33 protein-coding genes and 16 tRNA genes are annotated in these 46,042 nt (G+C 69.7%); 22 read left to right on the plus strand and 27 right to left on the minus strand.

What is annotated here, in order from left to right; translation table 11 throughout:
* Window positions 1-190: 190 nt before the first annotated feature.
* The 6 genes from ACTIGN_RS12360 (at window position 191) to miaB (ending at window position 8,376) form a co-directional block, all read left to right on the plus strand.
* On the plus strand, window positions 191-2,074 hold the full coding sequence (locus tag ACTIGN_RS12360; RefSeq protein WP_439624225.1) for a redoxin family protein: 1,884 nt from the start codon (window positions 191-193) through the stop codon (window positions 2,072-2,074).
* Window positions 2,075-2,173: 99 nt separating this feature from the next.
* A complete protein-coding gene (locus ACTIGN_RS12365) occupies window positions 2,174-3,613 on the plus strand; it encodes an aldehyde dehydrogenase family protein (protein WP_439624226.1) in 1,440 nt (479 codons plus the stop codon).
* A 102-nt stretch (window positions 3,614-3,715) separates the two neighbouring features.
* Complete coding sequence (def, locus tag ACTIGN_RS12370) at window positions 3,716-4,267, plus strand: peptide deformylase (RefSeq protein WP_439624228.1); 552 nt, start codon at window positions 3,716-3,718, stop codon at window positions 4,265-4,267.
* A gap of 157 nt (window positions 4,268-4,424) precedes the next feature.
* Entirely contained in the window at window positions 4,425-5,438 is a 1,014-nt protein-coding gene (gene fmt, locus ACTIGN_RS12375) for a methionyl-tRNA formyltransferase (RefSeq protein WP_439624230.1), read from the plus strand.
* Entirely contained in the window at window positions 5,435-6,787 is a 1,353-nt protein-coding gene (gene rsmB / locus ACTIGN_RS12380) for a 16S rRNA (cytosine(967)-C(5))-methyltransferase RsmB (RefSeq protein ID WP_439624232.1), read from the plus strand. The genes fmt and rsmB overlap by 4 nt, the downstream gene beginning before the upstream one ends.
* A gap of 113 nt (window positions 6,788-6,900) precedes the next feature.
* On the plus strand, window positions 6,901-8,376 hold the full coding sequence (gene miaB, locus ACTIGN_RS12385; RefSeq protein WP_439624234.1) for a tRNA (N6-isopentenyl adenosine(37)-C2)-methylthiotransferase MiaB: 1,476 nt from the start codon (window positions 6,901-6,903) through the stop codon (window positions 8,374-8,376).
* Between the two features lie 12 nt (window positions 8,377-8,388).
* Here the strand turns inward: miaB and ACTIGN_RS12390 are convergent, their stop codons facing one another.
* On the minus strand, window positions 8,389-9,102 hold the full coding sequence (locus ACTIGN_RS12390) for a polysaccharide biosynthesis/export family protein (protein WP_439624236.1): 714 nt from the start codon (window positions 9,100-9,102) through the stop codon (window positions 8,389-8,391).
* Window positions 9,103-9,394: 292 nt separating this feature from the next.
* Between ACTIGN_RS12390 and ACTIGN_RS12395 the strand changes: the two genes are divergently transcribed.
* The 7 genes from ACTIGN_RS12395 (at window position 9,395) to dnaB (ending at window position 15,161) form a co-directional block, all read left to right on the plus strand.
* On the plus strand, window positions 9,395-10,042 hold the full coding sequence (locus tag ACTIGN_RS12395; protein WP_439624237.1) for a 50S ribosomal protein L25: 648 nt from the start codon (window positions 9,395-9,397) through the stop codon (window positions 10,040-10,042).
* A gap of 137 nt (window positions 10,043-10,179) precedes the next feature.
* Entirely contained in the window at window positions 10,180-10,827 is a 648-nt protein-coding gene (pth, locus tag ACTIGN_RS12400; protein ID WP_439624239.1) for an aminoacyl-tRNA hydrolase, read from the plus strand.
* Between the two features lie 142 nt (window positions 10,828-10,969).
* Entirely contained in the window at window positions 10,970-11,503 is a 534-nt protein-coding gene (rpsF, locus tag ACTIGN_RS12405) for a 30S ribosomal protein S6 (protein WP_439624241.1), read from the plus strand.
* A 210-nt stretch (window positions 11,504-11,713) separates the two neighbouring features.
* On the plus strand, window positions 11,714-12,280 hold the full coding sequence (locus ACTIGN_RS12410; RefSeq protein ID WP_439624243.1) for a single-stranded DNA-binding protein: 567 nt from the start codon (window positions 11,714-11,716) through the stop codon (window positions 12,278-12,280).
* A 96-nt stretch (window positions 12,281-12,376) separates the two neighbouring features.
* Complete coding sequence (gene rplI / locus ACTIGN_RS12415) at window positions 12,377-12,958, plus strand: 50S ribosomal protein L9 (RefSeq protein WP_439624245.1); 582 nt, start codon at window positions 12,377-12,379, stop codon at window positions 12,956-12,958.
* 173 nt (window positions 12,959-13,131) lie between these two features.
* Window positions 13,132-13,608, plus strand: a complete 477-nt coding sequence (locus tag ACTIGN_RS12420) for a VOC family protein (RefSeq protein WP_439624247.1) — start codon at window positions 13,132-13,134, stop codon at window positions 13,606-13,608.
* Window positions 13,609-13,769: 161 nt separating this feature from the next.
* Window positions 13,770-15,161: a replicative DNA helicase gene (gene dnaB / locus ACTIGN_RS12425; RefSeq protein WP_439624249.1), complete on the plus strand. Its 1,392-nt coding sequence runs from the start codon at window positions 13,770-13,772 to the stop codon at window positions 15,159-15,161.
* A 5-nt stretch (window positions 15,162-15,166) separates the two neighbouring features.
* On the opposite strand, the gene ACTIGN_RS12430 is transcribed toward dnaB, so the two are convergent.
* On the minus strand, window positions 15,167-16,357 hold the full coding sequence (locus tag ACTIGN_RS12430) for an alpha/beta hydrolase family protein (protein ID WP_439624251.1): 1,191 nt from the start codon (window positions 16,355-16,357) through the stop codon (window positions 15,167-15,169).
* Window positions 16,358-16,462: 105 nt separating this feature from the next.
* Window positions 16,463-18,478, minus strand: a complete 2,016-nt coding sequence (locus tag ACTIGN_RS12435) for a WD40 repeat domain-containing serine/threonine protein kinase (protein WP_439624253.1) — start codon at window positions 18,476-18,478, stop codon at window positions 16,463-16,465.
* Between the two features lie 293 nt (window positions 18,479-18,771).
* Between ACTIGN_RS12435 and ACTIGN_RS12440 the strand changes: the two genes are divergently transcribed.
* Together ACTIGN_RS12440 and ACTIGN_RS12445 are read left to right on the plus strand one after the other, a co-directional pair.
* On the plus strand, window positions 18,772-20,874 hold the full coding sequence (locus ACTIGN_RS12440; protein WP_439624255.1) for a WD40 repeat domain-containing protein: 2,103 nt from the start codon (window positions 18,772-18,774) through the stop codon (window positions 20,872-20,874).
* 20 nt (window positions 20,875-20,894) lie between these two features.
* The gene (locus ACTIGN_RS12445; RefSeq protein WP_439624257.1) at window positions 20,895-22,478 is read left to right on the plus strand and encodes an eIF2A-related protein; all 1,584 of its coding nucleotides are present in this window, start codon (window positions 20,895-20,897) and stop codon (window positions 22,476-22,478) included.
* 111 nt (window positions 22,479-22,589) lie between these two features.
* Here the strand turns inward: ACTIGN_RS12445 and ACTIGN_RS12450 are convergent, their stop codons facing one another.
* From ACTIGN_RS12450 to ACTIGN_RS12545, 20 genes are all read right to left on the minus strand, one after another.
* Window positions 22,590-23,720, minus strand: a complete 1,131-nt coding sequence (locus ACTIGN_RS12450; protein ID WP_439624259.1) for a Gfo/Idh/MocA family protein — start codon at window positions 23,718-23,720, stop codon at window positions 22,590-22,592.
* Between the two features lie 86 nt (window positions 23,721-23,806).
* Entirely contained in the window at window positions 23,807-27,271 is a 3,465-nt protein-coding gene (gene ccsA / locus ACTIGN_RS12455; RefSeq protein WP_439624261.1) for a cytochrome c biogenesis protein CcsA, read from the minus strand.
* A gap of 64 nt (window positions 27,272-27,335) precedes the next feature.
* The gene (locus ACTIGN_RS12460) at window positions 27,336-27,989 is read right to left on the minus strand and encodes a hypothetical protein (protein WP_439624263.1); all 654 of its coding nucleotides are present in this window, start codon (window positions 27,987-27,989) and stop codon (window positions 27,336-27,338) included.
* Window positions 27,990-28,161: 172 nt separating this feature from the next.
* Entirely contained in the window at window positions 28,162-28,521 is a 360-nt protein-coding gene (locus ACTIGN_RS12465) for an ArsR/SmtB family transcription factor (RefSeq protein WP_439624265.1), read from the minus strand.
* 197 nt (window positions 28,522-28,718) lie between these two features.
* Window positions 28,719-28,792, minus strand: a tRNA-Thr gene (locus ACTIGN_RS12470).
* A gap of 73 nt (window positions 28,793-28,865) precedes the next feature.
* Window positions 28,866-28,940: transfer RNA gene (locus ACTIGN_RS12475), tRNA-His, on the minus strand.
* A gap of 25 nt (window positions 28,941-28,965) precedes the next feature.
* Window positions 28,966-29,039, minus strand: a tRNA-Val gene (locus tag ACTIGN_RS12480).
* 99 nt (window positions 29,040-29,138) lie between these two features.
* A tRNA-Arg gene (locus ACTIGN_RS12485) sits at window positions 29,139-29,212 on the minus strand.
* Window positions 29,213-29,315: 103 nt separating this feature from the next.
* Window positions 29,316-29,386, minus strand: a tRNA-Ala gene (locus ACTIGN_RS12490).
* A gap of 97 nt (window positions 29,387-29,483) precedes the next feature.
* A tRNA-Leu gene (locus tag ACTIGN_RS12495) sits at window positions 29,484-29,557 on the minus strand.
* Between the two features lie 14 nt (window positions 29,558-29,571).
* Window positions 29,572-29,653, minus strand: a tRNA-Leu gene (locus tag ACTIGN_RS12500).
* Between the two features lie 206 nt (window positions 29,654-29,859).
* Window positions 29,860-29,933 (minus strand) — tRNA-Leu (locus tag ACTIGN_RS12505).
* 108 nt (window positions 29,934-30,041) lie between these two features.
* Window positions 30,042-30,114: transfer RNA gene (locus tag ACTIGN_RS12510), tRNA-Glu, on the minus strand.
* 34 nt (window positions 30,115-30,148) lie between these two features.
* A tRNA-OTHER gene (locus ACTIGN_RS12515) sits at window positions 30,149-30,233 on the minus strand.
* 118 nt (window positions 30,234-30,351) lie between these two features.
* Window positions 30,352-30,422, minus strand: a tRNA-Thr gene (locus ACTIGN_RS12520).
* A gap of 91 nt (window positions 30,423-30,513) precedes the next feature.
* A tRNA-Gly gene (locus tag ACTIGN_RS12525) sits at window positions 30,514-30,584 on the minus strand.
* A 15-nt stretch (window positions 30,585-30,599) separates the two neighbouring features.
* Window positions 30,600-30,671: transfer RNA gene (locus ACTIGN_RS12530), tRNA-Gly, on the minus strand.
* Between the two features lie 16 nt (window positions 30,672-30,687).
* A tRNA-Lys gene (locus ACTIGN_RS12535) sits at window positions 30,688-30,762 on the minus strand.
* Between the two features lie 7 nt (window positions 30,763-30,769).
* Window positions 30,770-30,842 (minus strand) — tRNA-Asp (locus tag ACTIGN_RS12540).
* A gap of 11 nt (window positions 30,843-30,853) precedes the next feature.
* Window positions 30,854-30,925, minus strand: a tRNA-Asp gene (locus ACTIGN_RS12545).
* A 549-nt stretch (window positions 30,926-31,474) separates the two neighbouring features.
* Between ACTIGN_RS12545 and ribD the strand changes: the two genes are divergently transcribed.
* Entirely contained in the window at window positions 31,475-32,596 is a 1,122-nt protein-coding gene (gene ribD, locus ACTIGN_RS12550; RefSeq protein WP_439624266.1) for a bifunctional diaminohydroxyphosphoribosylaminopyrimidine deaminase/5-amino-6-(5-phosphoribosylamino)uracil reductase RibD, read from the plus strand.
* Here the strand turns inward: ribD and ACTIGN_RS12555 are convergent.
* Entirely contained in the window at window positions 32,580-33,659 is a 1,080-nt protein-coding gene (locus ACTIGN_RS12555) for a Gfo/Idh/MocA family protein (protein WP_439624268.1), read from the minus strand. The two genes, ribD and ACTIGN_RS12555, sit on opposite strands and share 17 nt — an antisense overlap.
* Before the next feature lie 168 nt (window positions 33,660-33,827).
* Window positions 33,828-34,730, minus strand: coding sequence for a sugar phosphate isomerase/epimerase family protein (locus ACTIGN_RS12560; protein ID WP_439624270.1), 903 nt, complete (start codon window positions 34,728-34,730; stop codon window positions 33,828-33,830).
* Window positions 34,731-34,912: 182 nt separating this feature from the next.
* Here ACTIGN_RS12560 and ACTIGN_RS12565 point away from each other — a divergent pair, with 182 nt between their 5' ends.
* The 4 genes from ACTIGN_RS12565 to ACTIGN_RS12580 all read left to right on the plus strand — a co-directional run bounded on the left by ACTIGN_RS12565 (window position 34,913) and on the right by ACTIGN_RS12580 (window position 40,654).
* Window positions 34,913-36,622 carry a DNA repair helicase XPB gene (locus ACTIGN_RS12565; RefSeq protein WP_439624330.1) on the plus strand — a complete coding sequence of 570 codons (1,710 nt, stop codon included), beginning with the start codon at window positions 34,913-34,915 and terminating at the stop codon, window positions 36,620-36,622.
* A 367-nt stretch (window positions 36,623-36,989) separates the two neighbouring features.
* The gene (locus ACTIGN_RS12570; protein WP_439624272.1) at window positions 36,990-37,787 is read left to right on the plus strand and encodes a MotA/TolQ/ExbB proton channel family protein; all 798 of its coding nucleotides are present in this window, start codon (window positions 36,990-36,992) and stop codon (window positions 37,785-37,787) included.
* A gap of 19 nt (window positions 37,788-37,806) precedes the next feature.
* Complete coding sequence (locus tag ACTIGN_RS12575; RefSeq protein WP_439624274.1) at window positions 37,807-39,045, plus strand: hypothetical protein; 1,239 nt, start codon at window positions 37,807-37,809, stop codon at window positions 39,043-39,045.
* Window positions 39,046-39,193: 148 nt separating this feature from the next.
* Complete coding sequence (locus tag ACTIGN_RS12580; protein ID WP_439624276.1) at window positions 39,194-40,654, plus strand: VWA domain-containing protein; 1,461 nt, start codon at window positions 39,194-39,196, stop codon at window positions 40,652-40,654.
* Between the two features lie 165 nt (window positions 40,655-40,819).
* Here ACTIGN_RS12580 and ACTIGN_RS12585 read toward each other — a convergent pair whose 3' ends face one another.
* Window positions 40,820-41,326: a hypothetical protein gene (locus tag ACTIGN_RS12585; protein WP_439624278.1), complete on the minus strand. Its 507-nt coding sequence runs from the start codon at window positions 41,324-41,326 to the stop codon at window positions 40,820-40,822.
* 585 nt (window positions 41,327-41,911) lie between these two features.
* On the opposite strand from ACTIGN_RS12585, the gene ACTIGN_RS12590 reads away from it, so the two are divergent.
* Entirely contained in the window at window positions 41,912-42,868 is a 957-nt protein-coding gene (locus ACTIGN_RS12590; RefSeq protein WP_439624280.1) for a hypothetical protein, read from the plus strand.
* Window positions 42,869-42,962: 94 nt separating this feature from the next.
* On the opposite strand, the gene ACTIGN_RS12595 is transcribed toward ACTIGN_RS12590, so the two are convergent.
* A complete protein-coding gene (locus ACTIGN_RS12595; RefSeq protein WP_439624282.1) occupies window positions 42,963-43,799 on the minus strand; it encodes a class I SAM-dependent methyltransferase in 837 nt (278 codons plus the stop codon).
* A 524-nt stretch (window positions 43,800-44,323) separates the two neighbouring features.
* Here ACTIGN_RS12595 and ACTIGN_RS12600 point away from each other — a divergent pair.
* Window positions 44,324-45,265: a hypothetical protein gene (locus ACTIGN_RS12600; RefSeq protein ID WP_439624283.1), complete on the plus strand. Its 942-nt coding sequence runs from the start codon at window positions 44,324-44,326 to the stop codon at window positions 45,263-45,265.
* Window positions 45,266-46,042: the final 777 nt, after the last annotated feature.

The following is a 46,042-nucleotide window of genomic DNA, read 5'->3' on the forward strand; positions in this document are numbered from 1 at the left end:
GAGCGCCAGCGAGGGGGTGGACGTCCACCCCCTCGCTGGCGCTCAGGGTTCGCCCCAACTACTCCCGCCGCGGGCCGTCGCGGTTTTCACGCCCGCGGCTCAACCCCGCCCCCTCCGGGTGCCGATGACAGTATCGACTGTCTCAACCTGCACAGCCGGCACAACCGGCGTGCCTCGGAGGTATCCACGGATGGTTACCAAGCGGATCGCGATGCGGGCGGTGGCCGGGTTCAGCCTGTGGGCCGGGGTCGGCTCGGTCGCCGGGGCCCAAGTGCCCGCCGTCACGGTCGAAGACGCGTTCAAGGTGCAGCCGCGGCAGCCGGGGGTGAACGTTGCCACCCCGACGCCGGAGGTAGCGGCCCAGTGCAAGGTGTCGCCGATCCCCAACCCGAAGGACCCGAAGTCCCCAATGGGGTACGTGGTCCGCGACGCCGCGGGCCGCACGGTCCGCCAGTTCGTGAGCTACGACGGCAAGAGCTTCAACATCATCGCCTTCTACACCGAGGGCGTTGAGGCGTACCGCGAGGTGTACCCCCCGGCGCAGAGCGAGCCGTACCAGTTCCGCTGGCTCGGCGTGAACGGGTCGAAGTGGGGGCTCGACAAGGACCGCGACGGCAAGATCGACGAGTGGGTCGTGATGTCGCCCGAGGAGCTGAGCCAGGAGCTGCTCCAGGCGGTGCTCACGAACGACGCCCGCCGGGCCGCGGCGCTGACGGTCAACAAGGCGAACCTGGACGCCCTCGGGCTCCAGGGCGGCGAGGCGCAGCGGGTGCTCGACCGCGCCGGTGGCGTCCCGGCCCGCGTGGCCAAGGCCAACGCCGAGCTGAAGGCCCCGCCGACGGCCGAGTGGATGCACCTGCAACTTGGCGTGCCGCAGGCGACCCCGGCCGACGCCGTCGGCACCCGCGAGGACCTCGTGTTCCACAAGACCGGCACCGTGCTGGTCAAGGACGGCGCGGCGAGCAAGTCGTTCCAGACCGGCGAGATCGTTCAGGTCGGCCGGGCGTGGAAACTCGTGGACGGCCCCGCGGTCGGCTCGGCGGAGAGCGGCGGCGGCCCGCTGGTGTTCCCCGGGGTTGAACCCCTCATCGCGGACCTGAACAAGCTCGACTCCGCCCAGGTCGGCGGTGATGCCGGGGCGATCGCCGCGCACCAGGCGAAGCGCGCCGCGATCCTGGAGCAGATCGTCGCCCAGGCCAACGGTCAGGCCGACGCGAAGATCCGCGAGACGTGGACCAAGCTGCTCCTCGACAGCCTCTCGGCCGCGGCCGAGGGCGAAAAGCTCGACGGCCGGCACCTGGCCCGGATGAAGCAGTTCAAGGAGGCGTTCAGCGGCAAGCCCGGCCCGGTCGGCTCCTACGCCTGGTTCCACTACCTCATCACCGAGAACAGCATCGCCCTCCGCGAGACCACCGGCGGGCAGCAGTTGACCGGGGTGCAGGAGAAGTGGCGCGCGTCGCTGGAGGAGTTCGTGAAGGCGAACCCGAAGGCGGACGAGACCGCCGAGGCGACGCTCCGGCTCGGCATGGCGTTCGAGTTCATGAACACGAAGGACGGCGACGCCAAGGCCAAGGAGTGGTACGAGCAGCTCGCCAAGGCCCACACCGGCCACCCGTACGCGGTCAAGGCCGCCGGGGCGGTGAAGCGGCTCGAGGCCGAGGGCAAGCCGCTGGAGATCGCCGGCACGAACCTCGCCACCGGCCAGCCGTTCAACGCCGCCGCGCTCAAGGACAAGGCCGTCGTCGTGTACTACTGTGCGAACTGGAGCAGCACCCTGGGCGACGACGCCAAGAAGCTCCGGGCGCTGGTGAAGGAGTACGGCTCCAAGGGGCTCGAACTGGTGATCGTGAACCTCGACACCGACGCCAAGGCCGCCACGCAGACGGTCGCGGCCCACGAGCTGCCGGGCACCGTGCTGCACGCCCCGGGCGGCCTCGACGGGAGCCCGCTGGCGGCCCAGTACGGCATCATCGTGGTGCCGCACATCTTCGTCGCCGGCAAGGACGGCAAGGTCGTGAACCGCAACGCCCAGGCCGCCAACCTGGACGACGAAGTCAAGAAGCTCCTGCCGTGATTCGCTGGGGAGAGCGGGGGGCATGAGCCCCCCGAAGCTTTCTGGTCGTTCAGCACTCGGGGGGCTTACGCCCCCCGCTCGCCTTTCTACAGTTCCCCAATGGAACCCTTCGCGTCCGAACTCGCCGCCGCCCGCGCCGCACAGGCCGCGTGGGAGCGGCAGCCGCTCCCCGAGCGCCTCCGGCCGGTCCGCGTGCTGCGCGACCTGATCGTGCGCCGGGCCGACGACCTCGTCGCCGCAGCGCACGCCGACGTTGGCCGCACGGCCGTCGAGGTGCTCGCCACCGAACTCCTCCCGAGCGCTTCGGCGCTCAAGTTCATCGAGCAGGAAGCCTCCCGCGTCCTCGCCCCGCGGACGGTCCCGGGCCGGCTGCGGCCGACGTGGCTCATGGGCAGCCGCGACGTCGTCCACCGCCGGCCGTGGGGCGTCGTCGGCGTCATCGGCACCTGGAACTACCCGATCTTCCTGAACGTCGGCCCGGTCGCACAGGCGCTCGTCGCGGGCAACGCGGTGCTGTGGAAGCCGAGCGAGAACGCGCCGCGGACCGCGGACGTGACGCACGACCTGTTCCGCGCCGCGGGCTTCCCGGCCGAGGTGCTCCAGAAGCTCCCCGCGACCCGCGACGGCGGCCCGCGGCTCGCCGAGACCGACGTGGACTACGTCGTGTTCACGGGCTCCGACGGCGTCGGCCGCAAACTCGCGGCCCGGCTCGGTGAGCGGCTCGTGCCCTCGACGCTGGAACTGTCCGGGTGCGATGCGATGTTCGTGCTGGCCGATGCGAACGTCGAAATGGCCGCGAAGGCCGCTTGGTTCGGCCTCACGCTCAACCGCGGGCAGACGTGCATCGCCGTGCGGCGCGCGTTCGTCCACCGCTCGCGGTACGAGGAGTTCGTCGCGCTGCTCCGCGGCTACGTGGCGAAGGCGTCGCCCGTGTCGCTGGTCACGCCGGGGCAAGCGACGCAGGCCGAGCGGCTCATCGCCGAGGCAGAGAAGCGCGGGGCAGAAGTGCTGCGGGCCGCCGGCCCCGGCGTCGGTGCGACGTACCTCCTGAACGCGCCACCGGACGCCGCGATCTGCCGCGAGGCGTGCTTCGCGCCGGTCGCGGGGGTGATCCCGTTCGACACGATTGACGGCGCGGTGTCACGGGCGAAGCAGTCGCCGTTCGGGCTGTCCGCGTCGGTCTTCACGCAGGACGCTGCTGCGGCGCAGGCGCTCGCGGCGCGCATCCCGTCGGGGAGCGTGGTCGTCAACGACGTGCTGGCCCCGACGGCGCACCCGGCGACGCCGTTCGGCGGGCTCGGCGCGAGCGGCTGGGGCGTGACACAGGGGCCGGAGGGGCTGCTCGCGATGACGATCCCACAGGTCGTCACGGTGCGGAAGGGGTCGTTCCGCCCGCACCTCGACGAAGCGGTGAGCCCCGACCCCGCGACCGCCGACATCCTCCGCGGGCTGCTGCGGGCCACGCACGCCCGCGGCCTCGGCGAGCGGCTCCGCGGGGCGTGGCAGATGGTCCGCGGCGCGCGGCGGAAGAAGAAGTGAACCTTCCGGGGCCGCGGGGGGATCTATACCGGGTGCGGCGGGCCGGGTTTGCTATAATCGAGCATTCACCGACGTGCGGTCTGCTTCCGAGAGCTGCGTCCGATGAAGATCGTGAAATACCCCCACCCGGCGCTCCGCGTGCAAGCGAAGCCGGTGCTGTCCCTGGATAAAGACATCCAGCTCGCCGCCGGCCACATGCTGGAGCTGATGTACGCCAGCGAGGGGCTGGGCCTGGCCGCGCCGCAGGTCGCGCTCGAGCACCGGCTCATCGTCATCAACTTCGCCGGGGACCCGGAGAACAAGGACGCCGAGGTCGTGGCGATCAACCCGGTGATCCTGGACACCAAGGGCGCGATCAGCGACCGCGAGGGGTGCCTGAGCTTCCCGGGGCTGTACCAGAGCGTGCGCCGGTTCAAGACGGTGCGGGTGCAGTTCTTCGATCTGAAGGGCGAGCCGAAGGAGATGATCTGCAACGACCTCGCGTCCCGCATCTGGCAGCACGAGATCGACCACCTCGACGGGGTGCTGTTCATCGACAAGATGGGCTCGCTCGGCCGGTCCCGGAGCGAGAAGGACCTGGAGCAGTTCGTCGCCGACTTCGAGAAGGCCAAGAAGAAGGGCGACCTCCCGCCGGGGCTGGAGCCCAAGTTGTAAAGAGATTGATCCACAGATTACGCAGAAGACACAGATTTTCAGACCGAACAAAGGGCAGCGGCCGGGACCGATAGCTGCTGTTGTTCGTCTGTGCTTCGGCTTCAATCTGCTTGGTTTTCAATCTGTGTCCTCTGCGAAATCTGTGGATAATTATCTGATGCGCATTGTGATGATGGGGACCGGGACGTTCGCGGAGCCGACGTTCGAGGCGCTGCTCGCGGCGTTCGGCGGCGACGTCGTCGGCCTCGTGACGCAACCCGAGCGCGACACCGGCAACAAGCGCGGCAGCACCCGCCAGACCGGGAAGGGCATGGGCGCGATCGCCGCCGCGGCGAGCGTGCCCGTGGCGCAGCCCGAGAGCATCAACACCCCCGACGGACTCGCACAACTCCGCGAACTGCGGCCCGACCTGCTCGTCGTCGCGGCCTACGGCCAGATCCTTTCGAAGGATGTCCTTTCGACACCCACCCGCGGCACGATCAACGTTCACGCCTCGCTGCTGCCGAAGTACCGCGGCGCGGCCCCGGTCGCGTATGCGATCCTCGGCGGCGAGAAGCAAACCGGCGTGACGATCATCAAGGTGACGCCCGGCCTCGACTCCGGCGACATGATCCTGCAACAGGCGCTCGACATCGCGCCAAACGACACGACCGGCACGCTCGAAGCGAAGCTCGCAGCGCTCGGGGCTGGCATGGCGGTCGAAGCGGTTCGCAAGTACAAGGCTGGCGGCCCCGTTGACGGCGAGAAGCAAGACCCCGCACTCGTGACGAAGGCCCCGAAGATCAAGAAGGAGTTCGGGCTGATCGACTGGACGAAGCCTGCCGAGTACATCGAGCGGTTCGTGCGAGCGATGCAGCCGTGGCCCACCGCATACTCGTTCCTGCACCGCCCCGGCAAGGAGCCGATGCGGGTGATTGTCGCGAAAACCTTTCTCAACAGCGGCTACAGTTATGGCCTCCATTCTCCTACTTATCCGGCAGGTACGTTGAATGATGAAGATGGCGATGGCCATTCGCTTACACCTGAGTTGATCGTTGTGAGTGGGGACGGGCTCGGACTGGGGATCTCCGAACTACAACCCGCCGGGAAGAAGAAGATGACGGCCGAGGAGTTCCTCCGCGGGTATCCCATCGTCGAGGGCATGCGGTTCGGCCCGGAAGTGCTCGCATGACGATCACCGCTCGCCAGATCGCCGCCGACGTGCTGCACCGCTCCCGCTCGCACGACGCCTTCGCCGCCGAGTTGATCGACAACGCGGTCGCGGCCGCGAGCATCACCCCGCAGGACCGCCGGTTCCTCACGCAACTCGTGTACGGCGTCATCCGCCGCAAGGGCACGCTCGACGCGCTGCTGCGGCCGTACATGAAGATCCCGTTCCACGCCATCGAACCGCGGGTCTGGGACGCCCTGCACCTCGGCGCGTTCCAGCTCGCGTTCCTCACGGGCGTCCCCACGCACGCGGCCGTACACGAGACGGTCGAACTTGCGAACCACATCGGCAGCCCCAAGGCCAAGGGGTTCCTCAACAGCATCCTGCGGCGCGTGTCGGAACTGGTGACCGGCGACTTCACCGACAAGCCCGACGGCAACGCGGTGCCGATGGACGACGGCCGCTACCGCGTCCTCGCCCGGCCGATCCTCCCGGCACCGGGCACCGACCCGGCGGGGTACTTCGCGGCGGCGTTCTCATTCCCGAAGTGGCTCGCCGACCAGTGGCACCAGCGGTTCGACCCGGACGAGTGCCGGCGGCTCGGGTTCTGGTTCAACGCCCCGCCGCCGCTGTGGGTCCGCGTCAACAAGCTCCACAACGCCCGCGAAACGTACCGGCTGCGGCTCGCGGCCCAGATGATCGACGCCGAGCCCGGCGAGCACCCGCAGTCGCTGCGGTTCCCGGAGCACCACCCGATCCGCGGCCTGCCGGGGTACGACGACGGCGACTTCGCGGTGCAGGACCACTCGTCGATGCTGGTCGCGTCGGCGCTGGGGCTGCAACCCGGGATGCGGGTGCTCGACCTGTGCGCCGCACCCGGAGGGAAGACGACGCACCTCGCGGAGTTGATGGACAACCGCGGGTTCATCACCGCGTGCGACACCGAGCCGCGCCGCCTGGAAACGGTGACAACGCTGTGTCAGCGGCTCCGCATCAAGGGCGTCCGCACGGTGCTGTTGGGGCCGGACGGCGAGTCCCCGCCGGGGCCGTTCGACGCGGCGCTGGTTGACGTGCCGTGCAGCAACACCGGCGTGCTGGGCCGCCGGCCCGAGGTCCGCTGGCGGCTGAAGCCGACGGAGTTCCAGTACCTGATCCGCCTGCAAACGCGGCTCCTTTTCCAGGCGCTCGACCGGGTGAAGTCGGGCGGGCTGGTGGTGTACTCGACGTGCAGCATCGAGCCCGACGAGAACGAGGGCGTGGTGAAGGCCGTGATGCGCGGGATCCGCAACCTGCGCCTCGAAGCCGAGCACCGCGCCGTCCCAGGCCGCCCGTCCGACGGCGGCTACTGGGCGCGCCTGCGGAAGGGGTGAGCGCACGAAGCCCAGCCATCGCGATGGCTGGGCTTCGCTGCGCTCACGTACTCTTGTATCCTCAATCTGATGTCCCTCCCGCTCGGCCCCGTCTCATAACGGTGACCCCGGCCATGACGAAGAAAGTGTTCATCGAGACCGTCGGCTGCCAGATGAACGTGCTCGACAGCGAGTTGGTCATCGGCGCGCTCCGCAAGCAGGGTTACGACCTCACCGACACGCCCGCCGACGCCGACGTGATGCTGTTCAACACCTGCTCGGTCCGCGAGCACGCCGAGGAGAAGACGTACTCGTCGCTTGGCCGCGTCCGGCTCCTCAAGCGCGACAAGCCCGACATCGTCATCGGTGTGCTCGGGTGCATGGCGCAGAAGGACCAGGAACTGATTCGCAAGCGCGCGCCGTACGTCGACATGGTCGTCGGCACCGGGCAACTCGCCGAGGTGCCGAAGCTTGTCGAGAAAGTTAGGGCCACGCGCGAGCCGCAACTCGCTGTCAGCCTCGCACGATCGGCCGCCGGCCGCGACGAGGTCGAGGCGAGCTTCGTGAGCTACGACCCGACCCGCGACCCGACCATGCGGCCCACGCCGTTCCAGGCGTTCGTGCGCATCCAGATCGGGTGCGACAAGTTCTGCACTTACTGCGTCGTGCCCAGCACCCGCGGCCCCGAGCAGAGCCGCCCGCCGGCCCACATCTGGGGCGAGGTCAAGCAACTCGTCGATCAGGGGTGCAAGGAGGTCACTCTCATCGGGCAGACAGTGAACAGCTACGTCTACGACCACGGCGAGCGGCGCACCCGCCTGAGCGACCTCATCGCCGGCATGCACGACGTCGCCGGGCTCGAGCGCATCAAGTTCGTGACCAACTACCCCAGGGACATGACCGACGACCTGCTCGACGCGGTCCGCGAACTGCCGAAGGTGGTGAAGTACCTGCACGTGCCGGTGCAGTCCGGGTGCGACGAGGTGCTGAAGCGGATGAAGCGGAACTACACCGCCGGCTTCTACATGGACATGCTGGGCCGGTGCCGCGAGAAGGTGCCGGGCGTCGCGGTCAGCTCGGACTTCATCGTCGGCTTCTGCGGCGAGACCGAGGAGAGCTTCGCGAAGTCGATGGAGCTGGTGCGCGAGGCGAAGTTCAAGAACTCGTTCATCTTCAAGTACAGCGAGCGCTCGGGGACGAAGGCCGCGGACCGCTACCCGGACGACGTGCCCGAGGACGTGAAGAAGCGCCGCAACAACGACCTCCTCGCGGTGCAGAACGAGAACAGCCGCCTCGACCACCGCCTGCAGGTGGGCACCACGGTCGACGTGCTGGTCGAAGGCCCGAGCAAGCGCACCCAGGCGGGCCCCGGGCACCAGCCCGGGGAGGTGGTCCAACTCACCGGCCGCACGATGACGGACCACATCGTCGTGTTCGACGGGACCGACCGGCTCATCGGCCGCACCGTCCGCGTGGCGGTGACCGACTCCAGCCCGTTCACGCTGTTCGGCGGCGTGCCGACCGACGAGCTCGTGGGCGTGGACCTCGCGAACACCGACCGCGACCCGCCCCCCGCCGCACCGAACCGCTTCTCGCTGCCGCTGGCGTGAGGGCGGCCCGCGTCACGGGGTCCGCGGGCGGGTCCACGGCCACCAGTCCTCGGGCAGCAGGCCGCTGAGGCGGCGGTACAGCGGTCCGAGCCAGTCGGGCAGGATGCGGGCGACCACCGACCGCTTCGTCTCCCCGATGTACACCTCGTCCGACGGCATCAGCGGCACGTTGGTCGCGTGGTTGTTGTCCGCCAGCACGGCCGAGACGTCCACCTGGAACACCTCGGGCCGCTTCCCGCTCGCGACGTTCGGCCGCACCACGTACACCTGGTTCAGCTTCGACCCGGGCGGCAGCCCGCCGACCCGCTTCAGGAAGTCGATGACCGGCTCCGGCCCCTGGTACGGCACGACCCGGCACCGCCCGCGGATCGGCCCGTGCAGGAACACCCTCGAGCTGCGCGCCGCGGCCAGCCGCACAGTTACGTTGTCCGGGTCGGTCCCCGCGAGGCGGGCCAGTTCGTGCCGCACGTCGTCGAGCGTGCGGCCCTCGACCCGCGGCGAGCCCGGGTGAGCCAGCGCCACCCGGCCGTCCAGGTCGACCGACGCGAGCACGTCCCACTCCGGGCGGTCGGCGAACGCGACCTCCAGGACGTCGGGGCAGCCGATGCGGTAGGCAGTGTCGGGTGCGGGGAGCTGGGCGGCGGCGAGGGGGTCGGGCGGGGGCGGGCACGTCTTGCGGAGGAACTTGCAGTCGGCGCACCCGGCGCACAGGACGCACAGCAGCACCGGCCACCGGAGGGCGAGTGCCCGCCGTGTCCGCCCCGCGTCCCGGCCGCTCCGGGCTCGATCGGCACTGGCAGTGCGAAGTTCCACACAATCGGAATCGGCCGCAGAACCGGCACGCCTTCAGTCTTTTTGGCCCCCGCGCCCTTGTCGGTCGGTAACGCGGCGTCCATAATCACCCCTTACGTGTTCCGTGGCGGCCCGCACCCCTGTGGGCCGCCCGCGTGTTTCTGCCGGGGCCGAAGAGGGTAGCGGGGCGGTCCCCCGCGAGAGTACCCGGTCCCACGAGGGTCGCATGTCGCAGTCCATCACACTCAAGGCCACCCCGCGCACCGGCACGGGCTCCCGCGCCGCCGTCAAGCTCCGGAAGCAGGGGCTCGTCCCCGGCGTCGTCTACGGCCACAAGAAGGACACCGCGTCCGTCTCCGTGTCGGCCGAGGAACTCGACCGCGCGATCCGCGTCCTCCACGTCCGGATGCTCGACCTCGAGGTCGACGGCACCCCCGAGACGGTCCTCGTCCGCGAGGTCCAGTGGGACGCCTTCGGCAAGCAGATGATCCACGTCGACTTCGAGCGGAAGTCGCGGACCGACCGCGTCAAGGTCACGGTCCCCGTGGAACTGCGGAACGCCCCGAAGGCGACGGGCGGCGGCGTGCTCGACCAGCCGCTGCACAAGCTGCACATCGAGTGCCTCCTCGGGTCGATCCCCGAGGCCATCCGCATCGACATCACGAACCTCACGCTCGGCAACCCGATCCACGTCCGCGAACTGACGCTCCCCGAGGGCGTCCAGGTGCTGGAGGCCCCCGAAGCGGTCGTCGTCCAGCTCAAGCTGCCGGGCGTGGAAGCCGAACCGGTCGCCGCCGACACGGGGGCCGGCCCCGAGGTCATCAAGCCCGAGAAGAAGAAGGCCGACGAGGAGGCCGAGGAGAAGAAGAAGTGATCGGAGCGGGTGTCGGAGGTCGGGGGTTGGGAACCGGGAGTTGCTGAGCCGCGGGCGCGAACCGCCGCGGCCCGGCAGGGTGTCCCGACCCGGCGGCCCCCAACGTCCGACCCCCAATCTCCAATCCCCGACCAGACATGAAACTCGTCGTCGGGCTCGGCAACCCCGGCCCCAAGTACACCGGCACCCGGCACAACGTCGGCTTCGACGTGATCGACTACCTCGCCGCCGCGCCGGGGTGCCCGGCGTTCCGCGAGAAGTTCGAGGCGTTCGTCACCGAGGTCAAGGAGGGCGACGAGCCCGTCCTCCTGATGAAGCCGCTGACGTTCATGAACCTCAGCGGCCGGGCGGTGCGGGCGGCCCTCGACTTCTACAAGCTCCCGATCGACCGGGTGCTCGTCGTGTGCGACGACTTCAACCTGCCGCTCGGGAAGCTGCGGGTCCGGGCCAAGGGGAGCCACGGCGGCCAGAACGGCCTCCGGAACATCCAGGACCAGTTGGGGTCCGACGCCTACGCCCGGTTGCGGATCGGGGTGGGCCAGCCCGAGCCGGGCGACGCGGTGGACTTCGTGCTCTCGAAGTTCCGCCCCGGCGAGCGGGCCGCCGCGGAGGACGCGGTCGCCCAGGCCGCCCAGGCCGCACTCGCGTGGGTCCGCCACGGCACCGAAGCGGCGATGAACCGCTTCAACGGGGGCGAAGCCACGAATGAAAAAGGTAAAAAGGAAAAGGTAAAGAAAGAGAAGAAGGACACGCGGGACGGGTCGGCGAATCCACCCGCGACTTAGGTGCCTGACTCTTTCACCTTTGGCACTTGAATTGGTTTGTCGGGTTGCTCCCCTCCCCGCGGTGGGGTGGGGTCGCCCGGCCGAACGGCCGGCCGAACCAGGGTAACCACCGGGCCACCCCCGGATCACACGAGAGGTCGCGATGCCGGTTGCCACGTACGAAACGATGTTCCTCCTCGACTCGAACAAGGTGTCTGCGGACGCCGACGGGACGAAGAACCAGGTCCACACGATCCTGGAGCGGCACGGGGCCACCGTCCTCGTCAGCCGCCCGTGGGACTACAACCACAAGCTCGCGTACACGATCAGCAAGCAGAAGAAGGGCGCGTTCCACATCGTGTACTACACGATGGAGAGCACCAAGCAGCGCGAGTTGGAGCGGGACTTCGCCCTCCAGGAAGGGACGATCCTCCGGCAACTCACGCTGAAGGTCGACCCGAAGTGGAGCGAGATCATCCTCGGGATCGCCCGCGAGGACTCCTCGAACGGGTTCGCCGTCCGCGGGATGAAGGACGAGGCCGCCGTTACCACCGACCCCGGCGCGATCGGCGAGGGGATGCCCGGTGCCGACGAGATGACCGGCGGCGGCGGTCGCGACGGCGGGGACCGCGGTGGTCCCGGCGGCCCGCGTGGCCCGCGTGGCCCGCGCCGCGAGATGTCCGACAAGCCGGAGTGAGTGTGATTTTGGCGAGCGGGGGGCGTGAGTCCCCCGGTTGTCACGATAACTACCGGGGGACTCACGCCCCCCGCTCGCCACGGAAACACTACCGACCTTGCACGAGGGCCGCACGTTGGTTTAACCTCCACACCGGACCACGCCTCAACACCCAACCCCGAGCTATAACGTAACACCCAACGGGGGGCGGGTCCGAAGGAGGTCGCACCAATGGCGACACTGAACAAGGTCATGCTGATCGGCCGGCTCACGGACAACCCCGAGCCGCCCCGCAGTCTCCCGAGCGGCGGGACGGTGGTGAAGTTCCGATTCGCCGTCGGGCGTAGTAAAAAGAACCCGGCGACCGGGCAGTGGGAGAACGACCCGAACCCGCTGTACATCGACTGCGAGGCGTTCGCCCGCCCGGACACCAAGCGGGACCTCGTGTCGCTGATCGCGAACTACGCGAAGAAGGGCGACTCGCTGTACCTCGAGGGCCGGCTGCAACTCGACCAGTGGGAAGACAAGAACGGCGGCGGCAAGCGGTCAAAGCACAAGGTCGTCGTTGACGGGATCGAGTTCATCGGCGGGAAGTCCGATGGCGGCGGTGAAGGCGGCGGTGGTGGAATGGGCGGCGGTATGAGTGGGGGCGGAGGCGGTGGTGGCGGCCGCTCCTACGGGGGCGGCAGCGGCGGCGGGAAGTCCGCCGGTGGCCGCCCGAGCGCTCCCCCGCCGAGCGACGACGACGAGTACGGAAGCGGGGGCGGGTCGGGCGGTGACGCCGAGATCCCCTTCTGAGTGCGGGACCGACGGTTCGCGTTCCGCGTGAGTTTGTAGAATCCCCGGGCGGCCCACCGGCCGCCCGGCTCAAGCGTTTATCACGGGACCCGAACCATGGCCAAGACTGCAACCAAGAAGCCCGAGGCGAAGGCCGACAAGCCGGCCGGCAAGAAGCTCCCGACCAAGAAGCCGAAGCACACGCACCACCTCCAGAAGGGGAAGCACGGCGGCACGATGGTCGTCCTCGTGAACGACCTCCTGCACGTCGGCAAGCAGGGCGACCTCGTCGAGGTGAAGCCCGGGTACGCCCGCAACTACCTCATCCCGTACGGCCTCGCCGTCCTGCCGTCGGCCGAGAACCTGCGGACGCTGGACCAGTACAAGATCAAGGTCCAGAAGGCCCGCGAGGCCCGCGTCGCGGACCTCAAGGTGCTCGCCGAGCAACTGTCCCGCCTGCCCGCCGTCACCATCGAGGCCAACGCCACCGAGGACGGCCACCTGTACGGCAGCATCGGGCCGATCGAGATCAGCAAGACCCTCAAGGGGAAGAACCTGCTGGTCGAGGGCGACATGGTCAAGCTCGAGCACCCGATCAAGGAAGCGAACACCCTCACCGAGGTGCCGCTGAGCCTCGGGTACGGGATCGAGACCAAGATCCAGGTGCTCGTCGTCGCGCTGGCCCCCGGCAAGAAGTGACCCCTTCGGGCGAACACGCTCCACACGGAACCCCCGGCACGCCGGGGGTTTTTCGTTTCGCGGGGTGAGCTTGTTTCGATTCGCGGCGATTGGTATACATTCGATCAAAGTCGAATGCCGATAGGTACGGGCGTCCACAGTGGTCGCCCGTCACCGTCAACCAGGAGCCCGTAATGAGCGTCAGCCACCAACCCGCGTCGTACCACACCCTCACGCCGTACCTCATCATCAAGGGCGCGGCGGCGGCGATCGACTTCTACAAGGCGATCTTCGACGCGACCGAGGTGATGCGGATGACCGGCCCGGACGGCACCATCGCGCACGCCGAGGTGAAGATCGGCGACAGCATCATCATGCTGAGCGAGGAGAACCCGGCGTGGGGCACCAGGAGCCCGCAGGCGCTCGGCGGTTCGCCCGTTGGCATGTGCCTCTACTTCCCCGACGTGGACGCCCGGTTCGACGCGGCCGTGGCCGCCGGGGCGAAGGTGGTGCGGCCGGTCGCGGACCAGTTCTACGGTGACCGCAGCGGCACCGTCACCGACCCGTTCGGGCACCAGTGGACGCTCGCCACGCACGTCGAGGACGTCGCCCCGGAGGAGATGATGAAGCGGTTCGCCCAGGTGATGACGGCGATGCAACCCGCCGCGTGACGCGCCCGCACGACCGGACCCCGACCCACCCTGCCCCGCCCGCCGTCCCAACCGGCGGGCTTGATTTTTCCCCCATCGGCCGGGTATCAAACCGGGAGCCGACGCCGGTGTACGGACAGTCAGATCGCCGGCCGCCTCACACCGCCCCCGGGACGCCCGTCATGTCCGACCCGATGACCGACCGCCTGCCGCCCCACAACCGCGACGCCGAGCGGGGCGTCATCGGGGGCATCCTCCGCGACCCCGACGTGCTCCCGACGGTCCAGCAGACCCTCAAGGGCGACAACTTCTACTTCGACGCGCACCAGAAGATCTACCAGGCCATCACCGACCTGTCGAACGAGAACCAGCCGTTCGACCTCGTGATGATCTCCGAGCGGCTCAAGAAGGGCAAGCAACTCGAGGACGTCGGCGGCAACGCGTACCTTGCCGACCTGTGGGACGCGGTGCCGACCGGGGCCAACGCCGAGTACCACGCGAAGATCGTCCGCGACACGGCGATGGTGCGGAGCCTGATCCACGCCGGCAACGAGATCCTCCGCGACTCCTTCGACCGCACGCAGTCGGCCGACGAACTCGTCGCGCAGGCCGAGCGGAAGATCATGGACATCGCGAAGGCCGGCATGGTCGGCGAGACGTTCTCGCTCAAGGACACGCTCAACGAGGCATTCGCGCGACTCGACGCCCGCGTCGGGGGCACCGACCTCTCGATGAGCGGGATGCCGACCGGGTACGTCGATCTCGACAACATCACCGCCGGGCTGCACAAGTCGGAACTCGTCATCATCGCCGCGCGGCCGTCGGTCGGCAAAACGGCGTACGCACTCAATCTCGTGAGGAACATCCTCACGGCCCACGACCCGAACGATCCGAACGCCCCGCCGCCGCCGGTGATCCTGTTCTTCAGCCTGGAAATGGCCCGGATCGAACTCGCCGAGCGGTTGCTCACCTGCCAGTCCCGGGTGGACAGCCACAAGGTCCGCAAGGGGCACCTGAACACCGACGACATCACGAAGCTGATGGAGGCCGGCGACGCGCTCCGCCGGGCGCGGCTGTACATCGACGACACCCCGAGCCGGACCATGATCCAGATCGGGGCGACGGCGCGGCGCATCGACAAGAAGCACGAGAAGGAGGGCGGGCTGCAACTGGTGGTGATCGACTACCTGCAGCTCATCGAGCCCGAGAGCCGCCGCGACCCGCGGCAGGAGCAGGTGGCCCAGATCAGCCGGCGGCTCAAGTTCCTCGCCCGCGAGCTGAACATCCCGGTGATCGCTCTGGCCCAGGTGAACCGGGCGTCCGAGGACCGGCAGGACCACAAGCCGCGGCTCTCGGACCTCCGCGAGTCCGGCTCGATCGAGCAGGACGCCGACACCTGCATGATGCTCCACCGCCCCGGCAAGTTCGACGGGACGACGGAGGACAACATCCTCGAAGTCATCATCGCCAAGCAGCGCAACGGCCCCACGGGGGAGATCACGCTGACGTGGCGGAAGGCGTACAACCGGTACGAGAACTACATCGCCGACGCGGCCCACGGCGGCGGGCTGTGACCCGCTCACTTCGCGGGCAGCACGGCGTGCGGGGCAGAGACCTCCAAGCCGCGCTCGTCGGTGACCGCGAGGTAGTACACCAGCGGGCGGGCGTCGGGCAGCTTCGCGGTCGCCTTGCCGTCCTTGATCTCGGCGGGCAGCGTCTTCCACTCGCGCTTCTGCCACACTCCCTCCGCGACCGCGTAGTGCAGGCTCGCGGCCTTCACCTTCGTCTTGCTCGCCACCGGGGCCGAAGCGGCGTCGCCGTCGCGGGCCATCTCGCCGATCTCGGGGAGCGGGTCGCCCTTCTTCAGCACCGAGTCGATGAACGCGTCGACCTCGCCGAAGCTCCAGATGTGCCCGTGCGGGAGCCGGACGCGTACCGAGACGGTCCGCGGGGCCCTTACGAGCTGGTACGACTTCTGGTAGCTGTCGAGCGGGTACGCGAAGTCGTTGGTGCCGTTCAGGAACAGGACCGGGCACTTCACGTTCGGCAGGTACGCGGACGGATCGAACGCCTCGGTCCACCGCTTCCGGCGCTCGGGCTCGACCTTCGTGAAGCGGTCCGCGGTCCAGACGCTGTTCTCGTGCAGGAACCCGCACCCGTAGACCGGCACCGCGGCCTTGAAGCGGTCGTCGAGCCCGGCGACGATGCACGTCAGGTAGCCGCCCCAACTGATGCCGGTGACGGCGGTACGGTCCTTGTCCACTTCGGGGAGCGCGCGCAGCAGGTTGTGCCCGCGGACCACGGCGGCGACCGCGTGGTAGGTCCACATGTCCCTGACGGTCTTGTCGTCGAAGGCGCGGAACTTCGTCTCGTCGGACTGGTCCGGGCCGCCGTCGGCGAGGCGGCCGGCGGGGCCGACGCCCGCGAGGTCCATCGCCAGCGCACAGTACCCGCGGGCCGCCCAGTGCTCGGCCCAATCGCGGAACGCCTTGCCGCCGCCGCCGTGGACAAGCACCACCGCGGGGAACGGGCCGTCGCCCGCTGCCGGCTTCGCGTAGTAGGCGAACACCCGCGTCGGCTTCCCCTGGTACGGCTCGCCGGGGTAGTACACCTCGCGGGCTCTGCCGACCTCCTTGCCCCACTCGGGCTTCACCTCGGTGGCCCCGAGGGCCTTCACGTCCCACGGGCCGGTCGCCGGGGCCTGCGCGTGCGCGGGGGCGGTGGCGAGCAGGAACAGGACGACGAGCGGAGCGAAGCGGGTGAGGGGCACGGCGGGTCTCCGGGGCGGGAACGGGCGGCACCGGAGATGGTATCGGAACCGACGGCCGGCGGGACCGCGCGGCCGGGAATTGTGGGCGGAGCGACCAGATAGCGATCAGATCACGGGGGCCGGCCAGCGGATCAGCATGCCGTCGCCGCCGCCGGAATAGAACGAGCGGCCGTCGGGGGCGAACACGAGCGACCGCACGGGGGCGGTGTGGGCGGTGTACGCCACCACTTCTTCGCCGTCCTCGGTGCTCCACACCCGCACCGTCTTGTCCGCCCCGCCGCTCGCCAGGAGCCGGCCGTCGGGCGAGAACGCGACGCACAGGACGTTCCCCGAGTGGCCGGGGAACTTCACGAACGTCCCGGTGGGCTGCCGGACGGCGAGCGCCTCGCCGGCGACCGCGACCCGCTTGCCGCCGAACGCCAGCCCCGTGATCGGGCCGACCCCGGCCGGGAGCGTCCCCTTGGTCTTGCCGGACCGGAGGTCCCACTGCCGCACGGTGCCGTCCATGCCGGCCGAGAGCAGCGACTCGGGGGCGACGAACCACAGGGCGGTGACCGGCCCGGAGTGACCCTTCATGCAGAACGTGCGGGGGCCGGTCGCGTCGGCGACCCACAGCCACACCATGCTGTCGTCGGCCCCGGCGGCGATGGCCTTGCTGTCCTGCGAGATGGCGACGCACCGCACGTTCGCGGCCGGCCCGCGGAGCCGCCGCTGCTCGGCCCCCGTCGTCAGGTCCCAGAGCTGCACGCCCATCTCGGACGTCGTGAGCCGGGTGGCGCAGGTCGCGAACCGCTTGCCGTTGGGCGACAGGACCATGCCGTCGACCGGGCCGAAGTCGCCGAGGAAGGTGCGGGCCTCCTGGAGCTTCGCGGGCTGCCAGAGCCGCACCCGGCTGTCCTCGCCGGCCGTCACGAGGAGCGCCCCGTCGTCGGTGACGGCCAGGCCGCGGATGCCGGCGTCGTGGGCCTTGACCTGCGCGAGCGGGCCTGCGGGCTCGGGCTCGGCCATGACGGGCGGGGCCGACGACACCGGGCCGCCCTCGCCGCGGAGGATCCGGTCGAGGGCCGTCACCACGTCGCCCGCGTGCTGGTACCGGTCCTCGGGGTCGCACGCGAGCATCTTGCGGACGACCGAGTCGAGCAGCGGGGGCACGTCCCGGCGCTTGGCCAGCGGCGACGGCGGCGGCTCGGTGAGCGCCTTGCGGAGCTTCTCGACGAGCGTCTTGCCGGGGAACGGGACCTCGCCCGTGAGCAGGAAGTACAGCGTCCCGCCGAGGCTGAACAGGTCGCTGCGGCCGTCGGCCTGGCGCGAGTTCTCGGCCTGCTCCGGGGACACGTAGTCGGGGGTGCCGAGGAACATGCCCTCCTGCGTCAGCCCGGTGTCGGAGTCCTGGCCCTCGGGGGTGACGACTCGGGCCAGGCCCATGTCGAGGATCTTGACCTTGGGGAGCCGGCCGCCCTTGATCGCGTCGGACCCGATCGGGCCGGGGGACACCATGAGGTTCGACGGCTTGATGTCGCGGTGGACGATCCCCTGCTCGTGGGCGTGCTGGAGCCCGTCGGCGACCTGGCGGGTGTAGTACACCGCGTCGGTGACCGGGAGCGGCCCGCTGCCCCGGACGAGCCGCAGCAGGTCGATCCCCGGGACGTACTCCATCGCCAGGTACGGGAACGCCCCGTCCAGGTCGGTGTGGTACACCATGACGATGTTCGGGTGGTTCAGCAGGGCCGAAGCCTTGACCTCGGCCATGAACCGCTCGCGGACCCCGGGCCGCTCCAGCTTCGCCGGGATGATCGCCTTCAGGGCGACGATGCGGTTCATCGCGACCTGCCGGGCCTTGTAGATCACGCCCATGCCGCCGCGGTTCAGTTCCTCCATGATCTCGAACCCGGCGACCGTCTTGCCGGGCGCGGCCGCCACGGACTCGGCGGCCGACTGCGCGGCCTCCTCGGGGAGTTGCACGTAGGTTCCCGATCCGGAGTGGGGGCGGGGGACGTGGACGGGCGGCGGGGCCGAGAACTTCGACGCGCCCGACGACCCGCCGAACAGCGAGAGCGGGTCGAACGGGGCCGGCGTCGGCAGCGAGCACACCGGGCAGATCGCGCGCACGTCGGCGGGCACGGGCGCACCCTCCGGGTGGTCCCAGCTCCTGCCGCACGAGCACGTCAGTCGGACGGTTGTCATGTGTACGAAGCCGGATACCCCGGTGCGCCCGCGCCGCAGTGATTCCGTTCCTCTATTGCACCACCGCGGGGAACCCGGGACAAGTCCACATCGGCCGCCGCCCGCCCGTTTTACTCGCCCCCCGCGGCGCGTCCGGCACGGGTAACTTCCCTGCCGCTTTCGTGCCGGCGGCGGTTATACTGGGGCCGGGCGTGCCCGCGTGCCGCGGGCGCGAGAGCGAGAAGCCGCTCATGTCGATTCCGATCACCTGCCCGGCGTGCCGCGCCCGGTTGAAGCCCCCGCCCGGGTGCGCCAAGACAAAGGCCCGGTGTCCGAAGTGCCACGCCCGGGTCAATCTCGCGGCCGCCCTCGACGCCACAGCATACCACCAAGACTCGGCCGCGTCCCTCGCGGAGTTCACCGCACCGGAACTCCCCGCACTCACGGGCCGGGCCGCGGAGCCCACCACACCGTCCAGGCCCACCAACCCGTCCCCACCCGCGCGACCGGCACCGGCGGACACCGCAGTTCTGCCGCTCCCGCTGCCGGACCGCGAGGAGGACCCGCTCCCGTACCTCGACCTGAACCCGACCGCCCGCCCCGCAGCCGCGCCGCCGGGCGACGAACTGCTGACGCTCGACGACGACCCAGGGCCGCCCGCGCCCGCCCCGGCCGCTCGCCAGCCGTTCCGCACCCCGGTGGAGGTGACGTTCGACTCGGCCGCCTTGTTCACCGGGGCGTGCGAGGTGGTGCTCGTCCCGCACGGCCTGTTCCTCGAAAGCACCCCGTACCGCCCGTTCCTGTACGCCGCCGCCGGTACCCCGGTGAGCGGGACCGGCCGGGAACTCGTCCTCACGCTCGGCGGCCTGCGGGCGGTGACCGTGCGGTTCCCCGGGCCGGACGGGGAACGGGTCGCCGGCGACACGGCCGCGTTCCTCGCCGGCGAGCGGCCGGTGCCCGCGACGGCGGACTACCGGCGCGACCCGCTGTGGCTGCTGTCGCTGGCGGTCATCTTCTCGCTGGGGCTGGCGGCCGGGCCGCTCGTGATGGGTGAAGCGACCGACCTTGGGACGGGCACCGGGGTGCCGATCGCCGTCGGGTTCGCCGCGTGCGGGCTGCTGGCGAACGCGGCGGTCGTGTTGCTGTTGCGCGCGTCGGTCCCGGTCAAGGTGGCGGCGATGGCGGCGGTCGCGGTGCTGGGCACCGGCGTGTTCGTGGCCGCGGTCTCGGCCTACGGCGCCGGCCGCAAGCACGAGGCGGACCAAGCGAGGGCCGCCGAGCCCGTCCCTGTTCCGGCGCCGCCGCAACCGAAGGTCGTGCTCCAGGAGCCGCCGCCCGTCGCGCCCGCGAACCGCCTGCTCACGGCCCAGGACAGCGCGTACCGCGACGGCGTGTTCACCTTCGACGACGGACCCGACGAGGTGACCGCGGTCGCCGTCACCCCCGGCGGCCGGGCCATGATCGCGGGCTACCGCTCCGGCGCGACACGCATTTGGCGGTTCGACCAACTCCCGCTCGTGGACCCGTTCAGCCCCGGCCCCAAGGTCGAGGGACCCGTCACCAGCATCCGCTTCGACGCGACCGGCGAACTCGCGTTCTTCGCCACCACCGGGGGGACCGCAGCGGTCGCGTGGAACGACCCGCCGGAGGTGCCGGTGAAGATCCCGGGCGAGCCGTTCGCGGCGTTCCCGTTCCCGAACGGCGAGCGGTTCGCCACGGTGCGCGGGACCGCACTGACGATCCGCTACCTGCCGACCGCACTCATCAAGAAGCCGGACACTCAGGCCAAGGGCTACCCGCTGCTCCAGCCGAAAGACGAGGTCATCCCGATCGACGTGAAGGGGCAGATCCCCCTGGGCGGTCAGCGGCCGACGTTCCTCGCGTGGCACCCGACGGGGAAGTTGCTCGGGGGCCACGCGGACGGGAGCGTTGTGTCGTGGGGCGCGGCCGGCCCGCGGTTCGAGGTCGTCACCCGCGAGCACAAGGCGGCCGTGCGGGTGTGGGCCGCGTCTCCCGCAACGGGGGACTTCGCGACCGGCGACGCCGGGGGGGGCGTCGGCCTGTGGGCGAACAAGGCGATGACGCCGAAGGTGTTCGCGGCGACCAGCAGCATCGCCGCGGGGGCGGAAATCCGGCACCTGGCGTTCAGCCCGTCGGGCGCGCTCCTCGCGGTGGCCGACGCGGCGAACGTCGTGTGGGTGTGGAACGTCGCCACGATGAAGCCCGTGGTGCAGGTGACACGGCCGACCCCCGTGCGGGCGCTCGCGTTCGGCCCGACCGACGACCTGATCCTGCTCGGCACCGGCCGCACCTTCGAACTGTGGCACCGCCCCGAACTCGCCAAGCAACCGTGACCCCTCGCCGAGCCCTCCCCATGATCCGCACCTCTCTCGCCTGCGTGCTCCTCGCGATTTCCGCCGCCCCCGTGGTCGCGGCCGACCCGCCGACGTACTGGCGGGACGTGCGGCCGATCCTCCGCAAGCACTGCACGGTCTGCCACAGCGAGCGGAAGCTCTCGGAGGTCGAACTCTCGGCCGGGCTCGCGCTCGACAAGCCGGAGTTGGTCCGCAAGAACCCGAAGGTGCTCGCGCCGGGCAAGCCCGACGAGTCGCTCCTCGCCACGCTGCTCGCGTCGAAGGACAAGAAGCGCGCGATGCCGCTCGACGCCGCCCCGCTCCCCGAGGCCGACATCGCGACCATCCGCAAGTGGATCGCCGCCGGCGCGCCCGACGGCGCGGTGCCGAAGGAGGCCGACACCGGAGCGGCCGCGGTCGGCCCGGCGAAGGTCCGCAAGCTCGACGTAACGTTCGCGACAAGGGCCGTGCTGCCGAAGGCCGCGGGCCTCCCGGGGCCGCTCGACGTCACGCTCCAGGTCGGGCCGCTACCGCCCGTCGCCGCGGTCGCGTTCAGCCCGGACGGAAAGCGGCTCGCAGTGGGCGTCTACGGCCGCGTCACCGTGTGGGACCTCGAAGCCGCGAAGCCGGCGAAGTTCCTCACGAACGTACTCGGTGCGGTCAACGACCTGAAGTTCTCGCCCGACGGCTCGCTCCTCGCGGTGTCGGGCGGCCAGCCGTCGGCCCGCGGCGACCTGCGACTGTTCGACACCAAGGACTGGAAGCTCGTCCACTCGCTCGGCGGCCACCTCGACACCGTCTCCGGCGTGGCGTTCTCGCCCGACGGCGCGAAGCTCGCATCGGCCAGCTTCGACAAGACGGTGCGGCTGTGGGACGTGAAGACCGGGACGGTGCTGCACACGTTCGGGGGCCACTCGGACTCCGTGTACGCGGTCGCGTTCGGCCCCGGCGGCGAGTGGTATGCGACCGCGAGCAAGGACCGCACCGGGCGGCTCGTGGACGCCGCGACGGGCAAGGGCCGCCTCACGTTCAGCGGGATGGAGCAGGAGGTGCTCGCGGTCGCGGTCCGCTCCGACGGGCAGGTCGTCACGAGCGGCTTCGAGACGCAGGTGAGTTGGTGGGACCCGAAGACGGCCGAGCGGCTGCGGCGCACCGGCGGCCCCGGTACGGCGAGCCACGAACTGGCGTTCAACGCGAAGGGCACGCTCCTCGCGATCGCCGGCGGCGACGGCACCGTGCGGCTCGCGGACGCGAAGGCCGGCACGCCCGGCAAGCCGCTCGCAGTCGGGAGCGCCGTGTTCGCAGTCGCGCTCGACGCCGACGGCAAGCGCGTCGCGACCGGCGCGGCCGACGGGACCGTGAAGTTGTGGGACGCGGCCGACGCCCGGCTCCTGGCGACGCTCTGGAGCGGAACCGGTGACAACTGGCTGTCACTCACCCCCGAGGGGTACGCGGCCGGGGCCGAGGCGACGCTGGCGGCGACCGTGTGGAGGGCCGGCGGCAAGCCGGTCGCCGACGCACAGCTCCTGGCCCCGCTGCTCGCCCCCGCCGCCGTGGCGAAGGCGACCGCGGGCCAGAAGGTGCCCGACCCGGTGTGGAAGTGAAGAGAGATTGGCCGCAAAAGAGCACACACGACGCACGGGTTTCGTGATCCACTTCTTCTTGTGTGACTTCTGTGCTTTTTTGCGGCCGATCTCTCTTCTCTGATCGACACGTCAGTACATCGGGATCTCGACGCGGTCGCCGCCCTTCATGGCGCTCTCGTGGGCGCAGATGCCGACCAGCGTCCAGTTCGCGCTCGTCGGGGCGTCGGGGAACGCGGGCTGCTTGCCCAGCACCGCCATCAGGAAGTTGTGGACGAGGTGCGGGTGGCTGCCGCCGTGCCCGGCCCCTTGCAGGAAGCTCAGGTGCGTCGCGTCGTGGATCGCACCGGTGTACTTGCGGACCGGCTCCGGGAGCCGGCCGGCGAAGTCGGGCACCTTCACCCGCCGCGGGATCTGCGCCTCGGGCAACCCCCGCGAGTGCAGCACCGGCTCCTCGCCCTCGACCTGCTGCCACTCGAAGCTCACGTTGCTCGCGGTCACGTCGAAGCTCTCGCGGTACTGCCGGGCCGTGTCGAACAGGCTCCGCGTGACCTCCGCGACCACGTCCGACCCCTTGATCTTGAACGTCGCCGACTCGACCGCGAACGGGCTCCCGTAGATCTTGTGGTACTCCTCGCGGATGCGGCCCGACCCGTGGCACACGACGCTCTCGGCCAGCGCCGCCGTGCCCTTCGCCGGGTCGCTGAGGATCGCCAGGCACGGGCTCACGCAGTGCGTCGCGTACCACATCGGCGGCAGGCCGGGCCAGTAGCCCGGCCACCCGTCCATGTCCTGCTGGTGGCTCCCGCGGAGGAACTGGATGCGGCCGAGCACCCCGCGGTCGTACAGGTCCTTCGCGAACAGGTACTCGCGGCTGTACACCACCGTTTCCATCATCATGTAGGTCTTCCCGACCTTGCGCTGCAGCTCGACGATCTCCCTGATCTCGTCCTTCGTCGTCGCCATCGGCACCGTGCAGGCGACGTGCTTGCCGGCCTTCAGCGCCTTGATGGTCTGGGCGGCGTGGTCAGGGATCGGGCTGTTGATGTGGACCGCGTCGACGTTCGGGTCCTTCAGCAGCTCGTCGTAGTCGGTGTACGCCTTCGCGACGCCGAACTGCTTGGCCGCACGCTCGAGTTCGGCCTTATCGCGGCGGCTGATCGCGTACATCTCGGCGTTCGGGTGGTCCTGGTAGATGGGGATGAACTCGGCCCCGAACCCGAGGCCGACGATGGCGACGCGGACTTTGCGGTCGGACGACATGGAGAGACTCCGGGCGTGGAAAAAGCCCACCCGTGCGGGTGGGCTTTCGAGATTGTCGAGAACTCGCGGGCGAACGGCGAGTGCCGTCACCGCTTCTTGTTCTTCTTCCCCTGACCGGGCTTGTGGTGCCCGTTGCCGGTGCCGTTCGCGCCGTCCGCTGCCGGCAGGGCCGCGGCCACGGGTGCGGACGGCAGTAACTCCGCCGTGACCGGCAGCGCAGGACCGGGGGCCGGCACCGCGACGGGGACCGGTGCGGCGGCCAGCGCGCCCGGCTGCAAGGCGTCGCCGAAGCTCCGCCAGTACCGCAGCGGGATCAGCCCCATCCCGATCAGGACCGTGTGGCCCACCCAGGTGACCACGCACCCGGTCGCGAGCGTGTTGCTGAACCCGTAGGCGTGGAGCCCGACGCCGAGCTGGTTCGTGCCGAAGTAGCTCCAGGTGGTAATCATGTTGCCGACGAGCGTCAGCACGGCGATCCCGCGGTCCTTCACCAGCCCGCACCAGCGGGCGTGCAGGATGAGGGCGTTCCACAGCACGATCAGAACGGCCCCGTTCTCCTTCGGGTCCCAGCCCCAGAACCGGCCCCAGCTCTGATCGGCCCAGATGCCGCCGAGGACGGTGCCGACGAAGCTCAGCAGCGTCGCGAGGCACAGCACGCCGTACATCAGTTGGCCGAACACGCGGGCCAGCGTCTGGCCGCGGGACACGGACCCGGTGCCGACGGTCCGAGCCAGGAGCGGGGTGAACAGCCCGAGCCAGATGTACAGGATGCCGATCACGCCCGCGACGTAGGTGGCCGCGTAGCCCATGTTGATCGTGGTGACGTGCGTGGCGAGCCAGAAGTTCGTGTCCAGCACCGCCTGCATCATCTCCAGCGTGTCGCCGCTGGCCGCGAGGTTGTGGGCGATGATCGCGGTCGCGCCGCCGACCACCGCCGCGGCGATGTTCCCCAGGCCGATCGGGACGACCCGCTCCATGAACAGGCCCAGGGCCACCGCGGTCCAGCCGATGAACACGGCGGTCGAGTACAGGTTCGTGACGAACACGAGCGGCCGGTCCATCAGGTACATGCGGGCGAAGAGCGCGAACCCGTGGGCCACGAACGTGAACGCGAGGAGCCAGAACGCGGACCGGCGGCACGCCTCGGCGAGCGGCGGCCGGAACCCGATCGCGACCCACCCGCCCACGGCCACGAGCCCGGCGATGGCGTACAGGTAGATGACCCAGTACGCCGGCGCGAACCCGTTGAGGTACACCTCGAAGTTGGCCTTCGCGCGGTCGTCCGGGCTCACCGCCCCGGCGGTCGCCTCCTGGAACTTGGTGAGCGCCTCCGGGAGCCGCTCGGCGGCCTGCCCGCCCATCTCACGGTTGCGGAACGCGAACAGCACCTCGGCGAACTTCATCGCGCTCGGGTCGGCGGTGATGAACTCGAACGACAATTGCCGAATCTCGTCGTCGATCTTCTTCTGCTCCTCTTCGGGGAGCTTGCCGAAGTCCTGGCCCGTCACGCCCCGGCCCTGGAATGCGGCCTGCATCGCGTTCCGCTGGGCCGCCGTCTGAATCTGCCCGAGCGACCGCCACTTGAGGTCACCGGACGGCGGGAGCACGAGCGGCACCTCGCGGTTGCAAATCTGGATGTACAGGTGGAGCTTCTCGGCGACCTCGAGCACCTGCCCGCCGAACACGTCGCGGTCGCCGGACTCGAAGAACCGCTCGACGCGGGCCTTCTCCTCGTCGTCCACCGCCGCCCTCCGGCCGCCCTCGCGGGGCTTCACCTTGTCGACCGCCGCCTCCAGCAGCGCGATCTTCGGGCCGATCTCTTCGAGCGAGTACCGGTAGCCCTCGCGGCGCTCGAGCCCGAGGAGCGACAGCACCTGATCGTTCTCGATGCGGACGACCTTGTACTTCCACGCCGGGCCGCCCTTCGGCGGCGGGGACGCCATCGCGTCCATGAGCCACTCGACGGCCGGGTGCAGTTTGGCGTCGTTGCCGACGAACTCCTCGCGGCCGCTGATCTTCCGCAGGGCGACGCGGGCGACCGTGTCGAGCGGCTTCACGCGGCCGCCGTCGACGACCGGCAGCCGGGCGAGCCGGCCCAAGTCGGTCGTGCTCGGCTTCGGCACCGCGGCCGCGAGCAGGACCAGCGCACCGAGCCCGACCACGCCGAGCGGCAGCGCCCGCTCGAAGAGCGTGGGCCGCTCGGCCCCGACCGCGGTCTCGGTCGCCAGCCGCTGCGTGCGCGCACGGGTCAGGTAGCCCGCCAGCCCCTGCGTGAAGTGGATCAAGAGCCCAACGCTCACGAGGATGCACGAGAGGTACGGGAGCAGCCAGCCGGGGTTGCGGACGACCTGGAGCACCGTCGTCTTCTCGGTCGTCTTGTCGAAGTTCGACTGGTAGAACGTCTCGCCGCGGTACCGGAGCGGGTCGTTCATCTTCACACGGACATCGCGCCTGAGGTCGTGCTCGGGGTCGATCAGCACGAGGTCGCTGGAGTAGTTCTTCGCCTGCTCCGTGCCCTCGTACCGGTCGAACCGGAACTCGCGCAGGAACAGGCTGTACGGCTTGTACCTCCGGGTGTACCGCAGTGCCACGTCGCTGGTCGCGTCGCCGGCCGTCACCGACTGCTTCGGCTGCGCCTCGGCCTTGAACGGGTTGAACGTGTACCACAGTGACGCGAGGTAGGTGCCGAGCTTCTCGTCGGTCCCCTTCTTGTAGAGCGTCACGTAGGCCGACGGGAGGTCGATGGTCTGCTCGCCGACGCCGGACACCTCGGCCTTCGGTTCGGCGATCGTGTCGAGCCCGAGGCCGGTCGTCGCGCGGTTCTCCTTGTTGACCTTCTTGGCGTCGAGCAGGTCCGAGTTCACCATGTACGCCTCGACGCGCACGTCGACTGGCAGGTCCGGGTGCGAGATGGTCGCGTGCGTCCGGGCCGCGCGTTCCAGCATCTTGCCGGGGACCACGGTCACCCGCTGGGTGCCGTCGGCCTCGGGCGTGGTGAACGCGAGTTCGACCGCCCGCGAGTCCTCGGTGTAGTTGACCGCCTGGCCCTCGGGGATCGTCATCCGCTGTTCGATCTGGAACTCGCGGGTGATCGCCTCACCAACGAAGAGCAGCAGAAGCCCGGAGTGGGCGATGAAGATGCCGGCCCGACGCCACGACAACTTGAACCGGACCGCGTGCGCGGCGAGCAGGTTCAGGAACATGAGCCCGCCGATGAGCTTTCCGCCCGGGAACGGGACCGCCGCCCAGCTCGGGGCCTCGGCGTTCTTCGGGAACCCGATGTCCCGCAGGAAGATCTTGCAGAACTCCAGCGTGGGCTGGAGGTCGATCATCACCACCCACGACCAGAAGTACTTGTCGACGACGGTCCACATGCCCGCGGTCTTCTGGGCGAGCGTGCCGAAGAAGACCAGCGCGACGCCCAGCGCCAGCAGGACGACCGTGAGGCGCAGCGACGCGAACGGTTTCAGCACGCCCTTGAGGACGGCGGCAACCGGGTTCGGGCCGGACGGCGGGGCCGGGTCGTACGGGTCGGGCAGCGGGAGGGACATTCGACGATCCTCATTGGCCGGGCCGCGCGACCCGGGGGAGTTGTGGCAGCGTTCCCGACCGTGGTCACTGGCCCTGGCGCAGGTCGACCCGGATGCCCTTGACCTGATCGGCCGTGAACTCTTTCGTGTACTTGCCGAGGTCGGCCGGGCCCCGGACCGCGACCCCAACCTGCCCGGCCCACCGGTTGACGTTCATCATCACCCCCCCGCCCGACCGGCTGATCGTGACTTCTAGCGGGGCGTCCGGCGGCCCGAGTTTGATGGTCTGTACGAACTCCACCGTTACTCCGCCCCGACTGACGGAGCGGGGGCCGCCCAGCGTCCAGCCCGCGGGAAGCGTGAAGGCCGGCACTGCGTCGCCCTGGGGCTTCACGCTGTTCGTGAGCTTCTCAAAGTCCGCGGCGTGCTTCTCGAGCTGGTCGGAAGGTCCGGTCAGCTTGAAGAACCAGACCGGATTGTCGGCGGGGTAGAGCGCGCCGAGGATGCGCGTCCCGGAGCCCGATTGCGGCCCGCCTTGCGGCCCCCCGACGGGCGGGTGCCCGGCGGGGAGTTTGGCCTCGCCACCCTTCTCTTCGGGCTTCGCCTTGTCGTCCGGCGCGGCGACCTTGTACGTCTTCACGCCCCCGTCGTCGCCCGCCCCGCACCCGGTGGCGAACGGGCACGCGAGAACGGCAACGAGCCAACCGCAACGGCTGTGACGGGAAAACAGAGAAGTCATGTCGAATGTCTCGGGGAAGACACAGGCCGGAGGCGAATTCTGGGGTGGGAGTGCCACCCCCATTCTTTGTATCGCGCGGCACCGAGTCAAGTTGAAGATGTGCGACCGGCGGATGTGAGCGCCCCGCGGCGCAGCGGCCGAGGGGAACCTGAAGGGGTAGCGGGAGGGGCGGTCAGTTCGCGGCCTTGCGCTTCGGCTTCGCCTTGGCCGGGTCGTCGTTCGCGCGGATCACGACGCGGAACGGCCCGACGCTGAGGGTGCCGAGGGTCTCGGTCCCGTCGCCGGTGGTGAAGACGTCCGGGCGGAACCGGTACACGACCTTGCGGCCGTCCTTTTCGTCCTCGAGCAACCCGGCGGTCCGCATCACCCCGAGGTGGTGGGACATGTTGACCATCGGCGTCCCGACGAGTTCGGCGAGCTGGCTCACGTGGTGCGGGCCGCGGGCGAGGTGGAAGACGATCCGCAGCCGGGTCGGCTCGGCCAGGGCGGCCAGGACCACGGCCGCCCGGCGGGCGTCGGCAAACTCCATCATTGTTCGGCACCTGTCGCAACGGCATGGTGGACGCGGGGGCGTGAAAGCGCGTCGGTAGTTTACCGAAACGGGCACTTCAGCGTCTCACGAATTCCAGAGATTCTGGAGCAGTTAAGACTATTGAGAGGGCGATCCGTCGGAATAACGGGGGAACCCACGTGCGGCCGGGATTTCCAGTGAGAAGTGCGTGAGTGGAGGGCCGGCGGCGGGTTTCGCACCCGCATGATCCGAGGTACGAACTCGGTGCCTTTCTGGGTCGCGCCACGCCGGCAGATGCTACCCGCAGTGCTCGCGGGGTGTGCAACATTTGAACTGGTGCGCCCCGGAGGGGGCGGACGCAGCAGGGCGGCGCGGGGGGAATCGAACCCCTCACCTCGGCCTTCACAGGGCCGCGTGCGAACCATTACACCACGTGCCGCATCGGTCTCGGCCCGCGGGCCGGAGTGATCCTGGACGGACTCGAACCGTCGATCTCCTCCGTGTCAGGGAGGTGTCCTGAGCCGCTAGACGACAGGATCAGGCGAGTGTGGAGTGCGGGGTGCGGGTTACGGAATGAACGCCAAGTGACTCGGCCCTCAACTCCGCGTTCCGCACTCCGAATTCCGCACTCGAGAGAGTACCCCGGCCAGGATTCGAACCTGGAACGCCGCGTTCGAAGCGCGGAATGATGGGTCCGTTTCACCACCAGGGCAGTTCAGCGGAAGGTGCGGGCGTCGAACCCACAAACCGGCTCGGGCCGGCTCTTCGTTTAGCAAACGAAGTCGTGTAGCCACTCACAGTACCTTCCGTTTCAGTGGACCAGCCGGGAATCGAACCCGGATTACGGGTATGCCATACCCGCGTCATCCCGTTAGACCACAGGCCCGCGTGTCAGTGGAACCGCGGGGAGTTGAACCCCGGAGCCGTGTTTGCAAGACACAGCGCTCGCCCGCGAGCGATCCCGTTTCGCGGCAGTGCCGCAGTGACCGAAGTGGGAGTCGAACCCACACTACACAGGCTCTCGACCTGCCGGCTCTACCAGTTGGCCTACTCGGTCATTCGTTCAGTCAGTGGCCCGGGAGGGAGTCGAACCCTCACGCCTGACGGCATCGGCTTCTGAGACCGACGTGACTTCCAGTTCCACCACCAGGCCAGTTCCGCCGCCGCGGGGCGGCGAGTTGCGGAGCCCGGGGATTGAACCCGGCGGACCAGGCTTATGAGGCCCGGCTGGGCACCAGCCCGCCCGCACACTTCGATCACCCGGGGCGGCCCCCGGGAGTTGCAGACCTGGGAGTTGAACCCAGCGTCCAGGCTTATGAGACCCGGCCGAGCGCCGGCCCGTCTGCAATGCGTTCACAGTGGTGACGGTGGGATTCGAACCCACACTGTCCACGTTCTGAGCGTGGCGACTCCTTCCGTTGGTCTACATCACCAGCTTCGGTGGAGGCCGGGGATGGGAAGTCGGAGGCTGGAAGCACCTGCGGCCGATGGCCGGTCGTGCGACCCATCTCCAACCCCCGATTTCCAATCTCCACCCCGAGTGACCCGTGGGGGAATCGAACCCCCACCTACAGGTTGAGAACCTGTCGTCCTGAGCCGCTAGACGAACGGGTCGTTCCGCGTTTCACGTTTCGCGTTCAACGTGAAGTGCCCCGGGTGGGAATCGAACCCACAGTGCCACTGAAGGCGACCGCTTTACAGGCGGCCTGGCGGACCACCGCGCGACCGAAGGCGTTCCCGCGACTCGCGGGAGTAGCACGAGTGGGAGTCGAACCCACATCCCCCAAGGTTTGAGCTCGGGTGCTCTTCCAATTGGCGTATCGTGCCTTCTATCGATCAATGTGAAGCCAGAGCCCCCGGTGGGAATCGAACCCACGCTTCGACCATACCAAGGCCGCAAGCTTCCACTACATCACAGGGGCAGTACCAGTGCGGAGTTCGGAGTTCGGAACCCGGAATCAACGCCGTACTGTCTTCACTCTGCACTCCGCGTTCCGCACTCCAGAACAGAAGAGCGCCCAGTGGGAGTCGAACCCACACATCCGCCATGGCAAGGCGACAGGCAGCCGCTACATCATGGGCGCGTTCACAACCGACAGAGCATCCGGCGGGACTTGCACCCGCGACACCACCGTGGGAGGGTGGCATGTTTGCTACTACACCACGGACGCACACCGAACCCGACAGTGGAAGCGGTGGGAATCGAACCCACGTTGTCCTGTTTAAGAGACAGGTGCCTGGGCCAGCGTCGGCCACACTTCCGTTGCAGCGGTCCCGAGGGGATTCGAACCCCCGATCTTCTCCGTGACAGGGAGACGGCCACTCCGCTGGCCCGCGGGACCACTTCACACAGCGCCTTGTACGGGACTCGAACCCGTCTCACCTGGTTGACACTCAGGCCGACACACCCGCTTCGTCACAAGGCGTCCAACGCCAACAGCAGGCAGGGGAGGAATCGAACCCCACGGGCACCTGGCCACCGGATTTGGAAACCGGCTGCGTTCCCAGACGCAATCCCCACCTATGAAACCAGTACCCCGTGCTGGGTTCGAACCCGACCTCTGCGGCTTGAAAGACCGCCGACCTCACCAGAGGTCCAACAAGGCGTCACCGACCCCGGAACAAACGCGAACCGGCCGGGGGCACTCTTGCGAGCACCCCCGGCCGGTTCGCGTGGTCACGCGACTGGCGCTGAGGGTCACCCGCTCGTATCCTTGGCCCACCAATAACCCAACCCGACCGTGCCCGCGAGGCGTAGGCCCTCCGCGGCGACCGCGGCATCGAAGCCGGCGGCCGTTTGGCGAAGTTCGGTGCTCGTGTGTTGAAGGGTCATGGGAGTATGTTCGCTGGTCTCGTGTGATTCTTGTGCGACTTCTACTCGGGGGTCGCGGCCCGTATCAAACTGTACGCTAGATAGACGCACGAGTCGGGCGGCGGTTCGCGCGGTTTCGATTTTTTCTCCCTCGCGGCACTTATGAACCCAAACAGCGATGTTGAACGCTGGATGAACCACGCGCTTGCGCTCGCCGCTCGGGGTCGCGGGGCCGTTGAGCCGAACCCGATGGTCGGCGCGGTTGTGCTCGACGCCGCCGGGAACCTCGTCGGAGAAGGGTGGCACCAGAAGTTCGGCGGGCCGCACGCCGAGGTGTTCGCGCTCGCCGCGGCCGGCGAGCGAGCCCGCGGCGGCACCGTGGTCGTGACGCTGGAGCCGTGCTGCCACTGGGGGAAGACGCCGCCCTGCACTGATGCGGTGCTGCGGTCCGGGGCGCGGCGGGTCGTTGCGGCGATGCCCGACCCGTTTCCGCGGGTCGCCGGCGGCGGGGTGAAACTCCTCCGCGACGCGGGCCTGGACGTGACCGTCGGCGTGTGCGAGGCCGATGCGCGAAAGTTGAACGAGCCGTACCTGAAGTTGCTCGGCACGGGCCGGCCGTGGGTCCACCTCAAGTGGGCGATGACGCTCGACGGCAAGATCGCGACCCGCACGGGCGACTCGAAGTGGATCAGCGGTGAAGAGTCGCGAGCGAAGGTTCACGAACTCCGCGGCCGCGTCGATGCCGTCATCGTGGGCCGCGGCACCGTGACCGCCGACGACCCGTTACTCACGGCACGCCCGGCCGGGCCGCGGATCGCGGCGCGTGTGGTTGTGACGGCGTCCGGTGAGCTTCCCGAGGGCTGTCAGCTTCGCGCGACCGCCCGCGATATTCCCGTGCTGGTTTACACTGCGGCCGGGAACGAGAGCAAGTTGGAGGGATGGCGCGGGGACGGTGCGGAGATCGTTGGCCTGCCCGCGAGTGACACCGGGCTATCACCGGACGCGGTGCTGGCCGACCTCGGCACACGCCGGTTCACAAACGTGCTGGTCGAGGGCGGGGCTGGGTTGCTCGGAGCGTTCCTCGACATGAAGGCGGCCGACGAGTACCACGTCTTCGTTGCACCGAAACTCGTTGGTGGTGACACTTCATTGTCACCGGTCGGCGGCCGGGGCGTAGGGCAGATGCGCGACGCTCTCGAACTCGCGGAGTGCGTCGCCGAGCCGTCGGGGCGGGATGTGTACCTGCACGGGTTCGCGCCGGGCGCGGTCAGATCGGCAACTTGATCGGCCGGCCTTCTTTCGCGGAGCGGTAGATCGCCGTGAACAACTCCACCACGGCGCGGCCGTCCTCGGCGGTCACGAGCAGCGGCTTGCCCTCGCGGATCGAGCGAACGAAGTCCGCGATTTGCAGCGCGTGGTAGCGCACCGTCGCGTCCGTCGCGGCGAAGCGCTCGCGGTCCTCGGCCTGGAACTGTGCGAGTAGCGCCTCTTCGCCGGGGATCGTCCAGATGTCGTTGAGCGGCGGCTCGGCGACCGCGGACACGCCGGCGATGAACGTCGCCCCGCGGTCGGTCTCGACGCCGACTGACGCGCCGCTCGACCCGTGAACGTGGACCTTGGTGTAGATGCCCGGCTTCTGCGCCACCGATGTCGCGATCGATCCGAGCCCGCCGCTCTTGAACTTGATGCTCGCGACGGCGGTGTCGTCCACTTCCACGCCAGGATGGTTCACGTTCGTCCACTGACCGCTCACCTCCGCGGCCGGCCCCATGAGCCACAGCAGGATGTCGAGTTGGTGCGGGGACTGGTTCACGAGCACGCCGCCGCCCTCGGTGTCCCACTTGCCCCGCCACGGGTCGGAGAGGTAGTACGCCGCGTCGCGCCAACTGTACTGGATGAACACGCCCAGCGCCGGCGTGCCGATCTTCCCCGCGTCGATGGCTGCCTTCATCCGCGCGACCGGCTCGTAGAACCGCCGCTGGCTGATGACGCCGAGCGTGACGCCCGCCTTCTTGGCGGCGGCGATCATCGCGTCGGCATCAGCCAGAGAAGCCGCGAGCGGCTTCTCAACCAGAACGTGAACCCCGGCCTCGGCCGCTTGAATTGCGGGTGCGGCGTGCAGCGGGTGCGGGGTGCCGATCACGACCGCCTCGACACCGCCGTCCCGCAACATCGCCGCAACATCCGGGAACGGCTTGCCGCCGTACTTCGCGGCGAACGCGGCGGCGCGGTCGGGCACGGCGTCGCAGCACGCGACGAGTTCCGCCTCGGGAAGTGCGTTGAGCGCCGCGGCGTGGATCGTGCCGACCTTGCCGCAGCCGATCAGGCCGACGCGAGTGGGTTTCAAGATAGACTCAAAAGAAGAGGAATGATCCACAGATGTCACAGAAGACACAGATTTGAAGACAGAGCACAGAATCCAGAAGCCGGAGTTCAATTGAGACCCGCCAGCGATCTTCCCCTGTAGTCCGTCTTCCACTGTCTTCAAATCTGTGTCTTCTGTGTAATCTGTGGATCACTTGCCTGGAAAGTACCTGGCCACCATGCGGCGGAGGAACGCCAGCGACTCGGCCATCTCGCCCATGCCGTTCATGCCGTCCTCGATGCTCACCCACCCGCGGTAGCCCGCGGCGGCGAGCGTGCCGAAGATCGCGTCGTAGTCGTTGAGCCCCTTGCCCGTGACGCCGTGCCTCAGCTTCGAGAAGTAGCCGATGGTGCCGTCGGTCTGCTTCAGGTCGTCGAGCGTCGCGCCGGGTTCGAGGTACCGGTCGCTCGCGTGCATGCTCACAACGCGGCCGGCGACCGCCTTCAACAACTCAATTGGGTCGTCGCCGGCGACCACGGCGTTCGACGGGTCGTACTGGACGCCGAAGTTCGTGCGGTCGGGGATCATCGCGACGAGGTCGAGGAACACGTCCTTCTTCTGGGCGAACTCGGGGAACTTCCAGAAGCCGTCCTTGTAGTGGTTCTCCAGCCCGAGGATCACGCCGGTTTCGCGGGCCGCCGGCAGGACGGCCGTGATGCACGCGGCGGCCCATTCGAGCCCCTCCTGCCGGCTCACGTCCGGGTAGCGTTGGCCGCTCAGGACGCGGCACACGGTTCCGGGACCGCCGAGCCGCCGGGTGACGCGGACCATCTCGATTTCGTGATCGACGGCTCGCTTGCGGGCGTCGGCGTCGGGGTTCGTGAAGTCCGGCGAGCAGCACAGCATCGGCATCTCGAACCCGGCCCCGCGGATCGCCTCTGCCACCGAATCGAGGTAGCCGGGGTCGAGGCTCGTGAAGAACCCCTCGTACATCTCCAGGCCATCGGCGTCGAGTTGCTTTGCTTGCTCGATCCACTCGAACACGGACATGGACCGCTCGCCGGCGATCCGGTCGAGGTAGCACTTCGGGAACGCGGAGAGCTTGAGCGGCATGGGGAGCCCCGGGTGACAATGCGAGTATATCGGGTCGGGGCCGCACAGTTCCGCTTGCCGGTGTCACCCGTCCGCCGCTAGCATGGGACGTTCCGCCCGGGTGACACGGGCCGTCCCGAACAAGACCCACGGTGCGCATGCCGCCGAAACCACAGACCGCCGCGGCCCCCGCGACGCTGCCCATGACGTTCGACCCCGCGAACCCGTTCATCGTCCAGGGGGACCGGTCCGTCCTGGTCGAGGTAGACAACCCGAAGTACGCCGCGGCCCGCGACGCCCTGGCCCCGTTCGCGGAGCTGGAGAAGAGCCCCGAGCACATCCACACGTACCGCATCTCGAACCTGTCGCTGTGGAACGCCGCCGCCGCCGGGTTCACCGCGGCCGAGGTGCTCGCGGTCCTCCAGAAGTACACCAAGTTCCCGATCCCGCAGAACCTCCCGCTCGACATCACCGAGACGGTGGCCCGGTACGGCCGGGTCAAGCTGGAGCGGGTGGACGAGAAGGCGCTGAAGCTGGTGTGCGCCGACAAGCCGCTGATGGCCGAGCTGTCGCGCCAGAAGAAGCTCAAGGACTACCTCGGCGAGAAGCTCGACGACGTGAGCTTCGCCGTGGACCCGGCGTACCGCGGCGTGCTGAAGCAGATGCTCATCACGCTGGGGTACCCGGCCGAGGACATCGCGGGGTACACCGAGGGCGCGAACCTTCCGATGAAGCTCCGGGAGACGTGCGCGAGCGGGGTGCCGTTCAAGGTGCGGGACTACCAGCGCGAGGCCGGGGACGTGTTCCACGCGGGCGGCGACGTCCGCGGCGGATCGGGCGTCATCGTGCTCCCGTGCGGGGCCGGCAAGACCATCGTCGGCATCGTCGCCATGTGCCTGCTCCAGAAGAACACGCTGGTGCTGACCACGAGCATCACCGCGGTGAAGCAGTGGCGGCGCGAGATCATCGACAAGTCGACGCTGACCGAGGACGACGTCAAGGAGTACACGGGCGACACGAAGGAGATCGGCCCGGTCACCGTGGCGACGTACCAGATCATCACGTACCGGCCGGACAAGACTGAGGACTTCCCGCACTTCGGCCTGTTCGACAAGCGGGACTGGGGGCTGATCGTCTACGACGAGGTCCACCTACTCCCGGCCCCGGTGTTCCGCGTGACGGCCACGATCCAGGCCCGCCGCCGGCTCGGGCTGACGGCCACGCTGATCCGCGAGGACGGCCGCGAGGGCGACGTGTTCTCGCTGATCGGCCCGAAGAAGTACGACGTGCCGTGGCGGGAGCTCGAAACGAAGGGGTGGATCGCGTCGGCGAGTTGCACCGAGATCCGCGTCGCGCTGCCCGACGACTCGAACCGCATGGCCTACGCCGTGGCCGACCACCGGGCGAAGTACCGCATCGCCAGCGAGAACGAGGCGAAGGACGAGGTCGTGGCCGAACTGCTCGCGCGCTACCACGACCAGCGGGTCATCATCATCGGCCAGTACCTGACGCAACTCCGCCGAATGAGCGACCGGTTCGAGATCCCGATCATCACCGGGAGCACGGGGAACGCCGAGCGCGAGGAACTGTACGGCAAGTTCCGCACCGGCGAGGTGCGGCACCTGGTGCTGTCGAAGGTCGGGAACTTCGCGATCGACTTGCCGGACGCGAACGTGCTGATCCAGGTGTCGGGAACGTTCGGCTCGCGCCAGGAAGAGGCCCAGCGGCTCGGGCGCATCCTGCGGCCGAAGAGCAGCGGCGACGGCGACGCGCACTTCTACACGCTCGTCACCCGCGACACCCGCGAACTCGACTTCGCGCACCACCGGCAGATGTTCCTGACCGAGCAGGGGTACAGCTACGCGATCCTCGACGAGCGCGAGGTGGTCCCGCCGAAGTCCGCCGCGGGGTGAGTTCTGCCCTCGGAGATCCACGGAGGCCCAGGGTTTGCACCCTGGGCTACGGACTGTCGTCCCTCCTGGACTCAAGGCATTGAGCCCCCGGAGGGGGCGGCAGTGCGTAGCCCAGGGTGTAAACCCTGGGTCCGATGGCGCAAACCCTGGGACCGATTTCCTCCAAATCCCCTCGCACCTCTCGCGAATACCTTCCTGACCCCCAGCCGCGTCGTCGCCCCTCCAGCCTGCGGCACCGTCAGGGGTTCGCACGGCCGTTCCGACTGCCGCGAAATGCCCGCGGCGTGGCACTTGCGGGGCGGGCCGTGCGGTCCGAAAATGTCAGATCACCGGGCCGCGGTCGGCCCGCGCCCGGAGTGCGGCCCCGATGACGATTCCCGCCTCGCACCGCCCCGCCCGCGAGTGGTTCCTGCTCGTTGTCGCGCTCGCCGTCGTCGGCGGGATCGCGGCCCCGTTCTGGGAACTCTTTGCCGGGTCCGCGGCCCGTGCCGACTGGGCCAGCAAGTGGAACCAGGCCCGCCTCACGCAGCTCGTCCTCGGTCCCGAACAGCTCGCCTGCTACGTGTGCTTCGTGTGGGCGTGCCTGATCCTGTTCAGCCGGTACCGCGAGGCGCGGCGGCAGCGGGCCGCCTTCCACATGGAACTGCTCCCCACCGAAGAAGGCGCGCGCATCCTCCCCGAGGACGCCCGGCCGCTCGCCCGCAAGGTCGAGCAGGTGACCGCCCGCCGGCCGTTCATCCTCGCGAACATGATTCGCCTCGGGCTCGGCAAGTACGCGGTGAGCAAGTCGGCCCCGGACGTCGCCGAGGTGGTGCGGAACCAGGCCGACGTGGAACTGTCGCGGCTCGTGACCGGGATGGCCGTGGTACACTACCTGGCGTGGGCGATCCCCGCGATCGGGTTCGTCGGCACGGTCCGCGGGCTCGGCGGCGCGTTCGGGGCCGACGCCCCGAGCATCGACGCCTTCACCGCCCAGGCCAAGGAGCAGCTCAAGATCGCGTTCGACTGCACCCTCGTCGCGCTGCTCCTCAGCCTCGTGCTGATGTACTTCCTGAACATCGTGCAGCGCGCCGAAGAGGTGCTCGTGGTGGACGCGCAGGAGTACTGCCAGGAACACCTGCTGCTGCGGCTGTACGACCCGCAAGCGGTCGGGATGGCGGACTGAAACCGCAACGGAGCCTCGGATGTTGTGGAATCGCAAGCCGCCGCCGGTTCACGAGAAGTCCCGGGCCGTCGGGGTCGAGCTCACGTCGACCCGGGCGCGGGCCGTCGGCGTCGCGGCCGGTAAGCAGCGGGCGCTGCTCCTCGAAGACCCGCACGAAGAACTCCCGCTGTTCGTGTCGCTCGAACGGCGAACGCCCGATGTCGGCCGGGTCGGCTACGCACTGTGCCGCAAGATGCCGCACGCGGTCTGCTCGAACTTCCTCCCGACCCTGACGCAGCCCCGCGAGTGGCGAGCCGGCCGGCACGTCATGACCCCCGAGGCGGCCCTCGACCTGACGCTCAACAAGCTCCGCGGCCCCGTCGCCGCCGAGAGCGACACGGCGGTCCTCGCGCTCCCCGCGTACCTCGGCCCGGCCCAGGTGACGAAGCTCGTCGCGGTCGCCACGCGGCTCAAGTTCCCGCTGAAGGGGACGGCCGTTGCGGCGCTGGCGCTCGTCGCCGATCGCGCCGCCTCGCTGCTCGCCGGCAAGCCCGCCGCGCCCGAACTCGCCGCCCCCGACGTGGTGCCGCTGCGGCCGGGCGGGTCCGGGCCGGGGCTGGTCGCGGTCATCGACGCCGACGAGTTCGCGGTCTCGGGCGCGGTCGTCTCCGTCGAGCGCGACCGCGTGAAGTTGTTGACCTCGGCCTGTTGGCCGAAGTTCGCGGTGAAGGCGTGGAAGGACCGGCTCCTCGACTCGATCTCCGACCGGTGCGTGCGACTGTGCCGCCGGGACCCCCGCGACTCCGCCGACGCCGAGCAGGCGCTGTTCGAGCAACTCGACGACTCGCTCGACCGCGTTCGGACCGGCCAGCGGGTGAACCTCACGCTCCGCACCGCCCACTGGTTCCAGGACGTGATCCAGCAGCCCGAGGACTTCGACTCGCACTGTGCGGCCCTGGCCCGGGGTGCGGCCGAGAGCGTCCGCGACTTCCTCGCCGAGGCCGGGCTCCCGATCCACCCGCGGGCCGTGTGGCTCACGCACGAGGCCGCCCGGCTCCCGGGGTTGGTCCGGCACCTGCACCAGAACACCCCCGAGGGGACGGCGATCGAGGCGCTCCCGCCGAACGCCGTCGCCCAGGCCGCCGCGGCACTCGCGCCGCGGTGGCTGGCAGCCGAGTTGCCGCGGGCGCACCTGGACGCGATGGTTCCCCTGGCGGCCCTGGATGCACCCCAGGGTTTGCACCCTGGGCTACGGCCGGCCGCCCCCTCCGGGGGCTAAATGTCCAGGGTTTGCACCCCGGGCTACGCACGGCCGCCCCCCTCCGGGGGGGCGATGCTTCGAGTCCCGAAGGGACGACCGCGCGTAGCCCGGGGTGCAAACCCTGGGACTTCTGGGGCTTCTGAGCGACAACACAAGGACGCAGCCCATGCGAGTCCGACACAAGCAGCCGACGCTGGTCAGCATGTGGATGCTCGACGTGTTCTGCTGCGCTCTCGGGTGCGTCACGCTCCTGTTTCTGCTCAACAGCCGCATGGCCAGCGACGAGGCCGAGGCGAACAAGACCGCCCTCATCGACCTCCGCACCACCGAGCGGGTTCTCGCCGCGACGGTTACCGAGCGCGATCAACTTCGCCTCCGGCTCAACAGCGAGGAGGCCGGCCGCGTCAAGCTGTCGGCGGCGCTCACCGAGGCCGAGGGGCTGCGGCTCAAGCTCTCCGACGAGGCGACGGCACTCGCGAAGCAACTCGCGACCACCACGAGCGAGCGTGACGACCTCGCCAAGAAGCTCGCGCTGTCGCAGAAGGAGGCGAAGGACGCGAAGGCACTCGCCGACGCCACGCAACTCGCGCTCAACGCGGCCGAGGCGAAGGTCACCGCCGACGCCAAGGAACTCGCCGCGGTGCGGGCGACGGCCACCGACGCCGACGACGTGCTCCGCAAGAAGCAGAAGGAGGCCGACGCGCTCGCGAAGAAGCTCCTGGAGATGAACGCATCGGCCGACGACCTGGCCCGCCTGCTCCGCAAGCGCGACGACGAGAAGGTCGTGCTGACCAAGCAGGCCGCGGACCTCAAGAAGCAACTCGACGACCTCGACGCCAGGACCGCCGGCACCCGCAAGGAGTACGACGCCGCGGCCGCCCAGATCAAGGACCTGACCAAGAAGGTGAGCGAGGCGAACGTCACCATCGTGGACCTCCAGGGCGACAAGGCGAAGCTCGCCGACAAGTTCGACAAGCTCCAGAAGGAGACCGACGCGCGGTTCGCCGGCATCGTCACCGCCGGCAAGCGGGTCGTGTTCCTCGTCGACATCTCCGGGAGCATGGCGAAGCGCGACAGCGAGACCGCCGACCCGACGAAGTGGCCGATCGTCGTCGAGACCGTGTCGAAGGTGATGCGGAGCGTGGTCGGGCTGGAGAAGTACCAGGTGGTGATCTTCTCCAGTTCCGCGAAGTGGCTGTTCGGCACCGGCGACTGGCGGGACTACGAGGGCGAGAAGTCGATCGACGACGTGAAGAAGGCGCTGACCGCCGTGAAGCCCCACGAGGACACGAACCTGCACGCCGGGCTGGAGAAGGCGTTCGCGCTCCGCGAGTCCGGGCTCGACGTGATCTACTTGTTCTCCGACGGCCTGCCGACGAGCGGCCCCGGCCTGACGCTCGCCGAGCAGACCCGCCGCCCGCCGCTGAGTGAGCTGGAACTGGGCGAGAAGCTCGGCAAGCACATCCGCAAGAACCTCGCCGACACCTGGAACCGGTCGCTCGCGGGCAAGCCGCGGGTCAAGATCCACGCGGTCGGGTTCTTCTTCGAGAGCCCCGACGTGGGCGCGTTCCTCTGGGCGCTGGCCCGCGAGAACGACGGCAGCTTCGTCGGGATGTCACGTCCCTAGAAGTAACACCGAACTCGGTCCCGTCCTACAGCACCGCCGGCCGAACTCCGGCCCTCGGCCCTTCGACCGGATGTGGGCCGTGGGTCATCTTTCTGTGCCCCGTGCTTCGGACCCAACCAAGTCCGGCTTCGATGCGGCCACGGCCGAGGTGAAGAGTGCGCGGCGTCACTTGCGGGCGTCGAGCGCGAAGTACATCTTCTGCTCGCCGCCCTTGTACATGACGCCGAGGTACAGTCCCGGGGCGACCTCGCGGACCTCGTCGCGGACGTCCGGCCACAGCCGCGACCGCGAGTAGTCGAGGATCAGCGACGGCTGCCCGTCGATGAGGCTCTCGGCGTGGTACACCTGGGCCGGGATCGCGCGGCCGCCGAAGAACACGCGGTTGATCATCGTGCCGTCGTCGCGGAAGATCTTGCCCTGCCAGACGAGGTGCGTCGCCCGCGAGTTCGCGACCGTGAGCCGCGACCCCGGCGACTTGATCGCCCGACCCGGGAGGAACCCGCTCGGCACCGGCGCGGCCGGCGACGCGAGGTACAACGCCTCCAGCTCGGGCTGCGACATCCGCACGAGGTCGCGCATCTCGCCGGGCGGGTCGACCGCTGTCGCGGTCGCGGGGGCGAGCATCCAGATCGTGAAGACGGGCGCGACCGCCCGGAGGAAGAGACGTGCCATCGCGGACCCTCGGTGTCGGTGCTCTCGGACGTATCGCACGCATCGGCGCGTTCGCGGATGTCGCTTGAGGCGCTCTCCCGCACCCCACCGCGAAGGGCGGTTACGGAACTGCAAAACCGTCACAGGTCCACAAGTCGGGTCGAGGCGAACCCTGAGCGCAAGCGAGGGGGTAGCGTTAACCCCCTCGCTTGCGCTCTGGGTTCGCCCGGCCACTCCCGCGCTCCCCAATGGTCGCCGCTTGCCCCCGACCGGCACCTGCGGTACCCTCACCGTGTTCCCGCGACCGATTAGCTCGTCGCCCTGCGACGGGGTGATGTTGCGTCACCCGAGCGATTGCCCTGCGATGCGACCCGGGGAGGGCTGTTCCAGCACCGCTGTCGGGTCAACCCCACCGGGTTCCGGCACGGTCTGGAACAACCCCGCGGGTCGTGGTTCCGTGCAGGAACCCGGTGGGGTTGACCCGGCGGTGCCGTGAGCCCTCCGCGGACCAGGTCCAGAAGTAGACGCCGCGGGAACACGACGGGGCCGGGAGCGATCCCGGCCTCGTTCGTTTCACCTGCCCTCCCACCAACCGGAATGCACCTCATGCGCTGCCTTGCTGCCCTCACGCTCCTCGGCTCGCTCGCGCTCGCCGCCGACGAGAAGCCGGTCCCCAAGATCACCCCCGGGAAGGTCATCATCCCGACGGAGAAGATGCGGCGGCCGTGGGGCGAACTGGTGAGCATCGACCTCAAGACCCGCACCGGCACGTTCCGCAACGAGGGCGACGACGCGGTCATGCCGTTCACCGTCATGCCCTACGCCGAACTGCTCCACCACGCGGCCCGCGGCGACCTCCAGGACTTCAAGGTCGGCGAGCGCGCAATCTTCCGGCTCCACGAGGACGCCGACGGGAAGTGGGTGTACCTCACGTACATCCAGGACGAGATGAACTTCCAGGCCGGGCACAAGGAGTACTACTGGGTCGACGCGATCGACCCGAAGGCCGGCACGATCACCTTCACGCAGGCCAACGCCGACAAGTCGTTCACCCGGGCGACCGGCCTCGTGCTAGAGACCGACGCGAACACGCGGTACTGGAAGCAGGGCAAGCCGGCCGCGTTCGGCGACATCAAGGTCGGCGACAAGTTGCTGACCAAGACGCACGGCGTCGGCAAGGGCAAGCACCGCGTGTGCTGGGAGGTGTTCCTCGACGACGAGAGCCGCGACGCCTTCAGGGCCGAGCAGCAGGCCGTTCACCTGAAGCGGATGGAGGCCGAGGGGCTCCCCGGGTACACCGACGCGGCCGACGGCGAGACGCTCAAGCTCACGCTGTTCCCGGAAGGGGCCGACATCGCCAAGGCGCTGAAGGCGGGCCGCGCCGTGCGGGTCGCGCCGGCCGGAGTGGACCGCAAGCCCACCGCCGACCCGGTCGAGGGCACCGTGACGACTGTGACCGCCGGGAAGGGTAACACGCACGAGGTGACGCTGACCGTGAAGCCCGGCACCGCGGGGTTCAAACCGGCCGCCCTCGCGCGGCTCTGGGCCGAGAAGCCGAAGTGACCGCACCCTTCCCGTTCGAACTCATTCGCCTCACGCGGGCCGCCGCGGAGGGCGGCCCGCCAGTCACTTCCCGCGGATCTCGACCGCGAGCCGACTACTCGGGCTTCCGCGCCAGGAACAGCGTCGTGAAGCAGGTGAGTTCCGCGTCCGGGCGGCGGAACAGCGACCCCGCGTGGCCCGGGTCGGCCTCGCGGTCGAGGGCCGCCAGCGCCACCGGGGGCAGGTGCTTCGCCACCAGGTCGCGCGTCTCCCGCATCATCGCCCGCAGGTACCGCCGCACGGCCGGGTCGAACGGCGCGTCCCGATCGGCGGCGAACGTCGTCCGCCGCTCCAGCCGCAGGCCGGCTTCGAGAAGGTAGCGGGACACCCGGCGGGCCGGCGAGAGCCCGGTGCGCGACCCGTACCTCTCGCGGGCCGCCTCGGCGACCGCCCGGTGCAGTTCGAGTTCCAGGCCGACCGGCACGTTCGCCACCACCCGGTGGAACTCGTCGTCCTCCAGCACCGCGACCAGCCCCCCGGGCCGCACCACCCGCCCCATCTCCGCCAGCGCCGCGACCGGGTCGTCGAGAGTGATGAGGCTCCGCGCGCACCACGCCACGTCGAACTCGCCGTCGCGAAACGGGAGCCGGTAGGCGTCGGCCTTCACGAGCGCGACATCGGCGGCGCGGCCCAGTCGGGCGAACCGGGTGCGGGCGGCGGCCAGGTAGGCGTCGCTCAGGTCGGCCGCGGTGACCCGGCCGAACGGGTACAGGCGGCGGGCCAGGGCGGCGGTGTAGAACCCGTCGCCGCACGGCACGTCGAGGACGCGGCTGCCCGGCGGCAGCGGCACGGCCCGGACCGCCCGGCGGAGGTCGCGCCCGAAAGCGCGGTGAAAGGCCCGCAGGGAGGCGGAGTAATCGGGTAGCGCTTCGGTCGGTGGGTCGGGGCGCATTGGCGCGGGCCTTCGGAGCGGTGGCGGCCGGCCCAAGGAGAGCGCACGGCACGCGGGGACCGGGTCGTCCACTTCGGCCGCCCAGCCGGGAGAGAGCGAACGGCACGCCGCGCGCCCGATTTTTCGCCCGATCACCGGCTCAGGGCGGTGCCCGACCGGTGCGAGGGGGACCACACGGACTGCGCGGGTCGCCGCGCGGCCCCCGCGGCCCCCGCGCGCCCAGACCCGGGGGATTCCGGACGCTCAGCCCATGCGACGGTCGGGACATTGGGCCTTTCATTCGCGACCACCCGGGCACGTTGTGCCCGGTACGAAACCTGCGGCTCTCCACCACGTCGCCCTCTGCTCGAAACGCAATCCTCGCCTCACCGCGTTCTGTTCGTCGCGCGGAACGCCACCGCACCGGGGGCCCCGGACCCGGCGAGTGAACGTGGCCGCGCTGCGAGCCGACTCGCGGCGGTCGACTCCCGCCGTCACCGGCCGATGCCGGCGGTAGCCACCTCTCTCGGCCGTTGGAGATGTCAATGAAGGCACGCTTACTCTTCGCCGCCCTGCCGGCGGTCGTCCTCGGCGCGTCCCTCGGGGCGCAGGACCGCCCCGGGCAACCGGGCGGCCAGTCCGGGGCCGGCCAAAAGGGGCAATCGACCGACTCGGGGACCCGGGCCGGCGCCGCTACGCCCTCACTGGACGGAACGTGGACGGTCGTGAGCCTCTCGCGCAACGGGCGTTCGGTCGACGGCGCGGACAAGATGACGGTTTCCATCAAGGGCAACGTCGTCACGTTCGACGGCGGTGCCGGTGGTGCCGCGGGCGGCACCGGGAAGGACCAGTTGCGGGCCATGCGGCTCGACTTCACGGCCAGCGGCATGGTCCGCGTGACCGAGGCGAACGCCGACGGCAAATTTGACTCCGGCCTGGACCGCCCCGGCGGCGTCGCCGGGGCCGGCGGCGCGAACGCCACGGCTGGGTCCGCCCCAGGCGTCGCGGGTGCGGCCGGGGCAGGGGCCGGGAAGACGGAACCCGGAACCACGACGGCCGGAGCCGGCCCCACGGGCGGCCGCCACGGGGCGATGATGGGCGTGTACGTTCTGACCCAGGACTACCTGGCGATCTCGGTCCACGACACGGGGATCGATACCGGCGGTACGCGGCCGGGCGGGGCCGGCACGCGGCCCGGGGCCGGTGGGACCACTCCGGGCGGCACCGGGACGACCCCGGGCGGCACCGGCACCACCCCAGGTGGTACCGGTACCACTCCGGGCGGCGCGGGCACCGGGACGACCCCGGGCGGCGCGGGCACCACTCCTGGCGGCGCCGGCACCGGCACGACCCAACCGGGCACGGCGGGTGGCACGGGTGGTGCGGCGGGCACGCACGCGCACATGGGGCCGCAGATGGGCACGCACTTGAGCGTGGTCCTGAAGCGTAGCGGCACGTCCGGGACCGGTAGCACCCCCGGGAAGTGAGTGATCCGCAGACTCGACGCGACGCGGGCCGAGAACGATCTCGGCCCGTTCTTCTCGAACCTGTTCGGCACCAGCCAACAACATCAAAACACAACCAGCAATATGAGGAGGTCGTAATGGCGATGACGAAATGGACTCGGGCCGGCGTGTTCGTGTGTGGTCTCGCGCTCGCGGGGTGCGAGTCCCGGAGCACCGAGAAGACCGGCGGCCCGGGCGGTAACCAGGGGAACCAGGGCCAACAGGGGAACCAGGGTACCGATGGGCGGTCCGGAGGGGGCACCGTGACCCCGTCCGGCGGCACCAACGTCCCGGGCAGTGGGAGCGGCACCAACGCGCCCGGCGGAACCCCAACGGGCACGGGCAGCGCTCCCGGCAGCGGCGGCGGCAATAGCGGTACCGGCTCGACCCCTGGTGGCAGCGGTACCGGTACCACCCCCGGTGGCACCGGTACGGGTACGACCCCGGGCGGCGGCACCGGTACGGGGACCAACCCGGGCGGTACGAAGTGACGCACCACCGGCCACGTTCCACCAGGCAAACCGGCCCGGTCCCTGCCCGCCTCCGGTCACACCAGATGCGGACAAGATGAAACGATCGGGCACCGGTGGCAACTCGGGAGGGTTCAACGCCCGGCCCCCGCGCCGAACCACAAGGGGGCCGAGTTCGATAATCGCGGTGCCGCCGTCGATCCCCCCCGGCGGCCCCCCAGCGGGACAGGTTGCTCCCCCACCCCCCCCCCCCCCCCCCCGCGGGGGCAGGGCGCCGGTGTGTCACGCA

The organism is Gemmata sp. (assembly GCF_051859125.1).
GTDB lineage: Bacteria > Planctomycetota > Planctomycetia > Gemmatales > Gemmataceae > Gemmata.

Coding starts and splice junctions, on each gene's coding strand:
- ACTIGN_RS12410 (WP_439624243.1), top strand. CDS start 11,714: ATGGCGACACTGAACAAGGTCATGCTGATCGGCCGGCTCACGGACAAC.
- ACTIGN_RS12600 (WP_439624283.1), top strand. CDS start 44,324: ATGAAGGCACGCTTACTCTTCGCCGCCCTGCCGGCGGTCGTCCTCGGC.
- ACTIGN_RS12585 (WP_439624278.1), bottom strand. CDS start 41,326: ATGGCACGTCTCTTCCTCCGGGCGGTCGCGCCCGTCTTCACGATCTGG.
- ACTIGN_RS12565 (WP_439624330.1), top strand. CDS start 34,913: ATGACGTTCGACCCCGCGAACCCGTTCATCGTCCAGGGGGACCGGTCC.
- ACTIGN_RS12575 (WP_439624274.1), top strand. CDS start 37,807: ATGTTGTGGAATCGCAAGCCGCCGCCGGTTCACGAGAAGTCCCGGGCC.
- ACTIGN_RS12595 (WP_439624282.1), bottom strand. CDS start 43,799: ATGCGCCCCGACCCACCGACCGAAGCGCTACCCGATTACTCCGCCTCC.
- ACTIGN_RS12465 (WP_439624265.1), bottom strand. CDS start 28,521: ATGATGGAGTTTGCCGACGCCCGCCGGGCGGCCGTGGTCCTGGCCGCC.
- ACTIGN_RS12395 (WP_439624237.1), top strand. CDS start 9,395: ATGTCGCAGTCCATCACACTCAAGGCCACCCCGCGCACCGGCACGGGC.
- pth (WP_439624239.1), top strand. CDS start 10,180: ATGAAACTCGTCGTCGGGCTCGGCAACCCCGGCCCCAAGTACACCGGC.
- ACTIGN_RS12590 (WP_439624280.1), top strand. CDS start 41,912: ATGCGCTGCCTTGCTGCCCTCACGCTCCTCGGCTCGCTCGCGCTCGCC.
- miaB (WP_439624234.1), top strand. CDS start 6,901: ATGACGAAGAAAGTGTTCATCGAGACCGTCGGCTGCCAGATGAACGTG.
- ACTIGN_RS12580 (WP_439624276.1), top strand. CDS start 39,194: ATGCGAGTCCGACACAAGCAGCCGACGCTGGTCAGCATGTGGATGCTC.
- ACTIGN_RS12445 (WP_439624257.1), top strand. CDS start 20,895: ATGATCCGCACCTCTCTCGCCTGCGTGCTCCTCGCGATTTCCGCCGCC.
- ACTIGN_RS12560 (WP_439624270.1), bottom strand. CDS start 34,730: ATGCCGCTCAAGCTCTCCGCGTTCCCGAAGTGCTACCTCGACCGGATC.
- rpsF (WP_439624241.1), top strand. CDS start 10,970: ATGCCGGTTGCCACGTACGAAACGATGTTCCTCCTCGACTCGAACAAG.
- ACTIGN_RS12420 (WP_439624247.1), top strand. CDS start 13,132: ATGAGCGTCAGCCACCAACCCGCGTCGTACCACACCCTCACGCCGTAC.
- dnaB (WP_439624249.1), top strand. CDS start 13,770: ATGTCCGACCCGATGACCGACCGCCTGCCGCCCCACAACCGCGACGCC.
- ACTIGN_RS12365 (WP_439624226.1), top strand. CDS start 2,174: ATGGAACCCTTCGCGTCCGAACTCGCCGCCGCCCGCGCCGCACAGGCC.
- def (WP_439624228.1), top strand. CDS start 3,716: ATGAAGATCGTGAAATACCCCCACCCGGCGCTCCGCGTGCAAGCGAAG.
- rplI (WP_439624245.1), top strand. CDS start 12,377: ATGGCCAAGACTGCAACCAAGAAGCCCGAGGCGAAGGCCGACAAGCCG.
- ACTIGN_RS12450 (WP_439624259.1), bottom strand. CDS start 23,720: ATGTCGTCCGACCGCAAAGTCCGCGTCGCCATCGTCGGCCTCGGGTTC.
- ACTIGN_RS12360 (WP_439624225.1), top strand. CDS start 191: ATGGTTACCAAGCGGATCGCGATGCGGGCGGTGGCCGGGTTCAGCCTG.
- ACTIGN_RS12570 (WP_439624272.1), top strand. CDS start 36,990: ATGACGATTCCCGCCTCGCACCGCCCCGCCCGCGAGTGGTTCCTGCTC.
- ccsA (WP_439624261.1), bottom strand. CDS start 27,271: ATGTCCCTCCCGCTGCCCGACCCGTACGACCCGGCCCCGCCGTCCGGC.
- ACTIGN_RS12440 (WP_439624255.1), top strand. CDS start 18,772: ATGTCGATTCCGATCACCTGCCCGGCGTGCCGCGCCCGGTTGAAGCCC.
- ACTIGN_RS12460 (WP_439624263.1), bottom strand. CDS start 27,989: ATGACTTCTCTGTTTTCCCGTCACAGCCGTTGCGGTTGGCTCGTTGCC.
- rsmB (WP_439624232.1), top strand. CDS start 5,435: ATGACGATCACCGCTCGCCAGATCGCCGCCGACGTGCTGCACCGCTCC.
- fmt (WP_439624230.1), top strand. CDS start 4,425: ATGCGCATTGTGATGATGGGGACCGGGACGTTCGCGGAGCCGACGTTC.
- ribD (WP_439624266.1), top strand. CDS start 31,475: ATGAACCCAAACAGCGATGTTGAACGCTGGATGAACCACGCGCTTGCG.